48 protein-coding genes and 3 tRNA genes (2 of these 51 running past the window's edge) are annotated in these 57052 nt (G+C 67.1%); 29 read left to right on the top strand and 22 right to left on the bottom strand.

Annotated features, from left to right (window positions below; genetic code table 11):
• Positions 1-407, bottom strand: the 5' portion of a protein-coding gene (locus tag ACZK45_RS06725) for an FKBP-type peptidyl-prolyl cis-trans isomerase N-terminal domain-containing protein (protein ID WP_032127896.1). It extends 295 nt beyond the left edge of the window; only the first 407 of its 702 coding nucleotides appear in the window; the start codon lies at positions 405-407; its stop codon lies beyond the left edge, outside the window.
• Between the two features lie 167 nt (positions 408-574).
• On the opposite strand from ACZK45_RS06725, the gene ACZK45_RS06720 reads away from it, so the two are divergent.
• From ACZK45_RS06720 to nth, 3 genes are read left to right on the top strand one after another with little or no spacing between them, the layout of a single operon-like run.
• Positions 575-1357 carry an enoyl-CoA hydratase/isomerase family protein gene (locus tag ACZK45_RS06720; protein WP_032127897.1) on the top strand — a complete coding sequence of 261 codons (783 nt, stop codon included), beginning with the start codon at positions 575-577 and terminating at the stop codon, positions 1355-1357.
• A gap of 4 nt (positions 1358-1361) precedes the next feature.
• Positions 1362-1715, top strand: coding sequence for a hypothetical protein (locus ACZK45_RS06715; RefSeq protein ID WP_049399879.1), 354 nt, complete (start codon positions 1362-1364; stop codon positions 1713-1715).
• Positions 1715-2407 (top strand): endonuclease III, encoded by a 693-nt coding sequence (nth, locus tag ACZK45_RS06710; protein ID WP_253143314.1) that lies wholly within the window; start codon positions 1715-1717, stop codon positions 2405-2407. Before ACZK45_RS06715 ends, nth begins: the two co-directional genes overlap by 1 nt.
• Before the next feature lie 81 nt (positions 2408-2488).
• On the opposite strand, the gene ACZK45_RS06705 is transcribed toward nth, so the two are convergent.
• Complete coding sequence (locus ACZK45_RS06705; RefSeq protein ID WP_032127900.1) at positions 2489-3721, bottom strand: porin; 1233 nt, start codon at positions 3719-3721, stop codon at positions 2489-2491.
• Positions 3722-4273: 552 nt separating this feature from the next.
• On the opposite strand from ACZK45_RS06705, the gene pstS (ACZK45_RS06700) reads away from it, so the two are divergent.
• From pstS (ACZK45_RS06700) to rnt, 11 genes are all read left to right on the top strand, one after another.
• Positions 4274-5290, top strand: coding sequence for a phosphate ABC transporter substrate-binding protein PstS (pstS, locus tag ACZK45_RS06700; protein WP_478445611.1), 1017 nt, complete (start codon positions 4274-4276; stop codon positions 5288-5290).
• A gap of 511 nt (positions 5291-5801) precedes the next feature.
• Entirely contained in the window at positions 5802-6890 is a 1089-nt protein-coding gene (pstS, locus tag ACZK45_RS06695) for a phosphate ABC transporter substrate-binding protein PstS (RefSeq protein WP_125895763.1), read from the top strand.
• Positions 6891-6972: 82 nt separating this feature from the next.
• Entirely contained in the window at positions 6973-7941 is a 969-nt protein-coding gene (gene pstC / locus ACZK45_RS06690; protein ID WP_049421601.1) for a phosphate ABC transporter permease subunit PstC, read from the top strand.
• On the top strand, positions 7941-8804 hold the full coding sequence (gene pstA / locus ACZK45_RS06685) for a phosphate ABC transporter permease PstA (RefSeq protein ID WP_032127902.1): 864 nt from the start codon (positions 7941-7943) through the stop codon (positions 8802-8804). The genes pstC and pstA overlap by 1 nt, the downstream gene beginning before the upstream one ends.
• Positions 8805-8823: 19 nt before the next feature.
• Entirely contained in the window at positions 8824-9654 is an 831-nt protein-coding gene (pstB, locus tag ACZK45_RS06680) for a phosphate ABC transporter ATP-binding protein PstB (RefSeq protein WP_005408788.1), read from the top strand.
• A gap of 97 nt (positions 9655-9751) precedes the next feature.
• The gene (gene phoU, locus ACZK45_RS06675) at positions 9752-10459 is read left to right on the top strand and encodes a phosphate signaling complex protein PhoU (protein WP_008265615.1); all 708 of its coding nucleotides are present in this window, start codon (positions 9752-9754) and stop codon (positions 10457-10459) included.
• Between the two features lie 205 nt (positions 10460-10664).
• On the top strand, positions 10665-11060 hold the full coding sequence (locus tag ACZK45_RS06670) for an HvfA family oxazolone/thioamide-modified RiPP metallophore (protein ID WP_478445610.1): 396 nt from the start codon (positions 10665-10667) through the stop codon (positions 11058-11060).
• Positions 11047-11922 (top strand): HvfB family MNIO-type RiPP peptide maturase, encoded by an 876-nt coding sequence (locus ACZK45_RS06665; protein WP_478445609.1) that lies wholly within the window; start codon positions 11047-11049, stop codon positions 11920-11922. The genes ACZK45_RS06670 and ACZK45_RS06665 overlap by 14 nt, the downstream gene beginning before the upstream one ends.
• Entirely contained in the window at positions 11915-12670 is a 756-nt protein-coding gene (locus ACZK45_RS06660; protein ID WP_478445608.1) for an HvfC family RiPP maturation protein, read from the top strand. The genes ACZK45_RS06665 and ACZK45_RS06660 overlap by 8 nt, the downstream gene beginning before the upstream one ends.
• Before the next feature lie 27 nt (positions 12671-12697).
• The gene (locus ACZK45_RS06655) at positions 12698-13219 is read left to right on the top strand and encodes an HvfX family Cu-binding RiPP maturation protein (RefSeq protein ID WP_293791378.1); all 522 of its coding nucleotides are present in this window, start codon (positions 12698-12700) and stop codon (positions 13217-13219) included.
• Between the two features lie 169 nt (positions 13220-13388).
• A complete protein-coding gene (gene rnt / locus ACZK45_RS06650) occupies positions 13389-14039 on the top strand; it encodes a ribonuclease T (RefSeq protein WP_014036542.1) in 651 nt (216 codons plus the stop codon).
• 95 nt (positions 14040-14134) lie between these two features.
• Here rnt and ACZK45_RS06645 read toward each other — a convergent pair whose 3' ends face one another.
• The 3 genes from ACZK45_RS06645 to ACZK45_RS06635 form a co-directional block, all read right to left on the bottom strand.
• Positions 14135-17161 (bottom strand): ligand-binding sensor domain-containing diguanylate cyclase, encoded by a 3027-nt coding sequence (locus tag ACZK45_RS06645; protein ID WP_049422051.1) that lies wholly within the window; start codon positions 17159-17161, stop codon positions 14135-14137.
• 177 nt (positions 17162-17338) lie between these two features.
• Positions 17339-18748 (bottom strand): ATP-binding protein, encoded by a 1410-nt coding sequence (locus tag ACZK45_RS06640; RefSeq protein ID WP_032127908.1) that lies wholly within the window; start codon positions 18746-18748, stop codon positions 17339-17341.
• A 6-nt stretch (positions 18749-18754) separates the two neighbouring features.
• Positions 18755-19483, bottom strand: a complete 729-nt coding sequence (locus tag ACZK45_RS06635) for a response regulator (protein WP_005408779.1) — start codon at positions 19481-19483, stop codon at positions 18755-18757.
• Between the two features lie 204 nt (positions 19484-19687).
• On the opposite strand from ACZK45_RS06635, the gene ACZK45_RS06630 reads away from it, so the two are divergent.
• Genes ACZK45_RS06630 through ACZK45_RS06620 form a run of 3 tightly spaced genes read left to right on the top strand, consistent with a single transcriptional unit; the run spans position 19688 to position 24320 of the window.
• The gene (locus tag ACZK45_RS06630; protein ID WP_180838437.1) at positions 19688-20929 is read left to right on the top strand and encodes an efflux RND transporter periplasmic adaptor subunit; all 1242 of its coding nucleotides are present in this window, start codon (positions 19688-19690) and stop codon (positions 20927-20929) included.
• A complete protein-coding gene (locus tag ACZK45_RS06625; protein ID WP_478445607.1) occupies positions 20926-22884 on the top strand; it encodes a MacB family efflux pump subunit in 1959 nt (652 codons plus the stop codon). The genes ACZK45_RS06630 and ACZK45_RS06625 overlap by 4 nt, the downstream gene beginning before the upstream one ends.
• The gene (locus ACZK45_RS06620; protein WP_414577574.1) at positions 22881-24320 is read left to right on the top strand and encodes an efflux transporter outer membrane subunit; all 1440 of its coding nucleotides are present in this window, start codon (positions 22881-22883) and stop codon (positions 24318-24320) included. Before ACZK45_RS06625 ends, ACZK45_RS06620 begins: the two co-directional genes overlap by 4 nt.
• 76 nt (positions 24321-24396) lie before the next feature.
• Here ACZK45_RS06620 and rlmB read toward each other — a convergent pair whose 3' ends face one another.
• The 3 genes from rlmB to rnr form a co-directional block, all read right to left on the bottom strand.
• Complete coding sequence (gene rlmB / locus ACZK45_RS06615; RefSeq protein WP_005408775.1) at positions 24397-25140, bottom strand: 23S rRNA (guanosine(2251)-2'-O)-methyltransferase RlmB; 744 nt, start codon at positions 25138-25140, stop codon at positions 24397-24399.
• Between the two features lie 154 nt (positions 25141-25294).
• A complete protein-coding gene (locus ACZK45_RS06610; RefSeq protein ID WP_182267514.1) occupies positions 25295-25777 on the bottom strand; it encodes a GFA family protein in 483 nt (160 codons plus the stop codon).
• Between the two features lie 104 nt (positions 25778-25881).
• Positions 25882-28347, bottom strand: a complete 2466-nt coding sequence (rnr, locus tag ACZK45_RS06605; RefSeq protein WP_125893870.1) for a ribonuclease R — start codon at positions 28345-28347, stop codon at positions 25882-25884.
• Positions 28348-28475: 128 nt separating this feature from the next.
• Between rnr and ACZK45_RS06600 the strand changes: the two genes are divergently transcribed.
• Positions 28476-28560 (top strand) — tRNA-Leu (locus ACZK45_RS06600).
• Between the two features lie 163 nt (positions 28561-28723).
• Positions 28724-28808, top strand: a tRNA-Leu gene (locus ACZK45_RS06595).
• Between the two features lie 78 nt (positions 28809-28886).
• On the opposite strand, the gene ACZK45_RS06590 is transcribed toward ACZK45_RS06595, so the two are convergent.
• The gene (locus ACZK45_RS06590) at positions 28887-29633 is read right to left on the bottom strand and encodes a sulfite exporter TauE/SafE family protein (RefSeq protein ID WP_253143320.1); all 747 of its coding nucleotides are present in this window, start codon (positions 29631-29633) and stop codon (positions 28887-28889) included.
• 99 nt (positions 29634-29732) lie between these two features.
• Here ACZK45_RS06590 and ACZK45_RS06585 point away from each other — a divergent pair, with 99 nt between their 5' ends.
• The 3 genes from ACZK45_RS06585 to ACZK45_RS06575 all read left to right on the top strand — a co-directional run bounded on the left by ACZK45_RS06585 (position 29733) and on the right by ACZK45_RS06575 (position 31370).
• A complete protein-coding gene (locus tag ACZK45_RS06585; protein ID WP_277778643.1) occupies positions 29733-30632 on the top strand; it encodes a LysR family transcriptional regulator in 900 nt (299 codons plus the stop codon).
• Positions 30633-30682: 50 nt separating this feature from the next.
• Positions 30683-30767, top strand: a tRNA-Leu gene (locus ACZK45_RS06580).
• A gap of 324 nt (positions 30768-31091) precedes the next feature.
• Positions 31092-31370, top strand: a complete 279-nt coding sequence (locus tag ACZK45_RS06575) for a hypothetical protein (RefSeq protein ID WP_125893866.1) — start codon at positions 31092-31094, stop codon at positions 31368-31370.
• 110 nt (positions 31371-31480) lie between these two features.
• On the opposite strand, the gene emrB is transcribed toward ACZK45_RS06575, so the two are convergent.
• From emrB to emrR, 4 genes are read right to left on the bottom strand one after another with little or no spacing between them, the layout of a single operon-like run.
• A complete protein-coding gene (gene emrB, locus ACZK45_RS06570; RefSeq protein WP_032127920.1) occupies positions 31481-33067 on the bottom strand; it encodes a multidrug efflux MFS transporter permease subunit EmrB in 1587 nt (528 codons plus the stop codon).
• Positions 33068-33074: 7 nt separating this feature from the next.
• Positions 33075-34253, bottom strand: a complete 1179-nt coding sequence (gene emrA / locus ACZK45_RS06565; protein WP_125893864.1) for a multidrug efflux MFS transporter periplasmic adaptor subunit EmrA — start codon at positions 34251-34253, stop codon at positions 33075-33077.
• Positions 34254-34264: 11 nt separating this feature from the next.
• Complete coding sequence (gene emrC, locus ACZK45_RS06560) at positions 34265-35758, bottom strand: multidrug efflux transporter outer membrane subunit EmrC (RefSeq protein WP_049463707.1); 1494 nt, start codon at positions 35756-35758, stop codon at positions 34265-34267.
• A complete protein-coding gene (gene emrR, locus ACZK45_RS06555) occupies positions 35755-36198 on the bottom strand; it encodes a multidrug efflux system transcriptional regulator EmrR (protein WP_032127923.1) in 444 nt (147 codons plus the stop codon). The genes emrC and emrR overlap by 4 nt, the downstream gene beginning before the upstream one ends.
• A gap of 172 nt (positions 36199-36370) precedes the next feature.
• Here emrR and ACZK45_RS06550 point away from each other — a divergent pair, with 172 nt between their 5' ends.
• Both ACZK45_RS06550 and parC read left to right on the top strand, forming a co-directional pair.
• Complete coding sequence (locus ACZK45_RS06550; RefSeq protein ID WP_180849161.1) at positions 36371-37252, top strand: helix-turn-helix domain-containing protein; 882 nt, start codon at positions 36371-36373, stop codon at positions 37250-37252.
• A gap of 60 nt (positions 37253-37312) precedes the next feature.
• The gene (gene parC / locus ACZK45_RS06545; RefSeq protein WP_121503835.1) at positions 37313-39556 is read left to right on the top strand and encodes a DNA topoisomerase IV subunit A; all 2244 of its coding nucleotides are present in this window, start codon (positions 37313-37315) and stop codon (positions 39554-39556) included.
• 303 nt (positions 39557-39859) lie between these two features.
• On the opposite strand, the gene bfr is transcribed toward parC, so the two are convergent.
• The gene (gene bfr, locus ACZK45_RS06540) at positions 39860-40348 is read right to left on the bottom strand and encodes a bacterioferritin (RefSeq protein ID WP_004151115.1); all 489 of its coding nucleotides are present in this window, start codon (positions 40346-40348) and stop codon (positions 39860-39862) included.
• A gap of 123 nt (positions 40349-40471) precedes the next feature.
• Between bfr and ACZK45_RS06535 the strand changes: the two genes are divergently transcribed.
• On the top strand, positions 40472-42799 hold the full coding sequence (locus tag ACZK45_RS06535; RefSeq protein ID WP_478445606.1) for a penicillin acylase family protein: 2328 nt from the start codon (positions 40472-40474) through the stop codon (positions 42797-42799).
• A gap of 82 nt (positions 42800-42881) precedes the next feature.
• Here ACZK45_RS06535 and ACZK45_RS06530 read toward each other — a convergent pair whose 3' ends face one another.
• Complete coding sequence (locus tag ACZK45_RS06530) at positions 42882-44270, bottom strand: cation:proton antiporter domain-containing protein (RefSeq protein WP_478445605.1); 1389 nt, start codon at positions 44268-44270, stop codon at positions 42882-42884.
• Positions 44271-44370: 100 nt separating this feature from the next.
• Entirely contained in the window at positions 44371-46062 is a 1692-nt protein-coding gene (gene asnB / locus ACZK45_RS06525; RefSeq protein ID WP_049399515.1) for an asparagine synthase B, read from the bottom strand.
• Positions 46063-46401: 339 nt separating this feature from the next.
• Between asnB and ACZK45_RS06520 the strand changes: the two genes are divergently transcribed.
• Positions 46402-47280: a tetratricopeptide repeat protein gene (locus ACZK45_RS06520; protein WP_478445604.1), complete on the top strand. Its 879-nt coding sequence runs from the start codon at positions 46402-46404 to the stop codon at positions 47278-47280.
• Between the two features lie 66 nt (positions 47281-47346).
• On the opposite strand, the gene dapE is transcribed toward ACZK45_RS06520, so the two are convergent.
• From dapE to map, 6 genes are read right to left on the bottom strand one after another with little or no spacing between them, the layout of a single operon-like run.
• The gene (gene dapE, locus ACZK45_RS06515) at positions 47347-48483 is read right to left on the bottom strand and encodes a succinyl-diaminopimelate desuccinylase (protein WP_346484895.1); all 1137 of its coding nucleotides are present in this window, start codon (positions 48481-48483) and stop codon (positions 47347-47349) included.
• The gene (locus tag ACZK45_RS06510) at positions 48480-48851 is read right to left on the bottom strand and encodes an arsenate reductase (protein WP_180838119.1); all 372 of its coding nucleotides are present in this window, start codon (positions 48849-48851) and stop codon (positions 48480-48482) included. The genes dapE and ACZK45_RS06510 overlap by 4 nt, the downstream gene beginning before the upstream one ends.
• 31 nt (positions 48852-48882) lie before the next feature.
• Positions 48883-49749: a hypothetical protein gene (locus ACZK45_RS06505; protein WP_478445603.1), complete on the bottom strand. Its 867-nt coding sequence runs from the start codon at positions 49747-49749 to the stop codon at positions 48883-48885.
• A gap of 2 nt (positions 49750-49751) precedes the next feature.
• Positions 49752-50831 carry a 2,3,4,5-tetrahydropyridine-2,6-dicarboxylate N-succinyltransferase gene (gene dapD, locus ACZK45_RS06500; RefSeq protein ID WP_253143329.1) on the bottom strand — a complete coding sequence of 360 codons (1080 nt, stop codon included), beginning with the start codon at positions 50829-50831 and terminating at the stop codon, positions 49752-49754.
• Positions 50831-53458, bottom strand: a complete 2628-nt coding sequence (locus ACZK45_RS06495; RefSeq protein WP_478445602.1) for a [protein-PII] uridylyltransferase — start codon at positions 53456-53458, stop codon at positions 50831-50833. Before ACZK45_RS06495 ends, dapD begins: the two co-directional genes overlap by 1 nt.
• A 2-nt stretch (positions 53459-53460) precedes the next feature.
• On the bottom strand, positions 53461-54303 hold the full coding sequence (gene map / locus ACZK45_RS06490) for a type I methionyl aminopeptidase (protein WP_080355365.1): 843 nt from the start codon (positions 54301-54303) through the stop codon (positions 53461-53463).
• Positions 54304-54476: 173 nt separating this feature from the next.
• Between map and ACZK45_RS06485 the strand changes: the two genes are divergently transcribed.
• The 3 genes in view from ACZK45_RS06485 to ACZK45_RS06475 are tightly spaced (at most 7 nt apart) and all read left to right on the top strand, a layout consistent with a single transcriptional unit that may run on beyond the window.
• Positions 54477-55007, top strand: a complete 531-nt coding sequence (locus ACZK45_RS06485) for a Csu type fimbrial protein (protein ID WP_032127934.1) — start codon at positions 54477-54479, stop codon at positions 55005-55007.
• Positions 55007-55756 carry a fimbrial biogenesis chaperone gene (locus ACZK45_RS06480; protein ID WP_049399527.1) on the top strand — a complete coding sequence of 250 codons (750 nt, stop codon included), beginning with the start codon at positions 55007-55009 and terminating at the stop codon, positions 55754-55756. The genes ACZK45_RS06485 and ACZK45_RS06480 overlap by 1 nt, the downstream gene beginning before the upstream one ends.
• Positions 55757-55763: 7 nt before the next feature.
• Positions 55764-57052, top strand: partial view of a fimbria/pilus outer membrane usher protein gene (locus ACZK45_RS06475; RefSeq protein WP_478445601.1) — the 5' portion only. 1090 nt of this gene lie beyond the right edge of the window; the window shows 1289 of its 2379 coding nt (coding positions 1-1289); it begins with the start codon at positions 55764-55766; the stop codon falls past the right edge of the window.

The raw sequence follows: 57052 nt of genomic DNA, 5'->3' as shown, positions 1-57052 counted from the left end.
ATCACGCGGTACTGGACGCCGCTCGGCAGGGACTGCACGCCGGCCTTGGCCTTGTTCGCCGCGATGAACTGATCGCTCTTGGTCTTGTTTTCGGCAGCAGCCTTTTCGTACTCGGCCTTGGCAGCCTGGGCACGGCCCTGCTCGCGCTTCTGGAACGCTTCAACGGCCGGCTTCAGCTGGTCGGCGGTGATCGCCGGCTGCTTCTTGGCGTAGGCGTCCTGCAGACCCTTCACCACCGAGTTGATGTCCAGCTGCTCACCACGACCGGTCAGCTCCGCCAGGTTGTTGCCGTAGTCGTAACCGAAGTAGTAGCTCAGCTTGCCCTTTTCGGACGAGACGTCCTGGGCGAAGGCATTGCCCGTCAGGGCCAGGGCCGCGACGGCGACCGCGATAGAACGCAACTTCATCAAACAGTTCTCCAGGGGTGGTAACTCAGGGACGTTCTGCGCCGCCCTGAGGCGACGGGTTAGGATAACGGGCACAACGTGTAACCGCTACTCACGATGCAGGCTAAGACCCGTCTGCGTTGGCGGAGTTCAATCTCACTTTTTTTTAACGTTTCAGGAGTTTCCCCGTGGCCGATGCCCTGATCGCTGTCGCCGACGACGGCGCCATCCGCACCGTGACCGTCCAGCGCCCGGACAAGCTCAACGCCTTGAATGCCGCGACCCTGCAGGCGCTGACCGAGGCGTTCAGCGCTGCCGCCGCCGACCCGGACGTGCGCGTGGTGGTGCTGACCGGTGCCGGTCCGAAGGCTTTCGTGGCCGGGGCCGACATCGCCGAGATGAACACACTCAGTGCGGTTCAGGGACGTGATTTCTCCCTGCTCGGCCAGGCCCTGATGCGCCAGATCGAGCGCATGCCCAAGCCGGTGATCGCACGCGTGAACGGCTTCGCCCTGGGCGGCGGGCTGGAGCTGGCCATGGCCTGCCACCTGCGCATCGCTGCCGATACGGCCAAGGTCGGGCAGCCGGAGATCAATCTCGGCCTGATTCCCGGCTTCGGCGGCAGCCAGCGCCTGCTGCGCCTGTGCGGCCGCGCCGCCACCCTGGAGCTGTGCCTGCTGGGTGCACCGATCAACGCCGCGCGTGCGCTGGAACTGGGCATCGTCAACGAGGTGGTGCCCGCCGATGCGCTGGACAACCGTGTACAGGACATCGCGCGCCAGCTGGCACGCTCGGCCCCGCTGGCCCTGCGTGGCCTGCTCGACGCGGTACACGTGGGTGGCGAATGCAGCCTGGAGGCTGGGCTGGAGTACGAAAGCGCGCAGTTCGGCCTGCTGTTCGCCACCGAAGACATGCGCGAAGGCACCAGCGCCTTCCTGCAGCGCCGCCCGCCGGCCTTCCAGAACCGCTGACGCCATGGCATCCCGACCCAACCCCGCGCAGCTGTTCGCCCGGGTCCAGGCAGACGATCTCGATGGCGCCCTGCAGGCCGGTCTCATGGACTACGTTGCCCGTGCCGGCGACGAACAGCTGCTGCCCGGCCACCCGGACCTTCCACGACGCCTGCAGCAGGCCCAGCAGCAGCTGCACGCGGCCTGGGCCGCACGCGAACGCTACCGTGCCCGTGCCGTGCGCCTGGCGCGCCGCGAGGCCGAACGCGATGCGCGACGCACGCCAGCCCCGGCGCCGGACGTGAAGCCCGCCCTGCCCCCGGCCGCCGCCGCGATTCTCGCCCGGGCCAAGGCCCGCGCCACCGGCAAGGAGCAGTAATGGCCGGTGCGAAGAAGACCCCGCGCGCGCCGGCGCGACGCGGTGGCAGCATGCCGCGCGCCGATGTGGTGGAAATGTTCACCCGCCTGCGCGAACTCAATCCGCACCCGAAGACCGAACTGGAGTACAGCTCACCGTTCGAACTGCTGGTGGCGGTCGCGCTGTCGGCGCAGGCCACCGACGTGGGCGTCAACAAGGCCACGCGCCGCCTGTTCCCGGTGGCCAATACCCCGGCAAAGATCCTCGCGCTTGGCGAGGACGGGCTGAAGCAGTACATCGCCACCATCGGTCTGTTCAACGCCAAGGCGAAGAACGTGATCGCCACCTGCGCGATCCTGCTGGAGAAGCACGGCGGTGAAGTGCCGCGCGATCGCGATGAACTGGAAGCGCTGCCGGGCGTGGGCCGCAAGACCGCCAACGTGGTGCTCAACACTGCGTTCGGTGAGCCGGTGATGGCGGTGGACACGCACATCTTCCGCGTCTCCAACCGTACCGGCCTGGCCCCGGGCAAGAACGTGCGCGAAGTGGAAGACAAACTGGTGAAGGTGATTCCGGCCGAGTTCCTGCTCGACGCGCATCACTGGCTGATCCTGCACGGACGTTATGTGTGCAAGGCGCGCAAGCCGGATTGCCCGGGCTGCGTGATCGCCGACCTGTGCCGGTTCAAGGAAAAGACCCCGGCCGAGGCGTGACGGCGTTCGTGTTGTGACGAAACGAAGACGGCGGGCACAGGGCCCGCCGTCTTTGCTTGTAGACAAGAGTGCTTCAGGACATCAGAACGACAGGTCGCCCCAGACGCCGAACTCCTTGGTCTTGTCGTTCTTCTTGTCGCTGGCGTTGGCCAGGTGCGTGTACTTGTACACGGTCGACAGCTTGAGGTTCTTCATGACCGGGAACTCGACACCGACGTTCCAGTACTTGTCGCTCAGGGTCGGGTCCAGCGTCTTGCTGACGTCGGTGTCATCGTAACGACCGAACACGTTGATGCCGCCGTCGGTGACGCGCACGCTGCCCCACACCGACCAGCCGCTGGTCTTGTCGGTGGCAACGGTCATCACGTTGTTGAGGTTCTTGGCCTGGAAGTACTCGCCACCGACGCGGAAGTCGCTGCTGGCGTAGGCCACCATCGCATTGGCGCGGGTGTAGGTGTTCTCGGCGCTCTGGATGTCGGTTTCCTTGCCCAGCTTGCCACTGTAGCCACCGACGGCAACCACGAAGTTCTCGTTCGGGGTATAGGCCGCGCGGCCTTCCACGTCCATGCCCTTGCTGCGGGTCGGGTTCTTGTAACCGGCGCCGGACACAACCGAGACCGCGTAGTTGAAGTTGTTGCCCAGGTTGCCGAAGCCATGCAGGCCCCAGTCGGACGAGTTGCCGTACTTCAGGCGGTCGGTCAGGGTGTTCTCGACATAACGCATGCCGTAGAACTTCTCGACATACGGAATCCACGGCATGTCGGCGGCACCGACGCGCAGGTTGAAGGCCGGGTCGAAGCTACCCTGCACGTAGGCCTTCTTGACGAACAGTTCGGTGTTGCCGATGGCCGAGCTGTACTGGAAGTCGGTGGTCAGGTTGGCCGACCAGATGTCGTTGAACTTGTGGTCGACGGTCAGGTAGAAGCGCTTGACGTCCAGACCGGTGCCGCTGGCGGCGGTGTCCTTGCCGTTGCTGGTCTTGTCGATGTTGGTCAGGTCGAAGAACATGCGACCGCCGATCTTGTTGTCATTGACCAGCTTGGCCAGCTTGTCGACGCTGGTCTGGGTCTTCTGTGCACCTTCCAGGGCCTGGGCCTGGGTGATGTTCACTTCGGACTGCGCATCGGACTGTGCCTGCAGCGCCTGCGAATCGTTCTGCAACTGCTGGACCTGGGCCTGCAGGGCAGCGATCTGCGCCTGCAGCTGCTGCAGCTGTGCCTGGGATACGCCCGTGCTGGCGGGAGCTGCGAAGGCGTCGGCGGAAACCAGACCGAGGCTTGCAACGACCGCGGCGGCGAGCAAATGGGAACGCATTTTGGATTTCTCCAGAGGGTTGGAATGGCTTGGGCAGAACGCCACGCCGGCAGGCCGGTCAAGCGTTTTGCGAACATTCCGTTAAAACCATGACAGCCGAATGACAACCTGAGCACCAACCACAGATTTCTTCGTGCGGTCATGCGTACGACTCATTTGCCGCCACATGCTTGTCGATCCCTTGCCGCATATGGCGTCACGTATCAGCGTCCCGGCCCGGGCCGACCGCCGCGCAGCGCTCACCTGCATTGATGGTTTCGTGCGGATGACGCGGCATCACTGCGGAATGCCAGGCCGGGATGGCATTGACGACCACACCGGGCAGTCCATCAGCGACATATAGAACGTGATCGCAACCGGGCCACGTCCGTCTCCGGCGCATGGTCATCACGTTGCCCGCAGCACTCAGAACCTTCACGCCCCTGGCTGTGCGGGCGCCGGGCAGCGCTGTAACGGTTGCGTCATACAACGGTCCCTGCGCTGTCATCGAACCGTTATGGAATGTGCGCCGGGCGGGTAACCCCGCATCCCAATCAACCCAGGAGCCACCCCGTGATCCACGCCTTCAAGTCGCGCGTTGCCGTTGCCGTCATCGCAGCGTCGTCCGTGTTCGCCGCCAACGCCGCTGAAATCACCGGCGCGGGCGCCTCGTTCATCTACCCGGTGATGTCGAAGTGGTCGGCCGACTACAACGCCGCCACCAGCAACAAGGTCAACTACCAGTCGATCGGTTCCGGCGGTGGTATCGCCCAGATCAAGGCCAAGACCGTTGATTTCGGCTCCTCCGATGCTCCGCTGAAGCCGGAAGAACTGGCCGCTTCGGGCCTGGCGCAGTTCCCGTCGGTGATCGGCGGCGTGGTGCCGGTCGTCAACGTGGCCGGCATCGCCCCGGGCGCACTGAAGCTGGACGGCACCGTGCTGGCCAACATCTTCCTGGGCAAGATCAAGACCTGGAACGACCCGGCCATCGCCGCACTGAACCCGGGCGTGACCCTGCCGAGCGCCAAGATCACCGTCGTGCACCGTTCGGATGGTTCGGGCACCACCTTCAACTTCGTCAACTACCTGTCCAAGGTCAGCCCGGAGTGGAAGAGCTCGGTCGGTGAAGGCACCTCGGTCCAGTGGCCGGCCGGCATCGGTGGCAAGGGCAACGAAGGCGTTGCCGCTTACGTGAAGCAGATCAAGGGCGGCATCGGCTACGTCGAACTGTCCTACGCGCTGCAGAACAAGCTGTCGTACACCGCGATGAAGAATGCCGCCGGCCGCTTCGTGCAGCCGAGCGACGCCTCGTTCGCCGCCGCTGCTGCCAGCGCCGACTGGGCCAGCGCCAAGGACTTCTACCTGGTGATGACCAATGCCCCGGGCGCCGAGTCCTGGCCGATCACCGCCACCAACTTCATCCTGGTGCACAAGAAGCCGAAGAACCCTGCCAACGGCAAGGCCACCCAGGAGTTCTTCCGCTGGGTCTACAAGAGCGGCGACGCCCAGGCCCGCCAGCTGGACTACGTGCCGCTGCCGGACAGCCTGGTCCGCCAGATCGAGACCTACTGGTCGCAGAACCTGAAGTAAGCAAGCGCGTTCCCCCGCAGGAACGGGATCGGCGGGTCCTCTCTCCCCCGCCGATCCCACCCCGGGCGCGAGATCCTCGAGATCTCGCGCTCTTCTTGTTTTTGGGGGTTGGACGTGAAGAGCGCTGCGCTTCCAATCTACTGGCCGGAGCCGACGCAGGGCCCAGCCCGGGACACGCCGTAAATCCGTCCATGGGGGCTCGATCGCGCCATCCATGGCGCGAACGGTCCCGGGCTGGGCCCTGCGCCGACTCTGGACAGTTCATCGGGGGCGCGGTGGGGTCATGAAAGGCAGGAGCAAAGGCAAGAGCGTTTGTAGAGCCCCGGCCGTCATATCGGTGCGCAGATCCGGGGTCTCCGGGGGTCTCCCGGACCGTGGCCAACTCCGTGAAACCCTTGTCAGAACGTGATCCAGGACACCCCTGTCATGGTCGTAATACGGCTGTAACAAAAACATCATTTCATAGCCGCATCCGCCGACGACGTCGGCTCTTCCCCGCTATGGAGTGACCATGAAACTGCACTCGGCCGGCCTTGCCGCCCTTTCCCTGGCCATCGCCCTGGGCCTGTCGGCCTGCGGTGGCGACAAGCAGGCCGCGCAGCAGCCGGCTGCCGACGGTGCCGCCGCCCCGGCCGCTGCCGGTGCCAAGGTGACCGCCGAAGTGTCCGGCGCGGGCGCGTCCTTCATCTTCCCGCTGGTCTCCAAGTGGTCGGCTGACTACAACACCAGCACCGGCGCCAAGATCAACTACCAGTCGATCGGCTCCGGTGGCGGCATCGCCCAGATCAAGGCCGGCACCGTCGACTTCGGCTCCTCCGACAAGCCGCTGAGCAGCGAAGAGCTGGCCCAGGCCGGCCTGGCGCAGTTCCCGTCCGCCATCGGCGGCGTGGTGCCGGTGGTCAACATCGAAGGCCTGGAAACCGGCAAGCTGCGCCTGAGCGGCGCCCTGCTGGCCGACATCTTCCTGGGCAAGGTCAAGACCTGGAACGACCCGGCCATCGTCGCCGCCAACCCGGGCGTGAAGCTGCCGGACGGCAAGATCACCCTGGTCCACCGTTCGGACGGTTCGGGCACCACCTTCAACTTCTCCAACTACCTGTCCAAGGTCAGCCCGGAGTGGAAGAGCAAGGTCGGCGAAGGCACCTCGGTGCAGTGGCCGGACGGCGTCGGTGGCAAGGGCAATGAAGGCGTCGCTTCTTACGTGAAGCAGATCAAGGGCTCGATCGGCTACGTCGAACTGGCCTACGCGCTGCAGAACGGCATGCCGTACACCGCCATGCAGAACGCGGCCGGCAACTGGGTCGAGCCGAGCGCGGAAACCTTCGCCGCTGCGGCCGCCAGCGCCGACTGGGCCAGCGCCAAGGACTTCAACCTGGTCATCACCAACGCCCCGGGCGAGCAGGCGTGGCCGATCACCGCCACCAACTTCATGCTGATGCAGAAGCAGCCGAAGGACGCCAAGCGCAACCAGGACACCCTGGCCTTCTTCAAGTGGGCCTTCGAGAACGGCCAGGCCCAGGCCAACGAGCTGCACTACGTGCCGCTGCCGGCCGAACTGGTCAAGCAGATCGAGGCCTACTGGGCGACCGACCTGAAGTGATGGACACGACGGTGCCCGCCCCGCGCGGGCACCGCTTCTTCCACGCCGTGCCGCCCCGCCCCTTCCTGGCCCTGCCGTCCCCATGAATGCCATCGCCCAGCCTGTAGCCGCCCCGTCCACGCGTGATGCGCGTGATGCCCGCAACGACAAACTGTTCCGATGGGTGCTGGTCGGCACCGTCATCTTCGTCCTGATCGCCCTGGCCTGCGCCGCGCTGTCCATGCTGTGGGGCGGCCGCCATGCCCTGCAGATGCAGGGCCTGAGCTTCTTCTTCTCCGCCGACTGGAATCCGGTCGAAAACAAGTTCGGCGCCCTCGCTCCGATCTACGGCACCCTGGTCACCGCGCTCATCGCGATGGTCATCGCCGTGCCGGTCAGCTTCGGCATCGCCTTCTTCCTCACCGAAGTCGCGCCGCGCTGGCTGCGTGGCCCGGTCGGTACCGCCATCGAACTGCTGGCGGGCATTCCTTCGATCATCTACGGCATGTGGGGCCTGTTCGTGCTGGTGCCGGTGATGACCGAGTACGTCACTCCGTTCCTCAACGAAACCCTGGGCGAGATGCCGATCATCGGCCCGCTGTTCCAGGGCCCGCCGCTGGGCATCGGCATGCTCACTGCCGGTTTCGTGCTGGCCATCATGGTCATTCCGTTCATCTCCTCGGTGATGCGCGAAGTGTTCCTGACCGTGCCGACCCGCCTGAAGGAATCGGCCTACGCGCTGGGCTCCACCAAGTGGGAAGTGAGCTGGGACATCGTGCTGCCCTACACCCGCTCGGCAGTGATTGGCGGCATCTTCCTCGGCCTCGGCCGCGCCCTTGGCGAGACGATGGCGGTGGCCTTCGTGATCGGCAACAGCGTGCGCCTGTCGCCGTCGCTGCTGGAACCGGGCACCACCATCGCCGCGCTGATCGCCAACGATTTCGGCGAAGCCACTGAAACCTATCGCTCGGCTCTGCTGCTGCTCGGCTTCGTCCTCTTCATCGTCACCTTCGTGGTGCTGGCCATCGCCCGCCTGATGCTGATGCGCCTGTCCCGCAAGGAGGGCAACTGATGTCCACCACCGCTGATTCGCTGTACCTGCGCCGTCGCATCGGCAACGTCGTTGCGATCACCGCCTCCTGCGCCACCGCCCTGTTCGGCCTGTTCTTCCTGGGCTGGATCCTGTTCACCCTGGCCTCCAAGGGCCTGGCCGGCATCAACTGGGATCTGTTCACCAAGATGACGCCGCCGCCGATGCAGGAAGGCGGTCTCGCCAACGCCTTCTTCGGCAGTGCCGTGATGTGTGCGCTGGCGATCGGCATCGGCACCCCGCTGGGCGTGCTGGCCGGCACCTGGCTGGCCGAGTACGGCAACGCCCGCAAGGCCGGCACCGTGGTCCGCTTCGTCAACGACATCCTGCTGTCGGCCCCATCCATCGTGCTTGGCCTGTTCGTCTACACGCTGTACGTGATGCAGACCGGCGGCAACTTCTCGGCGTTCGCCGGTGCCCTGTCGCTGGCCTTCATCGTGCTGCCGGTGGTGGTGCGCACCACCGACGAGATGCTGCGCCTGGTGCCCTCGCAGATGCGTGAGGCAGCCCTGTCGCTGGGTATCCCGCAGTGGAAGGTGATCGTGCAGGTGCTGTACCGCAGTGCGTCGGCCGGCATCATCACCGGCATCCTGCTGGCGCTGGCCCGCATCTCCGGCGAGACCGCACCGCTGCTGTTCACTGCCTTCGGCAACCAGTACTGGAACAACAACATCTTCCAGCCGATGGCCTCGGTGCCGGTGGTGATGAACCAGTTCGCCGGCAGCCCGTATGAATCCTGGCAGGTGCTGGCCTGGGCCGGTGCCCTGGTGCTGACTGTCTTCGTGTTGCTGGTCAGCCTTGCCGCCCGCGGCATCCTGCTGCGCAACCGTATCTCCCATGACTGACCTTTCCGTGGATAACGCCATGAACGACCTTTCCAACGCCGTGCCGATGCAGCGCATCGCCGTGCCGTCCTCGCACGAGAGCCTGCACACGCCGTCGCCGGTGAAGCTGGCTGCGCGTGGACTGGACTTCTACTACGACAAGTTCCATGCCCTGAAGGGCATCAACCTGGAGATCCCGGAAAAGCGCGTGACCGCGCTGATCGGTCCCTCCGGCTGCGGCAAGTCGACCCTGCTGCGCATCTTCAACCGCATCTACGCGCTGTACCCGAAGCTGGAGGCGCGTGGTGAAGTGCTGCTGGACGGCGAAAACATCCTGTCGCCGAAGTACCCGATGAACCGCCTGCGCAGCAAGGTCGGCATGGTGTTCCAGAAGCCGGTGCCGTTCCCGATGACCATCTTCGAGAACGTGGCCTACGGCATCCGCCACCACGAGAAGCTGAGCAAGGCCGACATGGCCGACCGCGTCGAGCAGGCACTGCGCCAGGGCGCGCTGTGGGACGAAGTGAAGGACAAGCTGGGGCAGAGCGCACTGGGCCTGTCCGGTGGCCAGCAGCAGCGCCTGTGCATCGCCCGTGCCGTGGCCCTGCGCCCGTCGGTGCTGCTGCTGGACGAGCCGACCTCGGCGCTGGATCCGATCTCGACCAGCCGCATCGAGCAGCTGGTGGAAGAGCTCAAGCACGAGTACACCATCGTCATCGTCACCCACAACATGCAGCAGGCCGCGCGCGTGTCCGACTACACCGCCTTCATGTACCTGGGCGACCTGATCGAGCACGACCGCACCGAAGTGATCTTCTCGCAGCCGTCGCAGCGGCAGACCGAGGATTACATCACCGGTCGCTTCGGCTGAAACGTCAGTCGACAGACAGACAATGTCAGTCGAGCATGGCTCGACTCTACAAATCACGCCAGCCAGGCATGGCCTGGCTCTACCCGGATTGCAGACCATGAATCTTCCCAACGACCACATCGTCAAGAGCTACGACGAAGAACAGCAGCGGCTGGTGGCCGAAATCGTGCGCATGGGCGAGATGGCCGTCGCCCAGCTCGAAGCGGCGATGGACGTGATCGAGAAGCGCGACGAGAACGCCGCCCATCGCATCATCGCCAACGACGAAGCGATCGATGCGCTGGAGCAGCAGATCAGCCATGACGTGATGCGCCTGGCGCTGCGTGGGCCGATGGCGCGCGACCTGCGCGAGATCCTGGCCGGCCTGCGCATCCCGGCCGACATCGAGCGCATCGGCGACTATGCGGCCAACGTTGCCAAGCGTTCGATCGCGCTGGGCAAAGTGCCGCCGCTGCCACAGATCCAGGGCCTGCGGGCGCTCGGCCGCCTGGCCGCGCAGCAGGTGCGCCGCGCCATTGCCGCCTACCGCGACAACGATGCCGACGCTGCGCTGGCGCTGCGCGAGGACGACGCCCGCCTGGACGCGCAGTACACCGCGCTGTTCCGCGAGCTGCTGACCTACATGATGGAAGACCCGCGCAACATCACCCCGTGCACCCACCTGCTGTTCATGGCCAAGAACCTGGAGCGCGTGGGCGACCACGCCACCAACATCGCCGAGAACGTGTGGTTCCTGGTGCATGGCGAGCAGCCGCTGCCGCCGCGTGAAAAACGCGACGAAACCTCCAGCACCGGACAGCCCTGACGCTGCACTGCAACACCGGAGTTGACTCCAAGGTGGCCGCTGTCCTGGTGACAGCGGCCCTTTTGTTTTGGGCGTTCTGGCCACCGGTCTCCCGCTCTGTAACAAATCTCACGAAAATTTGAGTTCTTGGCGAGGATTCGTTGAGTAGGATCGCTGCACCATCGATTCACCCCGGGCGCCTGCCCACCACCTAGGAGTAAGACCGATGAGCAGTTCCAACAAGACCCTGTCCCTGCTGACCGCTACGGCCCTGGCCGCCGGCCTGGGCATGACCGCCAGTGCCTCGGCCCTGAGCATGAGCGACCTGGCCCAGGGCTACCTGGTGGCTGGCCAGGCGGCAAAGGCTGCCGATACCAAGCACGCCGAAGGCAAGTGCGGCGCCGACGGCAAGACCGCTGAAGGCAAGTGCGGCGGTGACAAGGGCAAGGCTGCCGAAGGCAAGTGTGGCGGTGACAAGGGCAAGGCTGCCGAAGGCAAGTGTGGCGAAGGCAAGTGCGGTGCCGACAAGGGCAAGGCTGCTGGTGCAGCCGCTGCCAAGACAGGCGACAAGAAGTCGGCTGAAGGCAAGTGCGGCGAAGGCAAGTGCGGTGCCAAGCACTGACGTCCGCGCCAGCGCCGTCCACCTGCGGTCGCCGCTTCGTGCGGCGGCCGCCGGGTTGGGCCTGCGCCGGGCGCTGCTACAGGACCTGCGCGACGCGCCGGCCGGTGACTTCGACTTCCTCGAATGTGCACCGGAGAACTGGATCCATGTCGGCGGCCCGGCCGGTGATGAACTGGCCGAACTGGCACAGCGCCATCCGTTGAGCTGCCATGGCCTGTCGCTGTCACTGGGCGGCAGCGCACCCCTGGATACGCAGCTGCTGGAGCAGGTCGGCCGGTTCCTCGACACGCACCGCGTGCCGCTGTACAGCGAACACCTGAGCTACTGCAGCGACGACGGTCACCTGTACGACCTGCTACCGATTCCTTTCACCGACGAAGCCGTGCGCCATACCGCGGCACGCATCGCCCGCGTGCAGGACCTGCTCGGCCGCCGCATTGCAGTGGAGAACGTGTCCTATTACCTGGCACCGGAACCGGCGATGGACGAACTGGCCTTCACCAATGCGGTGCTTGCCGAAGCCGACTGCGACCTGCTGCTGGACGTCAACAACGTCTACGTCAACGCCTGCAACCACGGCTACGATGCCGACACCTTCATCGCCGGGCTGCCCGCAGAGCGCATCGTCTGCCTGCACGTGGCCGGGCACCTGGACGAGGCGCCGGACCTGAAGATCGATACCCATGGCAGCGCGGTGATCGACCCGGTCTGGGAGCTGCTGGCGCGTACCTATGCATGCATCGGCCCGCGCCCGACCCTGCTCGAACGCGATTTCAACTTCCCGCCCTACGCCGAGCTGCAGGGCGAACTGCAGACCATCCGCCGCCTGCAGGCGACGCACGGGGGGACTGCACATGACTGACGCTCGCGGCACCCTGCGCGCGCAGCAGCACGCGTTCACTGCCCATCTGCGCGATCCGCAGGGCGTGCCACCGCCGGCTGGGCTGGAGGCACGCCGGGTCACGGTGTACCAACGGCTGCTGTTCAACAATCTGCTCGGCCTGTTGAGCAACGGCTTCCCGGTCTGCGTGCGCCTGCTCGGCGAGCCCGCCTGGAGCGACCTGGTGCGCCACTACTTCGCCACCCATCGCTGCCAGGCACCGCTGTTCACCGAACTGGCCGCCGAATTCGTGCAGTGGCTGCAGGCACAGCCGCAGCTGCCGCACCCGGCGTTGGCCGAACTCGCTCATTACGAGTGGGTGGAGACCGCGCTGTACCAGTTGCAGGCCGAGCCGCTGCCGGCACCCGGCGACATCGATCCGCTGCAGGTACCGCTGCAGCGCTCACCCCTGGCGTGGCCGCTGCTGTATCAGTGGCCGGTGCATCGACTCGGTGCCGAGGATGCGCCAATGCAGCCGCCGGCGGAACCGACCGGCCTGCTGGTCCGCCGCGAGGCCGATGGCGAAGTGCGCTTCGCCGTGCTCAGCCCGCTGGCGGTATACCTGCTGTCCAGCGTCGGCGAACGACCCGGCCTCGATGGACATGCCTATCTGCGGCAATTGGCCGCTGCGAACGGCCTGGCTGAGGAGGCGCTGGCCGGGCCCGGTGCCGCGCTGCTGCAGCAGTTCCTGCAGGCCGGCGTGATCGGCCCGCTCACAGTCCCTGGCTGACGCCCTTTCCCCCACGGAGAACCACCGATGAACCTTCCGACCCTGGCCGCCACGCGTGGCCAGCTGGACCGTCTCGCCCCCTGGTTGGCCCCGCTCGGCCTGCGCCTGCTGCTGGCCTGGGAATACTTCGAATCCGGCCGCGAGAAACTGCGCGGCCAGAACTGGTTCGCCGACCTGCAGGACGCTTTCCCGTTCCCGTTCGACCAGCTGCCGGCCGCGCTGAACTGGCAGCTTGCGACCTGGTTCGAACTGCTCGGCGCGGCCTGCCTGTTGTTCGGTTTCGGCACCCGTTTCGCCGCCGCCAGCCTGCTGGTGCTGACCGTAGTGGCTACCTATGCGGTGCATTGGCCGATGGAATGGAACTCGCTGGCCGACCTCGCCATGGGCTACGCGATCACTGACCAGGGCTTCGGCAACTTCAAGCTGCCAGTACTGTTCATGGCGATGCTGCTGCCGCTGATCTTCACCGGCGCCGGCAGGCTGAGCGTGGATGCGTGGTTGGCGCGGTGGTCTCCCTCGGCCACGCCTGCACGGCCAGCAGTCCGGTAATCGCCAAACCTGGTCGGCGCACCGTGTGCCAACCAGGGTTGGCACCTACCGGAATCCTGAGCGCGCGGTGTCCCGGTAGGTGTCGACCTTGGTCGACACACACCCGCGCAGGGAACGCATGCACCGAAGGCTGGCCGGGCGCTCAGGGTCGCTCTGCTAGAATTCACGCATGACTGACCCCACCCCCGCACCTGCCGCCGCTCCCGATTCCGCAGTCCCCCAGGCGCAGCGCGCGATGTCACAACGCTTCCGCGGCTTCCTGCCGGTGGTGGTGGACGTGGAAACCGGCGGCTTCGACAGCCAGCGCAACGCGCTGCTGGAGATCGCCGCGGTGCCGATCGAGATGGACGAGAACGGCCTGCTCTACCCCGGCCAGACCGCCAGTGCCCACGTGGTGCCGGCCGAGGGCCTGGAGATCGACCCGAAGTCGCTGGAAGTGACCGGCATCATCCTCGACCACCCGTTCCGGCTGGCCAAGGAAGAGAAGGCGGCACTGGACCACATCTTCACCCCGGTACGCGCGGCCATGAAGAAGTACGGCTGCCAGCGCGCGATCCTGGTCGGCCACAACGCGCATTTCGACCTCGGCTTCGTCAATGCCGCCGTGGCGCGCACCGGCCACAAGCGCAATCCGTTCCATCCGTTCAGTGTGTTCGACACGGTGACGCTGGCCGGTATCGCCTACGGGCAGACGGTGCTGGCGCGTGCGGCCACCGCCGCCGGGCTGGGGTGGGATGCGAATGAAGCGCACAGCGCGGTGTATGACACCGAACAGACCGCGCGCTTGTTCTGCACGATCGCCAACGCCTGGCCACGGTAAGCCAGCCAACGGCGCAACCGCATCCACGCAGTGCGGACCAACGGTCCGCACCCACCACTCACCGGACGGTAGATCCACGCCATGCGTGGATGCGATCAACCAATGCTCGTTCGGTCGCGGCCGTCGCTCTTGGCGCGGTACAACGCGCGGTCTGCGCGCTGGTACAGCAGTGCCGGGGTGCGGTCGTCGGCATCCAGTTCCACCAGGCCCGCGCTGAAGGTCACGCGCAGGCCGTCCACGCCGGCCCAGTCGGGGTGGTCATGGAACAGGCCGCGCAGGCGCGCGCACAGCTGTGCGGCTTCCTCCAGACGGGTGTCGTTGAGCAGCAGCGCGAACTCTTCGCCGCCAGTCCGCGCCGGCAGGTCCGAGTCGCGGCTGGCGGCGGCGATCAACCGCGCCACCTGCACCAGCACCGCATCTCCGATGCTGTGGCTGTGGCGGTCGTTGACGTCCTTGAAGTGGTCGATATCCAGCACCACCAGGCACAGCGGATGACCGCTGCGCTGCGAACGCGCGAAGTCACGCGCCAGCGTTTCATCGAAAGCACGGCGGTTGGCCAGGCCAGTCAGTGCATCCTCGCGGGCCTGCCGTTCGAATGCCTCGGCCTGCCGCGCCAACCGTTCGGCCAGCTCGGTCTTTTCCTGGTTCAGCGCCTGCAGGTGCACGGTCTTGGCCTGCAGGTCGAAGGTCGCCTCGTCCACGCGCCGTGCCAGGCGCAGGTTGCTGGCCTTCAGCTGCTGCAGCAGCAGCCGGTACAGCGCCACCAGCCCGGCCAGCAGCAACAGGCCACCCAGCACCTGCACGCTGCGTCGCTGCCACCAGAACGGCTCCACGGTGAAGCTCCATACCGCTTCCTGCTGGCCCCAACTGCCACCCGGATGGGCAGCGGCCACGTGCAGGGTGTAGTCGCCCGGCGGCAGGCCAACGAACTCCACGCTGCGCTGCGGGCCGCGTTCGACCCACCCCGTATCCAGGCCATCCAACCGCGTGCGGTAGCGGATCCGGTCAGACATCAGGTAGCTCAGGCCGACATAACTCACCGCCAAGCGGCGACCGCCGGGAATGTAGTTGCGGTCCGGGCCTTCCCAATGCACCGGTGCGCCATCCACCTGCACGCTTTCAATCGCTGCCGGCGGTGAAAGACGCTCGCGGAAACGCTGCAGGCGTTGCGGATCGACGGTGCTCAGGCCTCCGGCGGTGACCACCCAGAACGTGCCGTCCTGGCGCAGGATCGCCGATGGCCCGGAGCTGCCGTTGGCCTGCGCGTTGGCCATGCCGTCAATCTCGTTGTAGCGCTCCACCACCACCCGGGGTGCGCGGCCATCGGCCACGGCGTTGAGGGTGGCCATGTCGGTGCGCAGCACGCCGCGGTTGCTGCTGATCCACACGTTGCCAAGGCGATCCGGCACCAGTTGGAACACCGCATCCACCGGCATGCCCTGCTCCAGCCCCACCCGTGCCAGCGTGCCGTTGCGCCAGCGGTACAGGCCACGGTCGCTGCTGATCCACATCGCGTCACCCAGCTGATGGAAGCCGAACACGCTGCGGCCACCGCCCATCGGCGCGAGGTCGATCGACTGCACGTGATCGCCGCGCAGTACGCGGATGCCCTCGATGGTGCCGATCCACAGGTTGCCCTGGTGATCGTGCTCAAGCGCGGTGATCAGGCCGCTGGGCATGCCCGCAACGCTTGATACCTGCACGCGGTCGCCGTCGATGCGGACCACGCCCTTCTGGGTGCCGGCCCAGACCACACCCTGCGGGTCCACGCTGATCGCGCGGATGTTGCCGCCCGGCATGCCATCGGCGGCGGCATAGTTGTGCCGCAGCCGGCCATCGGGGCCAAGACGGTAGACGCCATCACCGAACGTTCCGACCCACAGGTCACCGTCCGGGCCCTGCGCCAGGCTGAGCACCGAAGGTGCCTTGCCGCCGCGGTTGTGCAGCGGCATCGCGCGGAAGCGGCCATCAGCAGTCTGCAGGTCGAGGCCGCTGGCACTGCCGACCCACAGCTGGCGATCGCGGTCCTCGAACACGGTGCGCACATAGTCGCCACTGAGGCCATCGCGCTCGGTGTAGCTGCTGAACAGTGTTTCGCGCAGGCGGTACAGGCCACCGTTGGCACCCACCCAGATGCTGCCCTCGGCATCCTCGCGCAGGCTGACCACGCGCCCACCCGGCAGGTTCAGGCCCGCCGGCAGGCGCTCCAGGCCATGCGCTGAGATCCGCAGCAGGCCCTGGTTCTCGGTGCCCAGCCACAGGTCGCCATGGCGATCCTGCAGCATCGAGGTCAGGTGCAGCTGCCCCGGCAGGCGGTGCATCAGCACCAGCTGATCATCCTCCACCCGGTACAGGCGCTCGCCGGCGACGATCCACAGCGCGCCATCCGGAGCGCGGTACGGCCACGACAGGCCACTGCCGGCGCCCAGCCCCCACGCCGCGGGCGCCCGCTTGAGCACCCCGTCGTTGTCGCGCAGCACCAGTCCATCCAACGTGCCGGCCCAGACCCGGTCCTGCGCGTCGACCACCAGCTTGGTGAAGCTCATCGCCATCGGCAGGTCGGCGGCCGGAGCCTGGTAGACGATACCGGTGTCCGGCGTCAGATAGCCGATGCCCTTGCCTTCATACAGCAGCCACAGGCGGCCCTGGCTGTCCATCTGCATGGACTGGATCAGGACCTGCGGGGTATCGGCCTGGTGCTCCCAGACACGCCACTGGCCATCGTTGCCGCGATGGCTGACATTGCCCCGCGAATCACTGATCCACAGCCCACCCTGGCGGTCGACGAACAGCGCGCCGATGCCGTTGTCGCGCAGGCCCGGGCGGGTACTGCGGTCGAACACGGTGAAATCCAGCCCGTTGTAACGCACCAGGCCTTCCCAGGTGGCGAACCAGAGGTGGCCTTCGGGGGTCTGCGCGATGTCGCGCAGAGAGTTGTGCGGCAGGCCGTTGCGCGACGTCCATACATCAATGGCGTAGTCGCGCAGTGGCGGAGCCCCCTCCTGCGCTGCCACCGGCAGTGCAAGGGCCAGCAGCAGCCACAGCAGGCCCTGTCGCAGCCATCGACCGATATCTGATCCGCAGCGCTCCACCCAGCGCCCGATGTCCCCCTGTCCGGCCATCAGTGCAGCGGCGGCGGCCAGGCAGGGCTGCCGGGCCTGGCAGCATGCGGGAACTGCCGGGCAGCGCGGGACGGCATGCCGGCGGGAACGGGCTGGCTCATCGGGGGGGAACTGGGAAGATGCGCAGATGATAGGCCAAACCCGGCCCAGGGCGTCACCATCGCCAGCCGCGAAGGCTCAGCCCGCGCGGCCCGGCGGCGTCACCTGTGCACTGGCCGGCCACTGCACTACCGCCTCCAGCCCGCCTTCAACGCGGTTGCGCAGCCACAGCCGCGCCCCGTCTTTCTCAGCCAGGGCGCGGGCGATGGTCAGGCCCAGACCGGCGCCGCCGGTTTCGCGCGAACGCGAGGTTTCCACCCGCACGAACGGGTCGAACACGGCTTCCAGCTGATCCTCGGCCAGGCCCGGGCCGTCATCGGCCACCACCACGGTGATCGCGCCACCACTACGCTCGACCCGTACCCGCACCCGGTAGGCATACATCACCGCGTTGTCCACCAGGTTGGAAAACAGGCGATGCATGGCCAGCGGACGCAACATCAACACCGCTCCGCTGCCACCTTCGAAGACGACATCACCGCCGCCCTCGGCCGTGTCTTCAACGATGCTCTCCAGCAGCGAATCCAGGTCCAGTGCGGCGCGCTGCTCGGCGCTCTCCGCGCTGCGCGCCAGCTCCAGGCCTTCGCGCACCAACGCCTGCATCGCGGCCAGATCGCCGATCAGGCGCTCACGCAGCACCTCGTCGCTGACATTCTCCAGGCGCAGGCGCAGCCGGGTCAGCGGGGTCTGCAGGTCATGGGTGATCGCCGCCAGCATCTGCGTGCGCTCGGCCAGGTGCCGCTGCAGGCGATGCTGCATGGCGTTGAAGGCCTCTGCGGCGCGCTGCACTTCGCGCGGGCCGCGCAGCGGCAGTGGATCGCGCTGCAGGTCGTCGCCCAGGTCTTCGGCGGCTGCGGCCAGTTCCTGCAGCGGCGCGCTGGCCATGCGCGCGACGATATAGGCCAGCACCGCGATCGCCAGCACCAGCAGGGTCAGGAACCACGGGTCCACGGCGAGGATGCCGTTGTGTGCCACCGCCGGCGAATCCAGCGCCAGCTTCAGCAGCGTGCCGTCGTTGAGGGTCACGTCGACCGCACGGCACTTGGGCGGGATGAACGCCGGATCACGTTCGCGCGGATGCTTTCGATGCCCCGGTGGCGGCGGGGGCAGCAGGTCCTGCAGCTTGGGAATGCAGGAGCGGAACGAAGCGAAGTGCACATGCGCGCGTGCGACCGGGCCGGGCCGATCATCGAGCACTTCCATCAACGCGGTATCGGCCCGCCCCAGGCGTGCGCCGGGTTGCAGCGCACGCACGCTCGGCCCACCGATTTCGAGCAGGCGCTCGCGCAGTTCGGGGTTGCCGTCGAGCAGGTTGACGTAGCCCTGGAGGCGGTCGGCGATGCGGTTCAGGTTCTGCCGCTCGAACTCCTGCTGGCGCTTGGAAGTGGCCAGCATGGTCGCGCCGATCGCGGCCACGCTCATGCCCAGCAGCAGGATCACGAACAACCGCCCGACCATCGAGGACAGGAAATGGCGCAGGCGCTTCATCGCGGCTTATTCCAGGTTCACCGAGGAGGCCAGTACATAGCCTTCGTTGCGAACGGTCTTGATCAGTCCGTCCGGGCCACCGTCGTCGCCCAGCTTGTTGCGCAGCCGGCTGACCTGCAGATCAATGGCGCGGTCCTGTGCCTCGTAGTTGCGGCCGCTGCTGAGCGCGACCAGCTGCTCGCGCGACAGCACCTTGTTGGCGTGGGCGATGAACACCCGCAGCAGGCGGAACTCGGCGCCGGACAGCACCACCACGCGATCGTCCGGGTCCACCAGGTGGCGATGCTCCAGATCGAACACCCAGCGCGAGAAGCGCGCACGGCGCACCGCCAGCGGCTCCAGGTTCGCCGGCAGCGCCTCGGTCCGGCGCAGCACATTGCGTATGCGTGCCAGCAGCTCGCGCGGTTCGAACGGCTTGGCCAGGTAGTCGTCGGCGCCCATTTCCAGGCCCAGCACGCGGTCGATCGGCTCAGCACGCGCGGTCAGCATGATCACCGGCGTGTTCGAGCGCGCGCGCAGGTCCCGGCACAGGGTCAGGCCATCCTCGCGCGGCAGGTTGAGGTCGAGCACGATCAGGTCCACGTGTTCGCGGTCCAGCAGCTGGCGCATGGCGGTGCCGTCTGCGGCCGTGCTCACCTGGTAGCCGGCCCGGCCGAGCTGTTCGGCCAGCAGGGTGCGGATGTCGTTGTCGTCGTCGACGATCAGCAGTCGATGCATCGTGTTTTCAGTCTCCATGTCGCGATCATCCCGTGTCGGCAGCTGAACCGCATCCGGGGCAATGCGTACCAGTGTATCCAGCCATGGGCGGGATACCTGTGGTTACGCGTATTCACCGACAGTGTTACATAGAGACATACCCCGAGGATTGAGCCGCCCATCGCCCGGTCTTCACAATGCCCACCAACGCCGCCACCGCGGCCCCGAGAGTGAAGCCACGACGTGACGTTCCGCCTGCTGCCCGCGACCCGCCGGGGTCGCCTGATACTGATCGCCCTGCTCGCCCTTGCCGTTGCCGCAGCCGCCTGGTGGCTGCTGCGCAAGCCCGCCGCCCCGGCGGTGGCGACCACGCCCGCCAGCCGTGGTGACATCGAGCAGACGGTGGAAGCCACCGGCGTGATCGACGCCTACAAGCTGGTCAGCGTCGGTGCCCAGGCTTCGGGCCAGATCAAGTCGCTGAAGGTGCAGCTGGGCGACACCGTGAAGGAAGGCGACCTGATCGCCGAGATCGACGCCACCACCCAGCAGAACCAGGTGCTCAATGCGCAGGCCTCGCTGGACCAGGTCACCGCCCAGCGCGCCGTGCAGCAGGCCACCCTGCGCCAGGCCGAACTGGAATTCGCGCGCCAGCAGCAGATGCTGGCCGCCGAGGCCACCTCACGCCAGGAATACGATGCCGCCGAAGCGCAGCTGAAGACCGCCCGTGCCCAGCTGCAGTCCTACGAGGCGCAGATCAAGGGCCGCGAAACCGAGCTGGGCACCGCCCGCGCCAACCTGGCCTACACCCGCATTACCGCGCCGATGGACGGCACCGTGGTGGCGGTGGTGGCCGAGGAAGGTCGCACCGTGAACGCCAACCAGACTGCACCGACCATCGTCATGCTGGCGCGGCTGGACGTGGTCACCGTCAATGCCGAAATTTCCGAAGCCGACGTGGTCAAGATCAAGGCCGGCATGCCGGTGTACTTCACCACGCTGGGCGACCCGGATCGCAAGTACCACGCCACGCTGCGCCAGATCAATCCGGCGCCGGCCTCGATCGCCAACGAGAGTTCGTCCAGTTCCAGCAGTTCGTCCAGTTCCAGTTCCAGCAGCGCGGTCTACTACAACGCGTTGTTCGACGTGGAGAATCCGGATGGCACCCTGCGCATCGACATGACCGCGCAGGTCTCGGTACTGCTGAAGCAGGCCAAGGGCGTGCTGATGGTGCCGGCGGTGGCACTGGGGCCGAAGCGCCGTGGCGACGAGCGCATGGTGCGGGTGCTGGACGACAAGGGCCAGCCGCAGCCGCGCAAGGTTACCGTGGGCATCAACAACGGCGCCTCGGCCGAGATCCTGTCGGGACTGAAGGAAGGCGAGCGCGTGGTGGTCGGCGAAGCCGGTGCGGCCGGTGCCAGCGCCGGCGGCGGCAACCGCGGCGGCATGCAGATGCGGGTCGGCGGCCCGGGCATGGGGCGCCGATGAGCACGACGGCGCCGCTGCTGCGCCTGCGTGACCTGCGACGCGAATTCCCGGCCGGCGACGATGTGATCGCCGTGCTGCGTGACGTCAACCTCGACATCCACGCCGGTGAGATGGTGGCCATCGTCGGCCAGTCCGGCTCAGGCAAGTCGACGCTGATGAACATCCTCGGCTGCCTCGATCGTCCCACCCGTGGCAGCTACCAGGTGGCCGGCCGCGAAACCGGGAAGATGGCGCCGGACGAGCTGGCCGAACTGCGGCGCGAGCATTTCGGCTTCATCTTCCAGCGCTACCACCTGTTGGGCGACCTCGATGCGCGCGGCAACGTGGAAGTGCCGGCGGTGTACGCCGGCAGCCCCGGCCCGGTGCGCAACGCGCGTGCCGAGCAGCTGCTGCAGCGGCTGGGCCTGAGCGACCGCATGCACCACAAGCCGGGCCAGCTGTCCGGCGGCCAGCAGCAGCGCGTGTCGATCGCCCGTGCCCTGATGAACGGCGGCGAGGTGATCCTGGCCGACGAACCGACCGGCGCGCTCGACACGAAATCCGGCGAGGAAGTGATGGCGATCCTCGGCGAGCTGCACGCCGAAGGCCACACCATCATCATTGTCACCCACGACATGAGCGTGGCCGAACACGCGCAGCGCATCATCGAGATCCGCGACGGCGAGATCATCGCCGACCGCGCCAACCCGAATGCACCGACCTACCGCGCGCAGCGCGAGGCCAGCACCGGCGTCGCCCGCGGCAACAGCTGGCGGGCCGCGCGCGACCGCTTCACCGAAGCATTCCGCATGGCGTTGCTGGCGATGAATGCACATCGGCTGCGCACCTTCCTGACCATGCTCGGCATCATCATCGGTATCGCCTCGGTGGTCTCGGTGGTGGCGCTGGGCAACGGCTCGCAGCAGCAGATCCTGCAGAACATCAGCGCGCTCGGCACCAACACCATCGATGTCTACCCCGGCCGTGGTTTCGGCGACATGCGCTCGGCCCGCGTGCAGACGCTCAAAGCCAGTGATGCCGATGCGCTGGCCCGGCAGAGCTACGTCGACAGCTCCACGCCCAGCGTGTCGACCTCGGTCACCGCGCGTTACCGCAACCAGTCCTCCACCGCCCAGGTCAGCGGCGTCGGCGAGCAGTTCTTCCGGGTCAAGGGCGTGACCCTGCTCAGCGGCAGCTTCTTCGATGCCGATGCGGTGAAGGGCCTCGGCCAGGTGGCGGTGATCGACGAGAACACCCAGACCCAGTTCTTCCCCGATGTCGATCCGATCGGCCAGGTGATCCTGCTCGGCAACGTGCCGGCGCGCGTGGTCGGCGTGGCCAAGCGCCAGAGCTTCGGGTTCGGCGGCAGCACCAGCCTGAGCGTGTGGCTGCCGTACACCACGGTGATGTCGCGCATGCTCGGCCAGAGCCACGTGTCCAGCATCACCGTGCGCGTGGACGACAACACGCCGATGGATGCCGCACAGGAAGCGATCACCCGACTGTTGACCATGCGCCATGGCACCGAGGACTTCTTCCTCAGCAACAGCGCCGAAATCCGCCAGACCATCGAACAGACCACGCGCACGATGACCCTGCTGATCGGCGCCATCGCCGCCATCGCGCTGCTGGTCGGTGGTATCGGTGTGATGAACATCATGCTGGTGTCGGTGACCGAGCGTACCCGCGAGATCGGCGTGCGCATGGCCGTCGGTGCACGGCAGAGTGATATCCGCCAGCAGTTCCTGATCGAGGCGGTGCTGGTGTGCCTGCTCGGCGGCGTGCTCGGCATCGGCCTGGCCCTGCTGCTGGGCTCGATGATCGGCCGCTTCGCCAGCGACTTCCAGGTGCTGTTCTCCACCGCCTCGATCGTCGCCGCTTTTGCCTGCTCGACCCTGATCGGCGTGGCGTTCGGCTTCCTGCCCGCGCGTAACGCCGCGCAGCTCGACCCGGTGGAGGCCCTGGCCCGCGAATGAAGATGATGACCCGACTGCCCTTCCCTGCCCCCTCGCGCCTGTTGCTGGCGGGCGCCGTTCTGCTCGCCCTGTCCGGTTGCGCATCGATGGGCCGCTATCCGGTGCAGGCCCCCGACGTGGCGGCGACTTACGGTCGTGGCGACGCCACCCTCAATGCGCCCGCCGACGATCCGCGCAGCAGCCTGGATACTCCGGGCCGCGACATCCGCCAGGACACCTGGTGGACCGGTTTCGGCGATGAACGTCTCGACCGTCTGGTGGCGCAGGCGCTGGCCGCCAACAGCGATCTTGCCGCCGCTGGCCTGGCCGTGCAGCGTTCGCGCCTGCAGGCCGGCCTGGCCAGCAACGCGTTGTGGCCGCAGCCTTCGTCTTCGGGTGTGAGTGGTAGCGCCAGCCGCGCCACCGACCAGGCCGACGACTGGCGCCGCAGCTATTCCACCGGCGTCTCGCTGGGCTGGGAAGTGGACCTGTGGGGCCGCCTGCGCACCCAGCGCGACATCGCCCGCTGGGAAGCCGAGGCCAGCGAGGAAGACCGGCAGAACACCGCGCTGCTGGTGATCAGCGACACCATCAACCAATACTGGAACCTGGCCTATCTCAACCAGTCCATCGCCACCGGCCAGGCCAACCTGGAGCGGCTGGAACGTACCCGCGAACTGGTCCAGGCCCGCTTCGACGCCGGTGCAGTATCGCGCCTGGAAGTACGCCAGGCACTGCAGAACCTGCAGTCGCAGCGTTCCTCGCAGAGTGCGCTGGAACAGCAGCGGGTGGAGGCCCGCAATGCACTGACCGTGCTGCTGGACGGCACGCCCTGGCCGCAGCAGGACGAACCGCAGGACCTGCTCGGCGCAAGCAGCCCCAGCATCGCGGAGGGCCTGCCGACCGACCTGCTCGGTCGCCGTCCCGACCTGCGCGCGGCCGAACTGCGCCTGCGCAACAGCCTGAAGACCATCAAGGTGACCGCTACCCAGTACTACCCGGCGCTGAGCCTGACCGGCAGCCTCGGCTCCAGTGCAACGTCGCTGGGTGACGTGCTGCGCAACCCGGTGGCCACGCTGGGCGCCGGCCTGTCGCTTCCGTTCCTCAACCTGCAGCGCGCGCAGCTGGATACCGATATCGCCGGCACCGCCTACCAGATCGCCGCGACCAATTTCCGCAAGACGCTGTATACCGCGCTCTCGGAAGTGGACAACGCGCTGTCGGCACGCGAGCAGCTGGCGCGCCAGGTGGCGGCCTCACAGGCTTCGTACGACGAAGCGGTGGAAGTGGAACGGGCGCAGGAAGTGCGCTACCGCGTGGGTGCCACCGACCTGCGCACCTGGCTGGAAGCGCAGCAGACCCGGCGCGATGCCGAGCTGTCGCTGGCGCGCGTGCGCCAGGGCCAGCTGAACAACGACGTGACCTTGTTCAAGGCACTGGGCGGCAGCGCGGGGTGAGGCGGCAAGAGCGCCAACCAAGGTTGGCGACTACCTGGTGGGTGTCGACCTTGGTCGACACAGCCGCTGCTGCCGATCAACCGCGCTGGCGCACGGCCTCGAACAGGCTGACACCGGCAGCGACGGAGACGTTCAGGCTCTCGATCTCGCCCGGCATCGGGATCTTGACCAGGCCATCGCAGTTCTCGCGGGTCAGGCGGCGCAGGCCATCGGCTTCACCGCCCAGCACCAGGGCGATGTTGCCCTTCAGGTCCAGCTGGTACAGCGAGGCGGTGGCTTCGCCGGCCAGGCCGTAGATCCACACGCCCTGCTTCTGCAGGTCCTTCAAGCAGCGCGACAGGTTGGTCACCGCCACCACCGGGATCAGATCGGCGGCACCCGCCGAGGTCTTGCGCACGGTGGCATTGACCGTGGCCGACTTGTCCTTGGGGATGATCACGGCAGTGGCGCCGGCGGCAGCGGCCGAGCGCAGGCAGGCGCCCAGGTTGTGCGGGTCCTGCACCTCGTCCAGCACCAGCAGCAGGGCCTTGCCCTCGGCTGCAGTGACCAGGCCTTCCAGCTCGTTCTCGCTGTAGGTGCGGGCGGCGGCATAGCGCGCGGCCACGCCCTGGTGGCGTACCGAACCGCCGACACCGTCCAGCGCCTGGCTGTTCACCTTGCGCACGTCGATGCCCTTGCGGCGGGCGTTTTCCTCGATCTCGGTCAGGCGCGGGTTCTTCGCACCGGCCTCGACCAGCACTTCGCGGACGTTCTCGGCGTCGTTCTCGATGGAGGAGGCGACGGCGTTGACGCCGACAATCCACTGGCTGTTCTTGCTCATGCGGGCGGGGACCGGAAAGGGGGTGGCTATGGTAGAGCATCGGCGGGCCGGGCGCTGCGGCCAGCCTTCTGGGGAGCCGGGCCTGCGATCGGCTGCCCTTGGTTCAGGCAGCGGCAACCCGCCAGCCGAGCGTGGGCTCGGCGCTACAGGTGTGTTATCGGCTGCGCGGCGGCCAGTGCGGGGTGTCGTGGTCGGGGTGCTGGTGGGACACGATGGTGGCCAGGAACTCCAGCGCCGCGATGTCTTCCTCGGTACGCCGCGCCGGCAGGCTGGCCAGGCTGTCGACGAAGGGCAGCTTGCGTTCGACTCCGTACTGGATGGTCGGTGGCAGGCGTTCGGGTTGGTCAAAGGCACCAGCGGCCACGGCAACGCCGTCGGGGGCTTCATAGGTCAACGGGGTACCGCAGTCGGCGCAGAAGCCACGCCGCACCACGTTGGACGACTGGAAATAGCGTGGCTGGCCGCGGGTCCAGCTGAACTGCACGCCGCGCACCGACACCAGCGGCGCGTAATAGGCACCGAAGGCCTTCTGGCACATCCGGCAGTGGCAGATCGAGCTGTCGGTCAGCTCGCCTCGCGCCTGGAAGCGGATCGCGCCGCACTGGCAGCCGCCGCTGTATTCGGGTTGGCCCTGCATTGTGAGTTCCTCCGAAACGTCGTGCCAACCAACGGTTGGCACCTATCGGGTGAGGTGGGTGCCGACCGGGTGAGGTGGGTGCCGACCGTTGGTCGGCACACCTTTCAATACTGCTTTTTCGCGCGCTTGGCCGGCTTGCCACGCTCGGGCAGCGGCGGCAGGCCATCGCCCTCGTCTTCGCCCTTGTGCTCGACCAGGCGGAAGTCGATCTTGCGCTCTTCCATGCTGGCCTTCAGCACCAGGATGCGCACGCGGTCGCCCAGCCGGTAGCTGCTGCCACGGCGCTCGCCGGTCAGCGTCTTGCGGGTCGCGTCGAACTTGTAATAGTCCTGCGGCAGCTGGGTCACATGGACCAGGCCCTGCACCTTCGACTCGTCCAGCTCCACGAACAGGCCGAAGCTGGTCACGCCACTGATCACACCGTCGAACTGCCCGCCTACGTGCTTTTCCATCCACGCGGCGCGGTAGCGCTCGTCGACCTCGCGCTCGGCCTCATCGGCACGGCGCTCACGCTCGGAGCACTGCAGCGCCAGCGCAGCCATTTCGCGTGCGTTGTAGGTGAACTTGTCCAGCGGCTTGCCGGACAACGCGTGCTTGATCGCGCGGTGCACCAGCAGGTCAGGGTAGCGACGGATCGGCGAGGTGAAGTGCGCGTACGCCTCCAGCGCCAGGCCGAAGTGACCGTGATTCTCCGGGCTGTAGATCGCCAGACTCTGGCTGCGCAGCAGCACCGATTCCAGCAGCGTGGCATCGGGGCGATCCCGGATCTTCTTCAGCAGCTTGGTGTAATCGCCCGGACGCACCTTGGACCACGGCGGCAGGCTCAGCTTGAACTCCTTGAGGAATTCCAGCAGGTCGGCGTACTTGGTTTCCGGCGGCTTCTCGTGGATGCGGTACGGGGCCGGCACATGGCGCGACAGCAGGTACCTGGCCGCCTCGACGTTGGCCGCGATCATGCATTCCTCGATCAGCTTGTGCGCGTCATTGCGCACCAGCATGCCGGCCTGGGTGACTTCACCGCGGTTGTCCAGCACGAAGCGCACTTCGCTGCTTTCGAACTCGATGGCGCCGCGCTTGGCACGTGCCTTGGACAGCACCTTGTACAGCTGGTGCAGGCGCTGCACCTGCGGCAGCAGGTCGCCCATCCAGGCCTTGGTATCGGCATCGTCCTCGCCCACCGCCTTCCACACCTGGGTGTAGGTCAGGCGCGCGTGCGAGTTCATCACCGCTTCGTAGAAGCGCGAATGCGTGACCAGGCCGTCGCGGTCGATCTGCATGTCGCAGACAAAGCACATGCGGTCGACCTTCGGCATCAGCGAGCAGATGCCGTTGGACAGCGTCTCCGGCAGCATCGGCACCACGAAGCCCGGGAAGTACACCGAGGTGGCGCGCTTCTGCGCCTCCTCATCCAGGGGCGTGCCGGGGCGCACGTAGTTCGAGACATCGGCAATCGCCACCACCAGGCGGAAACCCTCGGCATTCGGTTCGCAGTACACCGCGTCGTCGAAGTCCTTGGCATCCTCGCCATCGATGGTGACCAGCGGCGTGCTGCGCAGGTCGACGCGGTCGCCGATCATCGCCGGTTCGACCACCAGCGGTACCGAGGCGGCTTCGTCCAACACTTCCTGCGGGAACTCGAACGGCAGCTCATGACCGTGGATGGCGGTTTCCACCACCAGCGAGGCGGTCAGCTTGTCGCCGAGCACGGCGATGATGCGGCCGATCGGCGGGCGGCGGCTGTCCGGCGCCTGGGTCAGTTCACAGACCACCAGCTGGCCATCGCGCGCACCACCGGTCTGGTCCGGCGGCACCTGCACGTTGCGCTGCACGCGCTTGTCGTCGGGCACCACGTAGTTGATGCCCATCTCGATGCTGAAGCGGCCGATCAGGCGGGTCATGCCGCGCTCGAGCACGCGGGCGATGCTGCCTTCGCGACGGCCACGATGGTCGATGCCGGTCACACGGGCCAGCACCTTGTCGCCGTGCATGACCTTGCGCATCTCATACGGCGGCAGGAACAGGTCGTCACCGCCCTCGACCGGGCGCAGGAAACCGAACCCTTCCGGGTTGGCGATCACCACGCCAGTGACCAGATTCAGGGTCTGGATCGGGGCGAAACCGCCGCGACGGTTCTGCACCAACTGGCCGTCGCGGACCATGGCACCGAGCCGGCGCGACAGCGCCTCGGCCCGGTCCGGCGCGGTCAGGCCCAGGCGCGCGCCCAGTTCTTCGGCGGTCTGCGGCCCTTCGCAGCGCTCCAGCAGGGCCAGGATGGCCTCGCGGCTGGCGATGGGCTGTTCGTACTTCTCGGCTTCGCGGGCGGCATAGGGATCGTCGATCACCTTGCCGGTCGGCGGCAGCTTGCGGCCCGGGGCCGGGCCCGGAGCGGCGGCATCGGCGCTGCGGACCTTGCGACCACGCGGTGGTGCGCCGCCTTCATTCAATTCGGGGAACCAGCCCGGCAACGGCTTGCCCGGCTTGGTGGTGCGGGCCGTGCCCGCCTTGGCGCCCTTCTTCGGGGCCTGGCTGCGGGAGGTGCTCCCGCCCTTGCTTGGTTTTTTGGTAGTCATCGCCCTACATGGTAGCCGCTGACGGCGTGCAGAACGGGTCAGCGGCTGTCTTGAAGGCCTTGCATGAAAAATATTCAGGAAGTCGTTGACAGCCTGCGGATTCATCTTCACAATTGCGCCTCTGGAACGCCCAGGTGGCGGAATTGGTAGACGCACTAGTTTCAGGTACTAGCGGGTAAAACCGTGGAGGTTCGAGTCCTCTCCTGGGCACCAACGAAAAAACTCCTCGCTTCGGCGGGGATTTTTTTTGCCTGTAATCCGGCCCTGAGGCTCGACTCTTTCTCCTCCAGGAAGGAACTCCGACCCGGTATCGGCAATGATCTTCACAAGGGTGTTGACACCCCCGTAACAACACCCCATAATCTCGCTCCTCGACGCCCAGGTGGCGGAATTGGTAGACGCACTAGTTTCAGGTACTAGCGGGTAAAACCGTGGAGGTTCGAGTCCTCTCCTGGGCACCACGTCGAGAATGAGAAAAACCCGCGAAAGCGGGTTTTTTCATGCCCGTGATTCGGCATCGCCGCGACCGGCGGCCGGCATCACAACAGCGGCCGCATCACCAGTTCCAGCCCCAGCAACAGCAGGAAGCCCAGGAAGCAGGCACGGAACACCCGCGCACTGATGCGCTGGCGGATCGCCTGGCCCAGCCACATGCCCAGCAACGCCGGCAGCACCGCCAGCGTACTCAGCCCCAGCTGCTGGATGCCGAATGCGCCGTGCAGCACCAGGCCAGTGGTCAGCGAAATCGTCGACACAGTGAACGCCAGTCCCAGCGCCTGCACCAGCTCCTCGCGCTGCAACCCCAGCGACTGCAGGTACGGCACCGCCGGCATCACGAACACGCCGGTGGCGCCGGTCACCACACCCGACAACGCCCCCACCAGCGGCCCCAGCCATCGCTCGCGCCGCTGCGGCACGCGGAACACCGGCGCAAGCAGGGCATAGGCCGCATAAACCACCAGCGCAACGCCCAGCGCAACACGCGACCAGGTGCGATCGACCCGCACCAGCAGCGCTGCCGAACCCAGCGTCACCACCACCACGGCCAGCATCATCGGCCACAGGCGCCGCACGATGTGGCCCAGTGAGGGGCCGGACAACAGCTGCCACGCATTGGTGACGAAGGTGGGGATGAACAGCATCGATGCCGCCGCCACCGGCGACAGCGCGCCACCGAGCAGACCCATCGCCACTGTCGGCAAGCCCATGCCGGTCACGCCCTTGACCACACCGGCCAGCACGAACACCACCACCAGCAGCACGTAGAAGTACATCGATTCATTCATGCCTTCATTGGATCGGCCGGCCGCTCGGCGCACAATGCGGTCTTCCCGGCCTCGCCTTCGGCTGATCCGAAGGCGCAGGCGTTGCGATGAGGGCATCACATGCGGATGGATATCGCCGACCTGCGCCTGTTCCTGGCCATTGCCGAGGCGGGCAGCATCACGGCCGGTGCCGCGCAGGCAAACCTGGCACTGGGCTCAGCCAGTGAGCGCCTGCGCACGATCGAAGCCGATGCCGGTACCCCGCTGTTGAACCGGCACCCACGCGGCGTCAGCCTGACCGAAGCCGGTGCCGCGCTCGCCCACCATGCACGCTTGATCCTGCAGCAGCAGGCACAGCTGCGCGGTGAACTGCAGGCGTTCGCGCACGGTGCGCGCGGCACCCTGCATCTGTATGCCAACACCGCAGCGCTGACCAACTACCTGCCTTCGCGGCTCGCACCATGGCTGGCCGAACGCCCGCGCCTGCACGTGGAACTGCTGGAGCGCACCAGCCCTGAAGTCGTGCGTGCGATCAGTGCTGGCCAGGCCGAGGCCGGCATCATCAGCGATGCCGTCGACGCTGCCGGCCTGCAGCAGCATGTGGTCGCCGAAGATCCGCTGGTGATGCTGCTGCCCGAAGACCACCGCTTCGCATCGCGGCGCAGCGTGGCCTTCACCGATGTTGCCGGCGAGACCTTCGTCGCACTGGCCGATGGCAATGCACTGCAGACCTACATCGAGGACCAGGCGCGCGACATCGGGCGGCGCCTGGATGTACGCATCCGCATGAAGACCTTCGAAGGCGTATGCATCATGGTCGGCCACGGCATTGGTGTCGGCATCGTGCCGCGGACCATCGCCCGCCAGCATCGGCGCAGCACGCATACCGTCGCCGTACCGCTCGCAGATGCATGGGCACAGCGCCGCCTGTGCGCCTGTTTTGCCGAGTGGGCGCAGTTGTCATCGGCGATGCGCAGCCTGCTGCTTCACCTGGGCGTACAGCCGCAGAAAAAGGTGTGAAATGTTGTTGACACATCTTCTGTCGCTCCCCATAATTCATCTCCTGAGTCGCCCAGGTGGCGGAATTGGTAGACGCACTAGTTTCAGGTACTAGCGGGTAAAACCGTGGAGGTTCGAGTCCTCTCCTGGGCACCATGACTCAAGATGATCAAACCCGCGAAAGCGGGTTTTTTCGTTTCCGGGGTTTGGCGAGCCTGGCATCGCATCTACCGCTGGAACTGTCGTATCTAGCACCACCCGGCAGTCGCCTGCTGCTGCATACCTCCTCCCGGCGCGTCGTTACCAGGCCTTGAACGGCCTCCTTTTGGGGCGCATTTCACGTCAGCCGTTCAATTCGTACTTTTCCTAGTCGAGATTTACCCGATTCCTTTTCGGTGGAAGGCAGATTTACAGAAGCCGGTTGCAGGTGTATCGCCACGACCTGACCAGCGCCCTCCCCCTTCCCCAAAGGACGCACCCATGCAGCGCAGCATCATCTGCCCTCACTGCCATACAGGCTCGAACCACGGCGTACGCGTATGCGTGGGATGCCAGGCCGAGGTCCACTACGGCGCATCGAAGGAGGCCGTAATGCTGGTCTTTGTTGCCGCCATCATCTGCGGCGCACTGGTCGGCAGCCGATTACAGGCCACGGCTGGCTGGCTCACATGCGGCGCCGTACTTGTGGCGGGAATGTGGGCCATCTCCCGATTGTTCTGCGATCGGGTGGAGTTCAAGCGCGTCTATCGCACGCGCTGAACCTGCGCCACGGCAGGACCCCAAGGGCAGGGCCTGTGCGACCCGCGGTGCACAAACAAAAACCCCGCCTTGCGGCGGGGTCAAAATACAGCACGTGTTTCCAGGGAGTTTCAGTGTCCGCCACCGGCGGCCGCACCTGCGCCTGCGCCAAACGGCGGTTTGGCCAGCCACAGGAACGCGATGATCGCCAGGAAGATCCAGCCCAGCAGGAAGAAGATGTCGTTGAAGCCCATCTGCGATGCCTGGTGGTTGATCATGTTGTTCAGTACCGCTGCGCCATGTTGCAGGTCGCCCTGCCCCATCGCTGTCACCTGGTCCTGCATGCCCGGCTGATAGACCGAGATGTGCTCGGTCAGGTCGGCGTGGTGCACCTGGGTGCGCCGCGCCCACAGCCACGTCGTCAGCGACGCCGCGAAGCTGCCACCCAGCGTGCGCAGGAAGGTGGCCAGGCCTGAGCCCGCCGCGATCTCGCGTCCATCCAGGTCCGACAGCAGGATCTGCAGCACCGGCATGAAGAACAGCGCGACGCCGATGCCCATGATCAGCTGCACGCCCGCCACATGGTTGTAGTCCACCTGCAGGTTGAAGTTCGAACGCAGGAAGCTGGTCATCGACAACACAATGAACGCAATCGTAGCCAGCATGCGCATGTCGAAGCGCGATGCATACTTGCCCACGAACGGGGTCATGATCACCGGCAGGATGCCGATCGGCGCTGTCGCCAGGCCCGCCCAGATCGCGGTGTAGCCCATGTCACGCTGCAACCACTGTGGAATCAGCAACGCCACGCTGAAGAACGCCGCGTAGGCCACCACCATCGCCAGCGTACCGGCGCGGAAGTTCCGATGCCGGAACAGCTTCAGGTCGACGATCGGATCCTTGTCGGTCAGTTCCCAGATCAGGAACACCGTCAGCGTGACCACGGCCACACACGCCAGCACCACGATCTTCATCGACGAGAACCAGTCCTCGTCGTTGCCCAGGTCGAGCACCAGCTGCAGCGCACCGACACCGATCACCAGGGTGACCAGGCCGACGTAGTCCATCTTCGGCTTCTCGATGTGCTCCGGGCGCCCCTTCAGCTGGTTGCCCACAACGAGCGCAGCGAAGATGCCCAGCGGCACATTGATCAGGAAGATCCATTCCCAGCTGTAGTTGTCGGTGATCCAGCCACCGAGAATCGGGCCGCAGATCGGCGCCACCACCGTGATCATCGCCAGCAGCGCCAGTGCCTGCCCGCGTTTCTCCCGTGGATAGATCGAGACCAGCAGCGACTGCGTGATCGGGTACATCGGGCCGGCCACGAAACCCTGCAGCGCACGCGACAGCACCAGCATGCCCATGCTCTGCGCCAGGCCGCACAGCAGCGAGGTGATGACGAAGGCCAGCGTGGCCCAGACGAACAGCTTGCGTTCGCCGAAGCGGCGGCTGAGCCAGCCGGTCAGCGGCAGCGCGATGGCTGTGCTGACCGCGAACGAGGTGATGACCCAGGTCGCCTGCTGCGAACTGGCGCCGAGGTTACCGGCGATGGTCGGCAGCGAGACGTTGGCGATGGTGGTGTCGAGCACCTGCATGAACGACGCCATCGCCAGGCCGACGGTGCACAGGGCGACGCTGGGCGGCAGGAACCCGGAGGCCGCACCCGGCGCCGCCGGGGCGCCCGGAGCACCGGGCGCGGCTGGAGCTTGTGCGGACATGGCGACCTCAGCCCACCTTCGCCTGCTGCGGCAGGTTGCCCTGGATGATCGTGTGGATCACCTCGTCGGCATCATGCAGCTGCTTGGCATACACGTCGGTGTCGAACACCGTGCCCTTGGCCGGGGTGCTCGGCAGCACTTCGCCCTTCTGGTCGCGCAGGCTCACTTCGGCCTTCATCGACAGGCCGATGCGCAGCGGGTGTTCGGCCAGCTGCTTGGCATCGATGGCGATGCGTACCGGCACGCGCTGAACGATCTTGATCCAGTTGCCGCTGGCATTCTGCGCCGGCAGCAGCGAGAACGCCGAGCCGGTGCCCAGGCCCAGGCTCTGGACGCGGCCCTTGTACTTCACGTCACCGGCATACAGGTCCGACTTCAGCTCCACTTCCTGGCCCAGGCGCATGTGGCGCAGCTGGGTTTCCTTGAAGTTGGCCTCGACCCACATCTGCTCGGTCGGCACCACCGCCATCAGGGCATTGCCCGGCTGCACGCGCTGGCCGACCTGCACCGAACGACGGGCGACGTAGCCGGTGACCGGCGCAACGATGCCGGCGCGGGCGTTGTTGAGGAAGGCCTGGCGCAGCTGCGCGGCGGCGGCCTGCACATCCGGCTGGGTGGCGATCACGGTATCGTCGACCAGCGCGCGGTTGCGCTCGACCGTCTCGCGCGAACCGGCCACGGCCGCTTCGGCAGCGGCCAGCTCATCGCGGGCGTGGGCCAGTTCTTCGTTGGAGATGGCGCCGGTGGCGGCCAGATCCTTGCGGCGGGCGAAGTCGTCGCGCACGCGCTTCAGGGTCACCTGGCGGGCGTTCAAGTCCGCCTGCGCACCTTCCACGCTGCGGTACAGGCCGCGGGTCTGGCGCACGGTCTTGGCCAGGTTGGCTTCGGCCTGCTGCAGGGCTACTGCGGTGTCGGACGGATCCAGCTGCACCAGCAGCTGGCCGCGCTCCACGCGCATGCCGTCATCGGCGTTGATGGCGACTACGGTACCGGCCACCAGCGGGGTGATCTGCACCTGGTTGCCCTGCACGTAGGCGTCGTCGGTCTCTTCGAACCAACGGCCGAACATGAAGTACCACAGCGCCAGTGCGGCAAGCAGCAGCACGACGATCACGAACAGGCCGCGCAGCAGGTTGCCGCGGCGGTTGGGGGCGGCCGGGGCCGCAGTGTCTTGGGTCTGGCTCATGGCGGAAGTCTTCAGGAATGCGAGGAATCGGAATGGGAGGCGATCGGTGCGCGGTCGGCGTCAGAGGGCTGGAAACCACCGCCCAGCGCCTTGCTCAGGCGCACCGAGGTCTGCACCTGCTGCGACTGCAGGCCGGCCAGCTGCTGCTGCGACTGCAGCAGGGTGGACTGCGCGGTCAGCACGTCCAGGTAGCTGCCGATACCGGCGCGGTAGCGCTGCTGGGCCAGGTCGAAGGCCGAACGTGCGGTATCCACCGCCTGCTGCTGCGAATGCGCCTGCTGTGCCAGCGAACGCACCGCGTTGACCTGGTCGGCCACGTCGCGCAGTGCATCGAGCACGGTCTGGTTGTAGTTGGCCACCGCCAGGTCGTACTGCGCATCGGTGTTGGCCAGGTTGGCGCGCAGCTTGCCGCCTTCGAAGATCGGCAGGCTCAGCGCCGGTCCGATGTAGGCGAAGGTCGAACTGCTTTTCAGCAGATCGCCCACGTTCGGTGCGACGACGCCAGCCAGTGCGGTCAGGTTGAAGCTCGGGTAGAACTTGGTCCTGGCGACCTTGATCTGCTTGTCGGCCGCTTCCACGCGCCAGCGCGCGGCAACGATGTCCGGGCGACGACCCAACAGTTCGCTGGGCAGCACGCCCGGCAGCTGCAACGCCATCGGATTCAACGCCTGCGGGCGCTGGATCGACAGGCCACGGTCCGGACCCTTGCCGACCAGCGCGGCCAGCGCGGTGCGGGCCGCATCGATGCGCTGCTGCGCGGCCTGCACCTGCTGCTGCGCGGCGGGCACGCGGGCCTCGGCCTGGCGCACCTGCAGATCACTGTCGATGCCGGCGCTGCGGCGCTGGCGGGTCAATTCCAGCGACTTCTGCGAGCGGCCCAGCTCTTCTTCGGCCACGTCATTGAGCTGCCATGCATACGCCAGGTCGGCATAGGCCTGGGTGATGCCGGTGGACAGGTTCAGGCGTGCAGCCTGGGCTTCGACAGTGGCGGCATGGGCGCCGTCCACGGCCGCTTCCCAGGCAGCGCGCTTGCCGCCCCACAGGTCCACGCCATAGCTGAAATCAAACGCGACCTGGCTGCTGCCAGCGTAATGGCCACCCATCTCGCTGCCGGCCATCGACTCGGGCAGGCGCAGACCGGTGTAACCACCGGACACCGACAGGCTGGGCAGGCGATCGGCACGCGCGGTACCGACCTGCGACTGCGCCTGGCGCAGGCGCGCATCGGCAGCGTCCAGGCTCGGGTGGCCAGCCAGGCCCTCGGCGACCAGCGCGTCCAGCTGCGCATCGCCCAGTGCCTTCCACCAGTCCTGCGCCGGGAAGCCGGTGGCGCTCAGGTCGGTGTCAGCCAGGGTGCGTTCGCTGTGCAGGCTGTCCACGTCGAGCACGTGGCCCTGCGGGTTGAGGCCACGACTGCTGGCGCAGGCGGCCAGGGCCAGGGCCAGCGCTGATACCAGCAGCGCGCGCCCGGACCGGCGGAGAGTGGATTGCGGGATCGGGTTCATGGGGTCGTCAGGGAATCGCGGATTCGGGTAAGGAGGGACAGCAGCTGCGTGCGCTCGTCGGCGGAAAGATCACGCAGGGCGTAATCCATCACCGCGTCGCCACGCAGCTTCAGCCGCGCCCACAGTGCGCGGCCTTCATCGGTCAGCACGATCTGCAGCGCACGCCGGTCCTGGGCATGCGGTTCGCGGCGGACGCAGCCCAGCGACTCCAGCTTGTCCAGCAGGCGGGTCACCGCACTGGGCACCTGGTCGATGGCCTGGGCCAGCTCGTTGGCCGTGCACGGAGCCATGTTGGAAAGCACCTTCAACCCGATGTAATGGGTGAAGCCGATACCCAGGTCTTCTTCAGCCATGGATGCGTCGAGTTGACGGACCAGGCCGTCGCGCACCTGGCGTAGCAGCAGGCCGAAGCTGGGGGGAGTGGTTGCAGGACAGATCATGGGGGAGCATTCTCTTCCAAAAAAAATATTTCTCAATGGAAATATTCGATCTGGCATCGAATGCTGTGTTGCAGCAGCGGGCTGGATCAACGAAGGCGCCTACCTTAATGATCTGGTCAGGTGGCCCGGTAGTACAATTCAGCCAATGGATGACACATTTCAGCCAGCGGATATGATGAACAAGGCAGAAATCCCCCCTCCCAAGCGGTTGCTGCGCGACGACGCCCTGGATTGGTTCGAGCGCAATGACGGGCCACCGGTTGTCGCCTTCCGCTTCGACAGCCCCTTGGGCCTGGTCCGTGAAGTGGACTGGCACCACCATCAGCGCGCGCAGCTGATCTGCGTCGAACGCGGCCTGTTGACCACCCGCACCTCGCACGGAACGTGGTCACTGGCGCCGGGCTCGGCCGGCTGGATGCCGCCGCTGGAGCCGCATACGGTCACCCTCGACGGCCCGCTGCGTGGCTGGGGCATGGCGCTGGCCGCACCGGCCTGCGCCACCCTGCCCGCCGATCCCTGCGTACTGGGCCTGTCCAAGCTGGCGCAGGCGCTGGCCGACCGCATCTGCGAATGGCCGCTGGGCTACGACACCACGCCCGAGCGCCAGCACATCATCGATGTGCTGCTGGACGAGATCCGTACCGCGCCGCGCCAGCGCATGCACCTGCCGATGCCGCATGACCGGCGCCTGCTGAAGATCGCCTCGCAGCTGCTGGCCGACCCGTCCGACGAGCGCAGCCTGGCCGAATGGGCGCACTGGGCCGGGCTGTCGCCGCGCAGCCTGACCCGCCACTTCCGCGACGAGACCACGCTCAGCTTCGCCCAGTGGCGGCAGCAGGCCCGGCTGTCCGAAGCCCTGCGCCAGCTGACCGACGGCCGCAGCGTGGCCGATATCGCCCACGCGCTGGGCTTCAGCAGCGCCAGCGCCTTCGTCACCGTGTTCCGCCGCCACTTCGGGCTGCCACCGGGGCGCTACCTGGCACGGGCCGGACACGGCCTGGAAACCGGGTTGGACCCTGCGCGCGGCTTGGCATCCCCCGCCGCATCCGGATAATCACAGGATTGCGAGCGGCGACCGCCGTCGCCGCCTCCCGACAACAGGTAACAACGCCGCATGACCGAACTTGCCCGCCCCGTGTTCCACGGATTCGAACAACTGCCGCTGCGCGAGTACGCCGAACGCGCCTACCTCGACTACTCGATGTACGTGGTCCTGGACCGCGCCCTGCCGTTCATCGGCGACGGCCTGAAGCCGGTGCAGCGCCGCATCATCTATTCGATGAGCGAGCTGGGCCTGAATGCCGCGTCCAAGCCGAAGAAGTCCGCGCGCACCGTCGGTGACGTCATCGGTAAGTACCACCCGCATGGCGACAGCGCGTGCTACGAGGCGCTGGTGCTGATGGCACAGCCGTTCTCGTACCGCTACCCGCTGATCGAGGGCCAGGGCAACTTCGGCTCCAGCGACGACCCGAAGTCGTTCGCGGCGATGCGTTACACCGAATCCAAGCTGACCCCGATTGCCGAAGTGCTGCTGGGCGAACTGGGCCAGGGCACCACCGACTGGGCACCGAACTTCGACGGCACCCTGCAGGAACCGACCTGGATGCCGGCACGGCTGCCGCACCTGCTGCTGAACGGCACCACCGGCATCGCCGTGGGCATGGCCACCGACGTGCCGCCGCACAATCTCAACGAGATCGTCAGCGCACTGCTGCACCTGCTGGACAACCCCGATGCCAGCGTGCGCGACCTGTGCGAGCACGTGCAGGGCCCGGACTATCCGTCCAGCGCCGAGATCATCACCGCGGCCAACGATCTGCGGAACATCTACGAAACCGGCAACGGCAGCGTGCGCGCACGTGCGACCTTCACCAAGGAAGCACACAACATCGTGGTCACCGCGCTGCCGTTCCAGGTGTCGCCGTCGAAGGTGATCGAGCAGATCGCCGCGCAGATGCGCGCCAAGAAGCTGCCGTGGCTGGAAGACATCCGCGATGAGTCCGACCACGCCAACCCGGTGCGCGTGGTGCTGGTGCCGCGTTCCAACCGCGTCGACGCCGAGCAGCTGATGGGCCACCTGTTCGCGACCACGGACATGGAACGCAGCTACCGCGTCAACCTCAACGTGATCGGGCTGGACGGCCGTCCGCAGGTGAAGAACCTGAAGATGCTGCTCAGCGAATGGCTGACCTTCCGCAGCAACACCGTCACCCGCCGCCTGCAGCACCGCCTGCAGAAGGTCGAGCGCCGCCTGCACCTGTTGGAAGGCCTGCTGGTCGCGTTCCTCAACCTGGACGAGGTGATCCACATCATCCGTACCGAGGACGAACCGAAGGCGGCGCTGATCGCGCGCTTCGGCCTGTCCGACGACCAGGCCGAGTACATCCTGGAAACCAAGCTGAAGCAGCTGGCCCGCCTGGAAGAGATGAAGATCCGTGGCGAGCAGGACGAGCTGGCCAAGGAGCGCGAGAAGATCCTCGGCATCCTCGACAGCAAGGCCAAGCTGAAGAAGCTGATCCGCGACGAACTGACCGCCGATGCCAAGAAATTCGGCGACGCGCGCCGTTCGCCGCTGGTGCAGCGCCAGGCCGCGCAGGCCATCGACGAGACCGAGCTGGTGCCGAGCGAGCCGATGACCGTCGTGCTGTCGGAGAAGGGCTGGATCCGCGCCGCCAAGGGCCACGACGTCGATGCGTCCGCCTTGTCCTACCGCGACGGCGACGCCCTGCAGGGCGCGGTGCGTGCGCGCAGCACGCAGCAGGTCGCGTTCCTGGACAGCGAAGGCCGCGCCTACTCGACGCCGGTGCACACCCTGCCCTCCGCGCGTGGCAACGGTGAACCGCTGACCGGCCGCTTCTCGCCGGCTGCGGGCACCAGCTTCGTGACCCTGGCCAGCGCCGAGCCGGACACCCGCTTCGTGCTGGCCTCCACCCACGGCTACGGCTTCGTCACCCGCTTCGAGAACTTGATCGGCCGCAACAAGGCTGGCAAGGCGATGCTGAACCTGTCAGCCGGTTCGACCGTGCTGACCCCGTCGGTGGTGGCCAACGTCGCCACCGACCGCATCGTGGCGGTGACCAGTTCGGGCAACCTGCTGGCGATCGCCGCCAACGACCTGCCGGAACTGGACAAGGGCAAGGGCAACAAGATCATCGAGATCCCCAAGGCCAAGCTCGCCACCGAACGTGTGGTCGCCATCGTGGCGATCAGCCCGGGGCAGACCCTGCAGGTACGCAGTGGCCAGCGCACGATGGGCCTGAAGTTCAACGAGCTTGATGCCTACCTCGGCGCCCGCGCCACCCGCGGCCACCTGCTGCCGCGCGGCTGGCAGAAAGTGGAAGGGCTGTCGGTGGAATAAAGGCTGGGGCCTTGCTCCTGGTGGATGTCAACCTTGGTTGACACGCCTTGCCGGAGACCAGACACGAAAAAGCCGGGGCATTCCCCGGCTTTTTCGTTGTCGGCTGGCGGGCGGTGGAGCGGCTGGCTGGCGAAAGCTGGCTGGCGATGCTCCGGTGCTGGCGGGCGACAGAACGCTGTGCTTCTTCTGGTAGAGCCGACCGCTGGTCGGCTGCTTTTTGCCTCTGGTAGAGCCGACTGTTAGTCGGCTGCCGTTTGGAGAGCGGCCGACTAACAGTCGGCCCTACCGGATCGCGGTGCCGGCTCAGTGCGCCGGGGCGCCGTTGCCGTCGATCTTGCTCAGCTGGTACAGCTCCAGGCCGATGCGCTTGATCAGGCCCAGCTGCTGCTCCAGCCACCAGGCGTGGTCTTCCTCGGTGTCCTTCAGCTGCGCCAGCAGCATGTCGCGGCTCACGTAGTCACCCTTCTCTTCGCACAGCTTCATGCCGGCGGCGAGATTGTTCCGAACCGCGTATTCAGTGTCGAGATCCTTCTGCAGCATCTCTTCCACGGTCTTGCCCGGCTCGGTGGCATGCGGGCGCATGTCCGGGTCGCCGCCGAGGAACAGGATGCGGCGCAGCAGCGCGTCGGCGTGCTGGGTTTCCTCTTCCATCTCGTGGTTCAAGCGTTCGTACAGCGCGAACAGGCCCTGGTCCTCGTAGCGGCGGGAATGGATGAAGTACTGGTCGCGGGCAGCAAGCTCGCCGCGCAGCAGTTCCTTCAGGCAGGCGATGACGTCCGGGTTGCCTTTCATGGGGGGCTCCTGTGAATCGATGTGGCATAGGGTGCCGCATTTCAAAATACGGTGATCTAATCGGAATCAGTCGCAGTTGCGCCTGCGGCTACAATCGGCCCACGAGTTCGGAAAGGACGTGCGATGCGACGTACATGGCGTTGGGTGCTGGGTGTGTTGGTCGCCATCGTGCTGGTCACCGCACTGGCCCTGTGGCTGCTGCTGCGCGGCAGCCTGGCCGACCTGGACGGCGAGCATGCGCTGCCGGGCCTGGCCAAGCCGGTCACCATCGAGCGCGATGCGCTGGGGGTGGTCACCATCACTGCCGGCAGCCAGGCCGACGCGATGCGCGCACTCGGCCATGTGCATGCGCAGGAACGCTATTTCGAGATGGACCTGATGCGCCGCAGTGCCGCCGGCGAGCTGTCGGCGCTGTTCGGACCGAAGGCCATCGACGCCGACAAGCGCATGCGCGTGCACCGCCTGCGCGCCCGCACCGAGGCGCATCTGGATACCGCGCTGGGCGACAACGGCGCGGTCGTGCGCGCCTATGTGGATGGCGTCAACGAAGGCCTTACCGATCTCTCCGTGCGGCCATGGGCCTACCTGCTGCTGCGGCAGTCACCGCAACCGTGGCAGGCCAGCGACAGCGTGCTGGCCGGGCTGGCCATGTACGCCGACCTGCAGGACCCGAACAACCAGACCGAGCTTGCCCTCAGCCGCATCCGTGCGGTGGTGCCGCCGGCGCTGTACGCGCTGATTGCCCACGACGGCACCGAATGGGATGCACCGCTGTTTGGCGAAGCCACCGGCAATGCGATTCTGCCCGATGCCAGCCAGCTCGATCTGCGCACATTGAAGGGAAAGCCGGGCACCGAGCAGGAGGAGGCGGACGTCATCGGCAGCAACAACTTCGCGGTGGCCGGCGCACTCACCGCCGACGGCCGCGCGATCGTTGCCGACGACATGCACCTGGGCCTGCGTGCGCCGGGGCTGTGGTTCCGGGTGCGCCTGCGCTATCCGGACCCGCAGGCCGCCGGCGGCCAGGTCGACGTCACTGGCTTCTCGCTGCCTGGCCTGCCGGCGGTGATCGTCGGCAGCAACGGCCACGTCGCCTGGGGCTTCACCAACAGCTACATCGACACGGCGGACTACCGCACGGAACCGGCCAACGCCACGGTGACCGTGCACGAAGAACGCATTGCGGTGGCCGGCCAGGCCGACGTGCTGTTCCCGGTACGCGAAACCGCCTGGGGGCCGATCCTGCACACCCATGCCGATGGCAGTGGCGATGCCCTGCGCTGGGTCGCACACCTGCCCGGCGCCGTACGCCTGGATTTCGCTGATCTGGCCCGCGCCGGTGACCTGGACGGTGCACTGCACTTCGCCGACCGCGCCGGCATTCCCGCGCAGAACCTGGTGGTCGGCGACCGCAGCGGCCGCATTGCCTGGCGGCTGATCGGCGCCCGCCCTGACCGCGGCGCCGGCTGTGCGCCGGCCGGCTTCAATGCCGCCAGCAACCAGGACTGCGCGCCGTGGCCGATCCGCAGCGATGCCTCGCCTGCATTGATTGATCCCCCCAACCATCGCCTGTGGACCGCCAACGGACGCGTCCTCGACGGCGAGGCGCTGGCTACTGTTGGCAACGGTGGCTATGACCTCGGCGCGCGTGCGCAGCAGATCCGCGACCTGCTCGCCATCCAGGACCGCTTCGACGAACACGACCTGCTGGCGATCCAGCTCGATGATCGCGCCGTGTTTCTGCAGCGCTGGTGGGCGTTGCTGCATGACGTCATCGAACGCAGTGACGACCCTGCACTGAAGCGCTTGAAGGCGGTCAGCCATCAATGGGGCGGCCGGGCCTCGGCCAGCTCGGTCAGCTACCGGGTGGTGCGCGCGTTCCGCACGCAGGTGATGGATACCCTGTCCGATGCACTGCTGGCGCCGGCCAACGCGCAGCTGGGCGATGACTATCTGGACCCGCGCCTGGCACAACTGGAAGGCGTGGCCTGGCCGATGCTGCAGCAACGCCCCGCCAACCTGCTGCCACCGGCCTACGACAGCTGGGACGCGCTGCTGCTTGATGCCGCACGCCGCACCGAGAGCGAGCTGGCCAAGCAGGGCCCGCTGGCCCAGCGCACCTGGGGAGAGCGCAACACCGCGGCGCTCTGCCATCCCATCGCGCGTGCATTGCCGGACATCGCCAAGCGCTGGCTGTGCATGCCCGCCGACCCGCTGCCCGGCGACCGTGACATGCCGCGCGTGCAGACGCCGAACTTCGGCGCCTCCGAACGCATGGTGGTTTCGCCCGGACATGAGGCCGACGGCATCGTGCACATGCCCGGCGGCCAGAGCGGGCACCCGCTGTCGCCGTACTGGGGCGCCGGCCACGAAGACTGGGTGCATGGGCGGCCGACACCGTTCCTGCCCGGCAAGGCGCAGCACACGATGACGCTGGTACCGGCGCGGTAGTGCCGGCCGCTGGCCGGCAACCTCATGATGCTGGACACACCAGCCTGGATGCCGGCCAGCGGCCGGCACTACCGTCCAGCGCTCAGCCCCGGCGTCGCTCGATCAGGTTCAGCAGCGGCCCGGTCATCGCCGTGGTCACCAACGCCATGATCACCAGCACCGCGAACAGCCGATCGCCGAGCAGGCCCAGCTCGTAGCCCAGGTTGAGCACGATCAGCTCCATCAGACCACGGGTGTTCATCAGCGCCCCCAACCGCCACGCTTCGCGCGTGGGCATGCCCGCACTGCGCGCGGCACTGAAGGTGCCCAGCAGCTTGCCGGCCGTGGCCACCGCGATCACCACCACGCACAACACGATATCGCTGGCCTGCAGCGCATCGGCGCGCATGCGCAGGCCGGTCATGGCGAAGAACAGTGGCAGCAGCAGGGTCACCGCGAACGGTTCGACGCGGGCCATCAACAGGTCGCGCAGCTGCGCGTTGGACGATACCGCGACGCCCGCAGCGAATGCACCGAACAACGCGTGGATGCCCAGCATCTCGGTGACCAGCGCACTCGCCAGTGACAGCAGCAGGATACCCAGCAACCAACGTCCCTCACGGCCCGGCGCAATCTGCTGGCGGGCAAACCACGGCTTCACCAGCCCCAGCATCAGCGCCACGAACACGACCACGCACAGCAGGTTGAGGCTGGCCGGCAACCAGCCGCTGGCCTGGGCGGCGGCGACGATCAAGGCCAGCAGGCACCAGGCGGTGGCATCGCCCAATGCCGCGCAGGCGATCGCGGTCTGGCCCAATGGCGTCTGTGTGATCCCACGATCGGCAAGGATGCGCAGCAACACGGGGAACGCGGTGATGCTCATGGAGATGCCGACGAACAATGCGAAAGCAGTAAAGCCCACACCCTGCGGACCGTGCTGCGGATACAGCCAGATCGCCAGCGCCACGCCGAGCACGAACGGCACTGCAATACCGGCATGGCTGACCGTGAAGGCGAAGCGCCGGCGGCCACGCAGCGCCGCCAGGTCCAGCTCGGCACCGGCCACCAGCAGGAACATCAGCACGCCCAGCTGGCTGAGCATGCCCAGCGGACCCAGCGAGCTGGCCGGGAACAACGCACCATGCAGCTGCGGCAGCAGGCTGCCGAGCACCAGCGGCCCCATCATCAGGCCAGCGGCCATCTCGCCGATCACCGCCGGTTGTCCAAAGCGCTTGAGCAGCGCACCCGCGCCCTTGGCCACCAGCAGCAGCACCAGCAGCTGCAGCAGGAACAGGCCCAGTGGGGACGCCAGATGCTGAGCCCAGCCGCCTTCATCGGCGGCGGTGGCGCGGGCAACCGCCTCGGGCGCCGCCGGCCCGGCATACCGCGCCAGCAGTACGCCAGCCAGCAACGGCACCCCGGCCCAGGCCAGATAACGCCATCCCCATTTCGTGGGCGGCACGTCGCCACCTGCCTGTACGTCCATGAACATTCCCCAATGCGCAGGGGGCGATCATACAAAAAGGGGACGGAGGGGATTAAGTCGTTAGTGGCACAAACGACTTAATCCCCTCCGTCCCCTTTTTGAGGGCTTAGGCCAGTGCCTGTTCGTGCACCCCGGCGATCGCGCGGCCCGAGGGGTCCGCCGCCGCGGCGAAGCTGGCGTCCCAGGCAATGGCGGCCGGCGACGAACAGGCGATCGACTTGCCGCCCGGCACGGTTTCGGCGGCCGCACGGCTCGGGAAGAACTGCTCGAACAGGTGGCGGTAGTAGTACGCCTCCTTGGTCTGTGGCGGGTTGTGCGGGAAGCGCTTGTCGGCCGCCGCCAGTACACGGTCGCTCACCTGTGCTTCGGCATGCGCCTTCAGCCCGTCGATCCAGCCGTAGCCAACGCCATCGCTGAACTGTTCCTTCTGCCGCCACAGGATGCTGTCCGGCAGGTAGCCGTCGAACGCCTCGCGCAGCACCGCCTTTTCGATGCGACGCCCGCCAAAGCCGGCGCCGACCATCTTGTGCGCGGCATCGAAGCGCATCGCCACATCAAGGAACTCACGATCGAGGAACGGCACGCGCGGCTCCACGCCCCAGGCCATCATCGACTTGTTGGCGCGCAGGCAGTCGTAGTTGTGCAGCGCGTCCAGCTTGCGCACCAGCTCGTCGTGGAATTCACGTGCATCCGGCGCCTTGTGGAAGTACAGGTAGCCACCAAAGATCTCATCGCTGCCCTCGCCGGACAGCACCATTTTCACGCCCATCGCCTTGATCCGCCGTGCCAGCAGGAACATCGGCGTCGAGGCGCGGATGGTGGTGACGTCGTAGGTTTCGATGTGGCGGATCACTTCCGGCAACGCGTCGAGGCCTTCCTCGAAGGTGTATTCGAAGCCGTGATGCACGGTGCCAAGAGCCTCGGCAGCGATCGCCGCAGCAGCAAGATCCGGCGAACCCTTCAAGCCGATCGCGAACGAATGCAGGCGCGGCCACCAGGCTTCGGTCTGCCCGCCATCCTCGATGCGGCGACGCGCATAGCGCGCGGCAACGGCCGCCACCAGCGACGAGTCCAGGCCACCGGACAGCAGCACACCATACGGCACGTCGCTCATCAGCTGGCGCTCCACCGCATGCTCGAAGGCCTGGCGCAGTTCGGCCAGGTCGGCCTGGCGGCCCTGCACGTCAGCGTAGTCGCGCCACGGCTGCTGGTAATAGCGCACCAGCTCACCGCTGGCACTGTCGAAGTAGTGACCCGGCGGGAACTGTGCGACGTCGGCACAGGTATCGACCAGCGCCTTCATTTCCGAGGCCACCCGCAGGCGCCCCTGGGCATCGTGGCCCCAGTACAGCGGCACCACGCCCACCGGGTCACGCGCCACCAGCACGCGCCCGCTGTCGCGGTCCCACAGCGCGAAGGCGAAGATGCCGTTGAGCTGTTCCAGCCACTGCGCCGGCGAACTGCCCTGGCGATACAGCGCGTTGATCACCTCGCAGTCCGAGCCGGTCTGGAAGTCGTAGGCGGTGGTCAGCGCCGCCTTCAATGCCTGGTGGTTGTAGATCTCGCCGTTCACCGCCAGCGCCAGCTGGCCATCGGCCGACAGCAGCGGCTGCGAACCACCGGCCGGGTCGACGATGGCCAGCCGCTCATGGACCAGCAGCGCACCTTCGTCGAGGTATACGCCGCTCCAGTCCGGGCCACGGTGGCGCTGGCGCTGCGACAGTTCCAGCGCATGGCGGCGCAGGGCGGGAAGATCGTCACCGGCCTGCAGGCCGAAGATTCCGAAGATCGAACACATGGGAGAGCTCCTGTTGGGGGATTTCACGGGTGGGAGGGTGTTCGACCGGCCATCCAGGCCCGGGTGGGGCTGCGCCCGGGCACAAAAAAACCCGCATCGGCTGATGCGGGTTTTCTGGTGTCCGGGCGTGTGTTGCTGTCTATCTACCCAGGGCGCAGTCCCGCATCGGCCGCGCACGATTATTCGCGCGCAGATTATTGCGGTTGTTGTTATTGACGGCGGTGACCAGACGGATCGACATGGCATCGACCCTACCCCGGTTTCCGGCACGGCGCAACCGTTGCGTTGGCAACCACTCCCCGGCGCGCATAATGGCCCGCCGTGAAACGTGTAATGGAAATGCAACACCGCACTGGACGCAACGCGGCGCTGGCCGCCCTGCTCTGCCTGGGCCTGCCCGCCTGCCAGACCCTGCCTCCGCCCTCCACGTTGCCGCTGGCGCAGCAACAGGCACTGGAGCAACGCGGCACCGACGGCAGCTTCGACGGAGCCTGGGACACTGCGCAGACCTTCGAACGTTTCAACGATCCGCGCGCCGTTACCTACTACGAGCGTGCTGCCGCGATCACGCCCTGGACCTTCCACAACACCAAGGCGGAAGAAGCACTGGGCCGGATCTGGATCTCCGGCAGGCTGCAGCATGCCGACAGCCCCCATATCAACCCTGCACCTGTCCTGCGCGCGTCCTGGCGACGTGGCGAACGCGCCTATCTGGCGGCTGCCAACCACGGCAATCCCTATGCGTTCTACGGGCTCGCCAAGGCCTACCGCCAGCGAGGCGACGCGCAGCAGGCGCTGCGCTGGGACCTGCGCGGAATGATCTACGAGCGCTACCCGAGTTCGTCGTCGCGACTGCCGGATGCGGTGGCCGCACAGGGTGACACCGTGCATCCGCTGGTGGCGCAGATCCAGCGTCGTGCCGAGCACGGCGACGCCGAAGCGCAGGTCGACCTGGGCGCGCTGCTGGAGAAAGGCATGGGACTGCCGCGCGATCCGGCGCGTGCGCTGCAGCTGTACCAGCGCGCCGGTGAGAAGGGCAATGTGTTCGGCCAGTACTTCGCCGGTCTGCTGCTGGGCCGCAGTGCGCCGGGTGTGGAGAAAGACACCGACGCGGCGGCGCGCTGGTTCGCCAGAGCCGAGGCGCAACACTTCTACATGGCCGCGCCAAGTTACTGGAAGAAAGCGGTCGAGCCGCCGTTCTTCATTTTTTCAGAGTAGAGAAGCGGCCCCGGCGGGAGGCGTGCCGACCAACGGTCGGCACCCACCCTCGCGGGATTCATTCCGTCATGGGGTTCCCACCAGCAGCCGTTCCACCAGGCGCTGGTACAGCCCCGGCAACGCTTCCAGATCGTCCACGCGCACGTTCTCATCCACCTGGTGGATGCTGGCGTTGACCGGCCCCACTTCGATGCACTGCGCACCCAGTGGCGCGATGAAGCGTGCATCTGACGTGCCGCCGCCGGTGCTTTCTTCCGGCGCACGGCCGATGTGCTCGGCCAGCACCGCACGCGCGGTGGCGCGCAGCGTGCCTTCCGGGGTGTAGAACGGCTCGCCGCTGCGGTGCCACTTCAGCGTGTACTGCAGGCCATGGCGGCCCAGCAATGCGGTGATCTCCGCCTCCAGCTTCGGTGCATCCCAGTGCGGGTTGTAGCGGATGTTGAAATCCACCTCCAGCTCGCCGGGAATCACGTTGTTGGCACCGGTGCCGGCATGGATGTTGGAGATCTGCAGGCTGGTCGGCGGGAAGCTCTCATAACCTTCATCCCAGCGCCTTGCGCTCAGGTCGGACAGTGCCGGTGCCGCCTGATGGATCGGATTGCGCGCCTTTTCCGGGTACGCCACATGCCCCTGCACGCCCTGCACGCGCAGCTTGGCCGACAGGCTGCCACGACGGCCTACGCGCAGCAGGTCACCCAGCGTCGAGGTAGACGATGGCTCTCCGGTAATGCACCAGTCGATGCGTTGGCCGCGCTCGGCGAACAGCCGTGCAACGTGACGCACACCATCGATGGCATCGCCTTCCTCGTCGCTGGTCAGCAGTACCGCCAGCGTGCCAGGGTGATCGGGATGCGCAGCGACAAACTGCTCGGCGGCGACCACGAACGCCGCCACGCTGCCCTTCATGTCGGCGGCGCCACGGCCGTACAGCACGCCGTCACGGATCTGCGGCGTGAACGGGTCGCTGGCCCAGGCCTCGCGCGGGCCCGTCGGCACCACGTCGGTGTGGCCCAGCAGCACCAGCACCGGCGCGCCCTGGCCGTGGGTCGCCCACAGGTTGTCGACCTCGCCCAGGCGCAGGTGATCGCACTGGAACCCGGCCTGCTTCAGGCGTGCCGCCAGCAGTGTCTGGCAGCCAGCATCATCCGGCGTCACCGAGGGTCGTGCGATCAGTTCGCAGGTCAGGTCGAGGACCGCACTCATGCGTCACCCACGCCGAAGCGGGCCTTGAAACCGTTGTCGCTGAAGCCTTGGCTGACCGTGCCATCGGCCGTGACCACCAGCGGACGCTTGATCAGCTGCGGGTATTCACGCAGCAGCAGCTTCCATTCGGCCTCGGAGTCGGCGGCCTTGCGGTTGTCCGGCAACTGCCGCCAGGTGGTGGACGACTTGTTCACCATCGCGGCCAGGCCCCCCAGCTGCCCAGCCCACGCCAGCAGTGTTTCCGGGCTCGGCTTGTTCTCGCGGTAATCGACGAAGGTGTAAGGCACGCCGAAGCGGTCCAGCCACTTGGTCGCCTTCTTGCAGGTATCGCAGTTCTTCAAACCGTAGACAGTGGTGCTCATGGCCATCTGTGATGCTGGAAAACAGAGGGCCAGAATCTCACAACAGGCGCTCGGACACGACCCGGAACGGCACCCGTGGCAGCCGGAAGGCCAGCCCTTCCTGCAGCGCCAAGTCCATCGCCTGCAGCCGCGGACACTGCTGCTCACCGATCAGGCGCAGGGGCTGCAGGCTGTCGATCTCCACCGGCAGCGCGATGCGGGTGCTGGCCCAGCGGCCGTCGCAGGTACGGGCGATGGCCTCGTCCTGGCAGGTCAGGAAACGCAGCAGGGCCTGATGGCTGCCGAAGGCCGCCGCCCACCCGGCATCGTCCCAGCCCGCGGCGGCCTGCCACTGCAGGTGCAGCGCCGGGGCACTGCCCTGCCCGCCCTCGATCCGTGTGTGGCCACTCCCTTCGGCATCCAGCGCATGCGTGAAGCGCACCGACAGATGCGGCTGCATGGCATCGCTGAAAACGCGCGCGCCGGCGACGAAGGCCAGCTGGTCCATCACGTTGCGGTCGAACAGCACCACCGGCGTCCCGTCCGGATCGTCGTCACGACGCAGGTACCAGCGCCAGTTGCTCTGCCGTGGCGACGGCATCAGGGAACGCAGCGGCCCAGCCAGCGCGGGCCCGAAGTGGCCGTGACGGTAGCTGAGGATGGTGTAAGGCGTACGTCCGGCATGGACCACGTATTGATGGCCCGGCGGTGGCATTGGTGCGTGACGCACGTCGACCCACCAGCTCACGTAGACCACATCGCGCACGTCACTGACCAGCGCCGGCATCGGCCAGCGCCGCGACAGTGCACGGCGCAGCCGGGTCCAGCGCGGGGCGTGCAGCAGGCGCGGCAGCATCCGCCCGACCAGGGTGTCGGACGGATGCCGGTAGATCGCGGACTGCGCCAGATCCTCCGGCGCAGTCACCTTCAGTCGGCCAGGCCGCGCAGCAGGTCGTTGACGCTGGTCTTGCTGCGGGTCTTGGCATCGACCTGCTTGACGATCACCGCGCAATACAGCGAGTGGGTGCCGTCCTTGCTCGGCAGCGAGCCGGACACCACCACGCTGTACGGCGGGATGTAGCCGTAGGTGATCTCGCCGGTAGCGCGGTTGTAGATGCGGGTGCTCTGGCTGAGGAACACGCCCATGCCGATCACGCTGTGGTGGCCGACGACCACGCCTTCCACCACTTCCGAGCGCGCACCGATGAAGCAGTGGTCCTCGATGATGGTCGGGCTGGCCTGCAGCGGCTCCAGCACGCCGCCGATGCCGGCGCCGCCGGACAGGTGGCAGTGCTGGCCGATCTGCGCGCAGGAACCGACGGTGGCCCAGGTGTCGACCATGGTGCCTTCGCCGACATAGGCGCCGATGTTGGTGAAGCTCGGCATCAGCACCACGTCCTTGCCGAAGTAGGTGCCGCGGCGGGCGATCGCGCCCGGCACCACGCGCACGCCACCACGGCGGAACTTCGCCTCGTCATAGCCGGCGAAGCGCGATTCGACCTTGTCCCAGAACGGCGCCGGACGGGCGTCGACCACGGCCATGTCATTGACACGGAAGTACAACAGCACGGCCTTCTTCAGCCACTCGTTGACCTTCCAGCCACCCTGGCCGTCCGGCTCGGCAACACGGAACTCACCGCTCTCCAGGCCGTCAATCACGCGGTTGACCAGCGGCTTGGTCGAGCCTTCCAGCTCGTGCAGGGTCAAGGTAGCGCGGCGCTCGAAGGCACTCTCGATGCCGAACTTCAGCTCTTCCACGCCCGGGGCCGACGGCTTGCGCAGCGACTTGCGGGCGATGGTTTCGGCGCGGACCGCTTCGGCACTCTTGGACGGCGCCGGCTTCTTCACAGCACGCTTCACCGCAGCCGCTTTCTTCGCCGGGGCCTTCACCGCAGCGGCCTTCTTCGGCGCTGGGGTCTTCTTCGCGGCCGGTGCGGCAGCAGCAGGTTTCCGGGCCGCTGCGCTCTTGGGGGTCGCGGCGGTCTTCTTGGCGGGCTTGGTGGCCATCAGGCGGGGTCTCCGGCGTTTCGATCAGGGTCCAGGCAGGCCAGCATCGCGTCATGCAGCTGCTGCCGGGCAGGTTCAGTCAGGGGGAGGTCGTGTTCGTCACTGATCACGAAGGTGTCTTCGGCGCGTTCGCCGAACGTGGCAATGCGCGCATCATGCACGCGCAGGCCCTGATTGCGCAGCACGAACGCCACATCGGCCAGCAGGCCGGGGCGGTCGGGGGCGACCAGGGCGAAACGGGTTGCGCCCGGCTCATCGCGGAATTCGATGCGCGGGGCGAAGCGGAAGTGCCGCAGCTGCCGTGGCACCACCCGGCGTGACGGCCGCAGGCGCGACAGGTCACCACTGAGTGCCTCGCGCAGCGCCGCTTCCAGGTTGGCACTGCTGCCATCGGCGAAGGTATCGGCCGGGTTCACTTCGAAGGTATCGAAGATGGTATCGGCCGGACCGTCCAGCACGCGTGCGCGGTGGATGCCGTAGCCCTTGCGGTCCAGCGTCATCACGATCGCGGCGAACAGGCCGTCGCGGTCCGGCGAATGCACGAAGACTTCCAGCGCAGGATCGTCGACACTGATCCGGCGTACCTTCACCAGCGCCTGGCCCTGCTTCACCGGCACCAGCGCGGCAGCCTGCCAGGCCAGCTGCTCCGGGCGCAGGCGGATGAAGCCTTCGTCGGGCATCACCGCGAACTGGCGATCGATGGTGGCATCGTCGTAACCCCGCTCGCGCACCAGCGCGCGCACGCTGTCACGCGCTTCGGCCACGCGCTCGGCCGCCGGCACCGGGTGTTCCAGCCCCTCGCGCAGCGCGCGCCGGGTGGCGAAGTACAGGTCGGCCAGCAGGCGGTCCTTCCATGCATTCCACAGCTTGGGGCTGGTGCCGGCGATGTCGGCGCAGGTCAGCAGGTACAGGTAGTCCAGGCGGTCGCGGCTGCCGACCAGGGTGGCGAAGCGATGGATCACCTCCGGATCGGCGATGTCCTGCTTCTGCGCGGTCACCGACATGCGCAGGTGCTGTTCGACCAACCACGCCACCAGTTCGGTGTCGGACGTGCTCAGCGCATGCGCCTGGCAGAACGCGCGCGCGTCCACCGCGCCCAGCTCCGAATGGTCGCCGCCACGGCCCTTGGCGATGTCATGGAACAGGCCGGCCAGCAGCAGCAGCTCGGGCTTGCGCAGGCGCGGCCACACTTCGTGCGCGATCGAGAAGCGCTCGTCGGCGCGACTGCTGGCGAACAGGCCGATGTTGCGCAGGACCATCAGCGTGTGCTGATCGACGGTGTAGACATGGAACAGGTCGAACTGCATGCGCCCGCTGACCTGGGCGAACGCGGGAATCCACTGGCCAAGCACGCCCAGCCGCGCCATGCGCGAGAGCGTATCGACCGGGCGCTGGCCGCGCAGCAGCGCCAGGAACTGCTCGCGTGCATCGGCATCAGCCTGGTCGTAAGCCGGCAGCAGTGGCAGCGCTTCGGCCAGCGCACGCGCGGTCAGCGAATGCAGGCCGCGCACCTGCGGATTGTTGGCCCAGCTGGCGAACAGCGCGAACACCTGGCCGATGTCGCCGCGCGGCCAGTCGGCTTCGTTGGCCGCCAGGTAACCACGGCGCAGGGAAAAGCCCACGGTCAGCGGCTCCGGCTGCGCCTCGCCATCGAACTGTTCCTCGAAGCGCTGCAGCAGGCGGTCGCTGATCCGGCGCACGACCAGCGCGGCGCGGTAGAAGCCCTGCATCATCTTCTCGACACCGAGGTTCTCGGCATCGTCTTCAAAGCCCAGGCGTGCCGCCAGGGTCTTCTGGTAATCAAAACGCAGGCGCTCTTCCGGGCGACGCGCGACCAGATGCAGGCCAAAGCGCAGCCGCGCCAGCACCGCACGTTCGCGCTTCAGTGCTGCCGCTTCGTCTGCGCCCAGATGGCCGAGCCCGACCAGCGCCTCCAGGTCACGCACGCCGAAGGCACGCAACGCCATCCAGCCAAGCGTATTGAGATCGCGCAGGCCGCCGGGGCCATCCTTCAGGTCCGGCTCCAGGTTGTCGGCGGTATCGCCGAAGCGCTGGTGTCGGTTGCGCAGCTCTTCCAGCTTGGCCAGGAAGAAGGTGCGCGCCGGCCACAGTTCACGATCGTCGACGGCCTCGCGCAGCGCGCGGCGCGCCACATCATCGGCCAGGATCGGGCGCGCCTCGATCAGCGCGGTCAGCACGGTCTGGTCCACTGCCGCCTCGCGGCACTGCGATGCAGAACGCACCGCATGGCTGACGGCCAGCCCGCAATCCCATAGCAGCGCGAACAGGCGCGCCAGCGCCGCCTCATGGGCCAGCTGTGCCGGCGGATCGCCGAACACCAGCAGGTCGATGTCCGAACGCGGAAACAGTTCACCGCGGCCATAGCCGCCGACCGCGAACAGCGACAGCCCGCTGTCGGCCGGCAGGCAGCGCTGCCAGGCCAGGCGGATCAGATGGTCGGCAGCGCGCGCGCGCAGCGCCAGCAGGCGCTCGATGTTGTCGCCCTGGTCGAAGCGGCGGTACAGGCGCGCGTCGGCCTGCTGCAGCGCCTGGCGCGCGGCAGCAGCCCAGTCCGGGTAGTTGAGCGACGCGGCCGGCGTGTCCAGCAGCGAACTCGCCGGCAGCATCCTCAGGAGACCTGCGACTCGCCCGGCGACAGGGTCAGCACGTCCACGCCGGTCTCGGTGACCGCGATCATGTGCTCCCACTGTGCCGACAGCTTGCGGTCCTTGGTCACCACGGTCCAGCCATCCGGCAGCACCTTGTTGTAGCGGGTGCCCTCGTTGATCATCGGCTCGATGGTGAAGGTCATGCCAGGCTGCAGCACCAGGCCCTGGCCCGGGCGGCCGTAATGCACCACCTGCGGTTCATCGTGGTAGACCTTGCCGATGCCGTGGCCGCAGTACTCGCGCACCACGCTGAAACGCTCGCCTTCGGCATAGCTCTGGATGGCATGGCCGATGTCGCCCAGGGTCGCGCCCGGACGCACCGCGCGGATGCCGCGCCACATGGCTTCGTAGGTGGTTTCCACCAGGCGGCGGGCCATCACCGACGGGGTGCCGACGAAGTACATGCGGCTGGTGTCGCCGTGCCAGCCATCCTTGATGACGGTGACGTCGATGTTGATGATGTCGCCATCCTTGAGCACCTTCCCTTCGCTGGGGATGCCATGGCAGATGACGTTGTTGACCGAGGTGCACACGGTCTTCGGGAAGCCGCGGTAGCCGACGTTGGCCGGAACGGCGCCCTGCACGTTCACGATGTGGTCGTGGCAGATGCGGTCCAGTTCCTCGGTGGTGACACCGGGCTTGACGTGGGGGGTGACGATGTCGAGCACTTCGCTGGCCATGCGGCCGGCGATTCGCATCATCTCGATTTCCTGCGGGGTTTTCAGATTCACGCTCATGGCCCCCATTATCGCCGATCCGGCCACAATCTGAACGAACGCCACCCAACTGGCGATCCGGGCCATGCACGGTTCCGGCAAGGAAAGTGAAAGCGTGATCGCCGCCCCCCTTTCGCCTCCCTGTTTATCACGGAATACAGACACTTACGCCTCCTAAGCTGGGGTCACCGTCGCCGAAGCGGTGCCGAACGTGCCGCCTTCGCCTTGTTCAACGGACCTTCGGGTCAGGGAGGTTGTCCATGCGATCCGCGCTTCGTTCCCCGCTTGCCTGGGCCCTGGCCGGGGTGCTGCTGTCCGGCCCGGCCCTGGCCGCAGACACCACCACCTTCAATGTCACCCTGGTGGTGACCAAGGCCTGCACGATCACGGCTGCTGCCGCCACCAACGTTGACTTCGGCACGGCGGCCTCGACCACCGCGACCCCCACCCTGGGCCAGGGCACGGTGACCGCCCAGTGCTCGGCACTGACCCCGTACACGATTTCACTGAATGCGGGTGCCAATGCCAGCACCGCCAATGACGTCACCACTCGCCGGATGAAGAACACCAACGCCGCGGTGACCGCCAACAACTACGTCGGCTACCAGCTCTACCAGGACGCCGCGCACACCCTGGTCTGGGGTGCCACCTCCGGCACCAACACCCAGGCTGGCATCGGCACCGGCCTGGCCGTGCCCTACATCGTCTACGGCCAGATCCTGAACCTGAGCACCAACAACCCGGCGACCGGCAACTACCTGGATACGGTTACCGCCACGATCACCTATTGATGGAGCACGCCCGCATGGCCGGACCCCGCCCGTGGCGCGCCACCGGCGTGGCGCTGCTCGTCCTGAGCCTGGTATTCGCCGCCCCGGTCGAAGCCACCAGCCTGCAGGTCGCCCCGACCAGCCTGCAGCTGGAAGCGCGCCAGCGTGCCGGCGAGCTTTGGCTGACCAACAGTGGCACCTCGCCGGTGAAGCTGCAGGTTCGGGTGTTCCGCTGGGTGCAGCAGGACGGCCAGGAGCAACTGTTGCCCACCGATGAACTGGTGGTCACCCCGCCGATGCAGGAACTGGCTGCCGGGCAGCAGCAGCTGGTCCGGGTGATGCGTCCGGACAGGACGCCACCGCCGGCACAGCAGTACTACAGGCTGATTGTCGACGAGGTGCCCGACCTGGCCACCCGCGCCGACGGCATGCAGTTCGTGCTGCGCTATTCGATACCGGTGTTCGTGCAGCCCGCCGCCGGCAAGCTTGCGCCGCAGCTGCAGGCCCGCCTGGTGCAGTTGCCCGATGGCCGCAACGGCGTCGAGGTGGCCAACGCAGGCAACAGCTATGCGCAGATCGCCGATCTTGCGCTGGGCAGCCCCACGCGCCCACGCATCGTGCATCCCGGACTGCTGGGTTACGTGCTGCCCGGGCAGGTGATGCGCTGGCCGATCGAGCGCACGGCGATCGACCGCGACAACGACCAGATCACGGCCAAGCTCAATGGCGAGTCGGAACAGACGCCGCTGTCGCCCCCATCGGCTCGCTGAGGCGTTGATGGGCGCGCTGCTTGCTGCCCTGGCTCCTGCGGCGACCCAAGCCGCCGATGTGTCCGGTGCAGCGGCTACCGCCACCGCCGATGTATCAGGCATCTCCGCCGATGCGATGCTGCCACCGCCCACACCGTTGACCGCCAACCAGACGCTGTACCTGGACGTTTCGCTCAACAGCACCCCACGCGGACTGCTGCCTTTCATCGAGAACCGTGGCCGCCTGCAGGCCAGCCCCGACGTACTGCGCCAGCTCGGCTTCAACGCCCACGGCGATGCACCGGTGTACCTGGACCAGATCAGCGGCGCGGTGGTGCGCTATGACGCACGCCTGCAGACCCTGGCGCTGGACGTGCCACTGGACCAGCTGACCCTGCCAACCACCGTGCTCAGCCGCCCGCAGACACGCGCGCCCGCAGGCAGTGCCTCACCCGGACTGCTGCTCAACTACGACGTGTATGGCAGCCGGGTGGATACGCTGGGCAACCTCAGCCTGAGCTCCGAACTGCGCCTGTTCGGCGTCGGCAACGGCACCTTCGAAAACACCGCGGTCAGCAGGCGCTACCAGCAGCCTGGCGACCGTCGCTGGCGAGGGGAGAGCGTGCGCCTGGATACGCGCTGGAGCCTGGATTTCCCCGACCAGGCGATGACGCTGGAGGTCGGCGATTTCTACAGCGGCTTCGTCGACTGGACCCGTCCGGTGCGCCTGGGTGGCCTGCAGATCGGTCGCAACTACGGCCTGCAGCCCTATCGCGTGCTGACCCCCACGCCCAGTTTCCTCGGCCAGGCGGTGGTGCCGTCCACGGTCGAGCTGTACGTCGATGGCCTGCGCCAGTACAGCGGCCAGGTCCCGGTCGGCCCGTTCCAGCTGGCCGCACAGCCGGGCATCAGCGGCACCGGCAGCGCACAGGTGGTGGTCACCGACGCATTCGGCCGCATGCAGACCCTGGATTTCAGCTTCTATGGCACCCAGCAACTGCTGGCCAAGGGCCTGTCGGACTGGTCGGTCGGTGTTGGCCAACTGCGCGAGGACTTCGGCCAGCGCTCCTTCGCCTACGACGACCGCACCGTGGCCAGTGCCAGCTGGCGCGGCGGCATCAGCGATACCTTCACCGCTGAAGCGCATGCCGAAGGCGGCGGTGGCCTGGCCCAGGCCGGCATCGGCGGCGGGTGGCTGCTGGGTGGCGCGGGCGTGTTCAACGCCGCCTATGCGCACAGCAACTACCAGGGCCTGCAGGGCGGGCAATGGGCACTGGGCTACAGCTGGAACAACCGCCGACTCAACGTCAATCTGCG

It is taken from the genome of Stenotrophomonas sp. 63632_Sma, assembly GCF_056482875.1.
Note: the sequence above shows the minus strand (reverse complement) of the source record. Positions and strands in the feature narration are given on the sequence as shown.

Excerpts from the sequence above, each read along its gene's own strand:
- ACZK45_RS06715 (WP_049399879.1), top strand. The coding sequence starts at position 1,362 with ATGGCATCCCGACCCAACCCCGCGCAGCTGTTCGCCCGGGTCCAGGCA.
- nth (WP_253143314.1), top strand. The coding sequence starts at position 1,715 with ATGGCCGGTGCGAAGAAGACCCCGCGCGCGCCGGCGCGACGCGGTGGC.
- ACZK45_RS06705 (WP_032127900.1), bottom strand. The coding sequence starts at position 3,721 with ATGCGTTCCCATTTGCTCGCCGCCGCGGTCGTTGCAAGCCTCGGTCTG.
- pstS (WP_125895763.1), top strand. The coding sequence starts at position 5,802 with ATGAAACTGCACTCGGCCGGCCTTGCCGCCCTTTCCCTGGCCATCGCC.
- pstC (WP_049421601.1), top strand. The coding sequence starts at position 6,973 with ATGAATGCCATCGCCCAGCCTGTAGCCGCCCCGTCCACGCGTGATGCG.
- pstA (WP_032127902.1), top strand. The coding sequence starts at position 7,941 with ATGTCCACCACCGCTGATTCGCTGTACCTGCGCCGTCGCATCGGCAAC.
- pstB (WP_005408788.1), top strand. The coding sequence starts at position 8,824 with ATGAACGACCTTTCCAACGCCGTGCCGATGCAGCGCATCGCCGTGCCG.
- phoU (WP_008265615.1), top strand. The coding sequence starts at position 9,752 with ATGAATCTTCCCAACGACCACATCGTCAAGAGCTACGACGAAGAACAG.
- ACZK45_RS06670 (WP_478445610.1), top strand. The coding sequence starts at position 10,665 with ATGAGCAGTTCCAACAAGACCCTGTCCCTGCTGACCGCTACGGCCCTG.
- ACZK45_RS06660 (WP_478445608.1), top strand. The coding sequence starts at position 11,915 with ATGACTGACGCTCGCGGCACCCTGCGCGCGCAGCAGCACGCGTTCACT.
- ACZK45_RS06655 (WP_293791378.1), top strand. The coding sequence starts at position 12,698 with ATGAACCTTCCGACCCTGGCCGCCACGCGTGGCCAGCTGGACCGTCTC.
- rnt (WP_014036542.1), top strand. The coding sequence starts at position 13,389 with ATGACTGACCCCACCCCCGCACCTGCCGCCGCTCCCGATTCCGCAGTC.
- ACZK45_RS06645 (WP_049422051.1), bottom strand. The coding sequence starts at position 17,161 with ATGGCCGGACAGGGGGACATCGGGCGCTGGGTGGAGCGCTGCGGATCA.
- ACZK45_RS06640 (WP_032127908.1), bottom strand. The coding sequence starts at position 18,748 with ATGAAGCGCCTGCGCCATTTCCTGTCCTCGATGGTCGGGCGGTTGTTC.
- ACZK45_RS06635 (WP_005408779.1), bottom strand. The coding sequence starts at position 19,483 with ATGGAGACTGAAAACACGATGCATCGACTGCTGATCGTCGACGACGAC.
- ACZK45_RS06625 (WP_478445607.1), top strand. The coding sequence starts at position 20,926 with ATGAGCACGACGGCGCCGCTGCTGCGCCTGCGTGACCTGCGACGCGAA.
- ACZK45_RS06620 (WP_414577574.1), top strand. The coding sequence starts at position 22,881 with ATGAAGATGATGACCCGACTGCCCTTCCCTGCCCCCTCGCGCCTGTTG.
- rlmB (WP_005408775.1), bottom strand. The coding sequence starts at position 25,140 with ATGAGCAAGAACAGCCAGTGGATTGTCGGCGTCAACGCCGTCGCCTCC.
- ACZK45_RS06610 (WP_182267514.1), bottom strand. The coding sequence starts at position 25,777 with ATGCAGGGCCAACCCGAATACAGCGGCGGCTGCCAGTGCGGCGCGATC.
- rnr (WP_125893870.1), bottom strand. The coding sequence starts at position 28,347 with ATGACTACCAAAAAACCAAGCAAGGGCGGGAGCACCTCCCGCAGCCAG.
- ACZK45_RS06590 (WP_253143320.1), bottom strand. The coding sequence starts at position 29,633 with ATGAATGAATCGATGTACTTCTACGTGCTGCTGGTGGTGGTGTTCGTG.
- ACZK45_RS06585 (WP_277778643.1), top strand. The coding sequence starts at position 29,733 with ATGCGGATGGATATCGCCGACCTGCGCCTGTTCCTGGCCATTGCCGAG.
- ACZK45_RS06575 (WP_125893866.1), top strand. The coding sequence starts at position 31,092 with ATGCAGCGCAGCATCATCTGCCCTCACTGCCATACAGGCTCGAACCAC.
- emrB (WP_032127920.1), bottom strand. The coding sequence starts at position 33,067 with ATGTCCGCACAAGCTCCAGCCGCGCCCGGTGCTCCGGGCGCCCCGGCG.
- emrA (WP_125893864.1), bottom strand. The coding sequence starts at position 34,253 with ATGAGCCAGACCCAAGACACTGCGGCCCCGGCCGCCCCCAACCGCCGC.
- emrC (WP_049463707.1), bottom strand. The coding sequence starts at position 35,758 with ATGAACCCGATCCCGCAATCCACTCTCCGCCGGTCCGGGCGCGCGCTG.
- emrR (WP_032127923.1), bottom strand. The coding sequence starts at position 36,198 with ATGATCTGTCCTGCAACCACTCCCCCCAGCTTCGGCCTGCTGCTACGC.
- ACZK45_RS06550 (WP_180849161.1), top strand. The coding sequence starts at position 36,371 with ATGATGAACAAGGCAGAAATCCCCCCTCCCAAGCGGTTGCTGCGCGAC.
- parC (WP_121503835.1), top strand. The coding sequence starts at position 37,313 with ATGACCGAACTTGCCCGCCCCGTGTTCCACGGATTCGAACAACTGCCG.
- bfr (WP_004151115.1), bottom strand. The coding sequence starts at position 40,348 with ATGAAAGGCAACCCGGACGTCATCGCCTGCCTGAAGGAACTGCTGCGC.
- ACZK45_RS06535 (WP_478445606.1), top strand. The coding sequence starts at position 40,472 with ATGCGACGTACATGGCGTTGGGTGCTGGGTGTGTTGGTCGCCATCGTG.
- ACZK45_RS06530 (WP_478445605.1), bottom strand. The coding sequence starts at position 44,270 with ATGTTCATGGACGTACAGGCAGGTGGCGACGTGCCGCCCACGAAATGG.
- asnB (WP_049399515.1), bottom strand. The coding sequence starts at position 46,062 with ATGTGTTCGATCTTCGGAATCTTCGGCCTGCAGGCCGGTGACGATCTT.
- ACZK45_RS06520 (WP_478445604.1), top strand. The coding sequence starts at position 46,402 with ATGCAACACCGCACTGGACGCAACGCGGCGCTGGCCGCCCTGCTCTGC.
- dapE (WP_346484895.1), bottom strand. The coding sequence starts at position 48,483 with ATGAGTGCGGTCCTCGACCTGACCTGCGAACTGATCGCACGACCCTCG.
- ACZK45_RS06510 (WP_180838119.1), bottom strand. The coding sequence starts at position 48,851 with ATGGCCATGAGCACCACTGTCTACGGTTTGAAGAACTGCGATACCTGC.
- dapD (WP_253143329.1), bottom strand. The coding sequence starts at position 50,831 with ATGGCCACCAAGCCCGCCAAGAAGACCGCCGCGACCCCCAAGAGCGCA.
- ACZK45_RS06495 (WP_478445602.1), bottom strand. The coding sequence starts at position 53,458 with ATGCTGCCGGCGAGTTCGCTGCTGGACACGCCGGCCGCGTCGCTCAAC.
- map (WP_080355365.1), bottom strand. The coding sequence starts at position 54,303 with ATGGCCCGGATCGCCAGTTGGGTGGCGTTCGTTCAGATTGTGGCCGGA.
- ACZK45_RS06485 (WP_032127934.1), top strand. The coding sequence starts at position 54,477 with ATGCGATCCGCGCTTCGTTCCCCGCTTGCCTGGGCCCTGGCCGGGGTG.
- ACZK45_RS06480 (WP_049399527.1), top strand. The coding sequence starts at position 55,007 with ATGGAGCACGCCCGCATGGCCGGACCCCGCCCGTGGCGCGCCACCGGC.